A 55,095-nucleotide genomic window follows, 5' to 3' on the forward strand; every position below is an offset into this window, starting at 1 on the left:
GGCGGTGGGCGGGTGGTGGGGTGCCGGCCATGGTGCTGGCGCTCGCCGTGCAGACCGGCTGCCTGCTCGTCATCGGCGGCGTCGCTCACCCGGCGGCGACGGCGGTGGCGCTGGCGGTCTTCGGGGTCGCGGGCATGGTGGTCAACGTGCACTTCGTGTCGCTGACGCAGCAGCGGACGCCCGATGAGCTGCTCGGCCGGGTCAGCTCCGCCGGGCGCACTCTGGGCATCGTCGGGGCGCCGGCCGGTGCGTTGCTGTTCGGCGCGCTGGCCGAGGCAACCGAGGTCAACGTGCCGGCGCTGGTCGGCGCGGCGATCATGGCGGCGGCGGCACTGGTCGTCCTCCGCGCCGCCCGCGCGGACCGGACCGCGGCCCCGTCGGCTGACGGCGAGATGGCCGGGCGGTGAACGCCGGGGTGTGAGCCCGACGGATCGTATGTGAGTATGCGCACGTCGGCTGGATTCCCGATCGGCGGTCCCGGTAGGCTGCTCGCAGCGAAGGGGAGTAGCCCCCAATGTCGCGGTCGACACACTGACGCTCCGGCGTCCGGCCGCGCGGCCTCGTTCTCGAGGCGGGCGAGACCTTCGACCACTGGCAGCATTGCCGGGGTCGGAGTCTCGCGTCTTCCGGTCCTGGCGTGACCGGAAGGGATCCGATGGCCGAGATTTGGGCCGCGTTCCTCGTGAGCTTCGGCGTCATCTTCGTCGCCGAGCTCGGTGACAAGTCCCAGCTGATGGCGTTGACGTTCGCCACCCGCTTCAAGGCGTGGCACGTCATCCTCGGCATCACCATCGCGACCACGGTCGTCCACCTGGCGTCGGTCGCGATCGGCTTCGGCCTGGGCGAGGCGCTCCCGACCGGCTGGATCAATGTCATCGCGGCGGTCGCGTTCTTCGGCTTCGCGGCGTGGACGTGGCGCGGCGACACCCTGACCGACGAGGAGAAGAGCAGGGCCGAGCGGGCCACCCGGACCGCCGTCATCGCCGTCGGCACCGCGTTCTTCCTGGCCGAGCTGGGCGACAAGACCATGCTCGCCACCATCACGCTGGCCGCCGACCACGACTGGGCCGGCGTCTGGATCGGGTCGACCGTCGGCATGGTGGCCGCCGACGCGCTGGCCATCGCCGTCGGGCGGTACCTCGGTCAGCGGCTCCCGGAGCGGCTGATCCAGATCGGCGCCGCCGCGCTGTTCGTCCTGTTCGGCCTCTGGCTGCTGGTCGAGGGGATCGCAGAGCTCACCTGACGCAGCGGCCCAGGAGGGCCGGGCAGACCGGCGATGAGAGGGGGCCGGAGGCCTCCTCGATATCGTCGGTGCGAGGCACGAGCCAGGGCGACCTTCGCTGGGGCTATGCCTGGCCCGACGATATCTGAGGGTCAGATCCAGCTGCTGAACCACATACGGGAGCGCCATTCGTCGTATGAGATCAGCTGGTCGACGTGGATCGGGTAGAACCACGCCGCCACCGCGACCACGATCAGCACGTAGCCGCCGGCGATGGCCACCCCGACGGCGCGCCGGCGCGGTGAGGCGTCCGGTGGCCCGATGATCAGCCCCAGCGCGAACGTCACGGCCAGCACCAGGAACGGCACGATTGCGACCGCGTAGAAGTAGAAGATCGTGCGGTCGGTGAACAACAGCCACGGCACCCAGGTCGCGATGACGCCGGCCAGGATCGCCCCGGCCCGCCAGTCGCGGCGGAAGAACCACCACCACAGGCACACCAGCAGCGCGGCGCAGGCGCCCCACCACAGCGGCGGCGTGCCGAGCGCGAGCACCGCCTGGCTGCAGCGTTCGGCCTGGCAGCCGGCCTGGCCGAGGTCGTAGCCCTCGTAGTCGAACGACACCGGCCGGCCGAGGTAGAGCCACTCCCACGGCTTGGACTGGTAGTCGTGCGGGGTGTTGAGATCGCGATGGAACCGCCACATCTCACCGTGGTAATGCCACAGGCTGCGTGCCCAGTTCGGGAACAGCGTGCCCAGCGCGGACGGCGCGTTCTCCGTCGCCCACTGCCGGCTCCACCCGTTCGACGAGAAGATCCAGCCCCACCACGACACCACGTACACCACGAACGCTGTGACGACCATCGACAGGAACGCCACCGGCCCGTCGCGCAGCATCGAGTTGAGGACGGGGCTGCGCAGGCCGGCAGCGCGCCGGGCGCCGATCTCCCACAACACCGTCATCAGGCCGAACACCGCGACGGCGTACAGCCCGCTCCACTTCGTCCCGCAGGCCAGGCCGAGCATGATGCCGGCCGCCAGCCGCCACGGACGCCACCAGAACAGCGGGCCGTCACCCGGCTCCGTCAGGCCGCGGGCCAGCCGCGCTTCGGCCCAGTCGGCGTACTTCGCCCGCATCTGGTCGCGATCGATCAGCAGACAGCCGAACGCCGCGACGACGAACATCGCCAGGATGCCGTCGAGCACCGCCGTCCGGCTCATCACGATGGACAGGCCGTCGACGGCGAGCATCAGGCCCGCCACGCACCCGAGCAGCGTCGACCGGAACAGCCGCCGCCCGATGCGGGCGATCATGATCACCGTCGCCACGCCGCACAGCGCGACGGCGATGCGCCAACCGAACGGGTCCATGCCGAAGACCCGGATGCCCTGGCCGATGAGGAACTTGCCGACCGGCGGGTGCACGACGAACGATGGCTCGTTCAGGAAGACGTCGAGGTCGCCGTTCAGGATCCGCTCGTTGGCGTCCTCGGTGAACTTGCGCGAGTAGCCGAACAACAGCTGCGAGTAGGCGTCCTTGGCGTAGTACGTCTCGTCAAAGATGATCTTGTTCGGCCGGCCGAGGTCGACCAGACGCAGCACCGCCGCGACCACGCCGACCAGCAGCGGGCCGATCCAGCCCCAGATACGGTCGGCCGGCATCGGCCGGACGAGGCGGGCCCGGATCGCGGCCGCGGACCGCGCCGTGTCGGAAGCCTCGGGGGCGTCAACCGTCTGGGTCACCGGGTCATCCTACGAGTGCTCGCTGTGAAGCACGGCCCACAGTTGCGCGAGGATGGGCGGGTGGCGAACTCGACGGCGGACGGCGTCCTGGTGCTGGCCGGCACCCCGATCGGTGATGTCGGCGACGCTCCGCCGCGGCTGGCGGCGGAACTGGCGGCGGCCGACGTGGTGGCCGCGGAGGACACCCGGCGGCTGCTCCGGCTGGCGTCGTCGCTGGGTGTGACCATCGCCGGGCGGCTGGTGTCGTACTTCGAGGGCAACGAGTCCGCGCGGACGCCGGAGCTGCTGACAGCGCTGACGGACGGCGCGCGCGTGGTGCTGGTGACCGACGCCGGCATGCCGTCGGTGTCCGACCCCGGGTACCGGCTGGTGGCGGCGGCCGTCGAGGCTGGCGTGCGGGTGACCTCGGTGCCGGGACCGTCGGCGGTGCTGACGGCGCTGGCGGTCAGCGGGCTACCCGTGGACCGGTTCTGCTTCGAGGGCTTCCCGCCGCGGCGGCCGGGGGAGCGGTCGCGGGCGTTCGCGGCGCTCGCGGACGAACCGCGCACGCTGGTCTTCTTCGAGTCGCGGCACCGGCTGGCCGACACGCTGACGGCGATGGCGGCGGCATTCGGCGCGGACCGGGCGGCGGCCGTGTGCCGCGAGCTGACCAAGACCCACGAGGAGGTCAAGCGCGGGCCGCTGAGCTCGCTCGCGGAGTGGGCGGCCGAGGACGGCCCGCTGGGAGAGATCACGTTAGTCGTCGAGGGCGCGCCGCCCCGCTCGGCGACCGCGACGGCCGCCGACGCGGTGGAGCTGGTGGTCGAGCGCGAGGCGGCCGGCGTGCGCCGCAAGGAGGCGATCGCCGACGTCGCCCGCGAGCTGGGGCTGCCCAAGCGGGAGGTGTACGCCGCGGTCGTGGCGGCCAAGGCGGCCGACGACGTCGCCGACTGAAATGCCGGCGGGTCTCGTCATGTTGATGCACCGGTCGACGACGGGGAAGTGCGGGCACCGCCCGCCCCGTGGAACGTGTGTCGGTGTCCACGTGGTGAGATTTGGCCGTGTTTCGCGGGCCGCCCACCACGATTACCTGAGCCTCAACACGCCTACAACCGTGTTGCGGCTCAGGTAATCGTGGTGGCGTGCGCGAACGCCGATGACGCCACACCCGAAACCGCGCCAAGGAACGTCGAGGTGTGTCCAGACTCGCCCCGTCCCCTGGTAGCTGCCGGTTCTTTGCCGCGGAGCCGCGGGTCAAGCGGTCGTCGTCGGCGCGAAGCGCCCCACAGTCCGCTTGAGGCGCGGTTGCGCGGCCAAGAGAATGGGCAGCAGGGGGACGGCGAACGCGGCAGGCCCCCGGCGAAGGACACACCGGCCAACGAGTCGTCCGGGCCGACGCCGCCACGGATCCGGTCGGGCGTCAGGGGCCGAGAGCGCGGGACAGCGCCGTCAGCCACGGCACCGCGACCGCGACCGTCGGCACCGCGACGAGCGCGACGGCGACCGCGTAGGCCAGCGCCGCGACCAGCCACGCGGGCACGCCGTGCGAACCCCGCGCAGACGGCGACGCGGCCAGCCGCCGGATCCGCATCGCCGGGGTCACCGCCGCCGACCCCAGCGCGCCGGCCGGGACCGGGGCGTGGGCCATGCGGACCAGCGCCCGGGCCAGCGGCACCGCGCCACTGCGCCGGCGGGCGGCGTCGTCGGCCAGCATCTCGACCAGGCCGGCCGCCGACTCCAACGCCACCGAGCTGCGCACCAGCCGCGGGAACGCGTCGTGCAGGACGCCGAAGCCCTCGAGCACGAGGTCGTGCCGGGCCCGGACGTGCGCCCGCTCGTGCGCCAGTACGGCTGCCGTCTCGTCGGCCTCCAGCGCGTCCAGAGCCGGCGCGGACACCACCACCCGCGACCGGACGCCGGGAATGCAGTACGCCAGCGGCCGCGCGACGTCGACCACCAGCGCGCCCGGCGCTCGTCCGTCGACGCGCCCGACGAGGTCGACGACGTGGCGCTGCCGGCGTCGCCGGGCCCGCAGCGCCGTGCCGAGCATGTGCGCCGACCACAGCAGCCGTGCCGTCACCACCAGCGTCAGCAGGAACGCCACCCCGTGCAGCACCACCAGCCACGAGGACGGCGACGGATGCGTCATGACCAGCGTCCCCGCCGAGGCGCCCGCGCCCAGTGCCGACAGCACGGCCGCCAGCGCGACCGCCTGCCACAGCACCAGTGCCGCCCGCGGCGCCAGTGCCGGCCACGACGCCCGGGCCAGCAGCGCCGGCACCGGCCCGGTCAGCAGCAACGCGAGGGCCAGCAGGACGACAGGGGTCGTCTCGGTCACGACGACGACCTCTCGACCGCCTCCAGCGCCTCGCGCAGCGCCCGCGCGTCGTCCTCGGACACGGAGCCGACGAACCGCAGCAGCGCTGCCGTCCGGTCCGAGCCGTCGACGGTGTCGAGCGCCTCGTGCATGAGCTCGGCGGTGAGCTCCTCACGACTCATCGCCGGCCGGTAGCGAAAGGCGCGGCCGTCGCGCAGTTGCTCGACCGACCCCTTACGGGCCAGCCGGTCGAGCACCGTCATGACCGTCGTGTACGCGATGTCGCGCGAGGCGGCCAGCGCCTCGTGCACCTGTCGCACGGTGGCCGGCGACCCGAACGCCCACAACTGCTCCATGACAGCGCGTTCGAGGTCGCCCAGCTTCGCTCGTCCCGGCATATCTCACAGTCTACCGACTGCTCGTAGTACTACGGTGTGTCGTAGTATCTACGACGGAACGTAGTACACACCGAAGGGCGCTCGACGATGGACGTGCTGGACCTCGCCCGCTGGCAGTTCGGCATCACGACGGTGGTGCACTTCTTCTTCGTCCCGTTCACCATCTCGATGGCGTTCCTCGTCGCGATCATGCAGTCGGTCTGGATGCGCACGAAGAGCGAGCGCTGGCTGCGGCTGACGAAGTTCTTCGGGAAGCTGCTGCTGATCAACCTGGCCGTCGGCGTGGTCACCGGCCTGGTACAGGAGTTCCAGTTCGGCATGAACTGGAGCGACTTCAGCCGGTTCGTCGGCGACGTGTTCGGCGCGCCGCTGGCGATGGAGGCGCTGCTCGCGTTCTACCTGGAGTCGGTCTTCGTCGGCGTATGGATCTTCGGCTGGGGCCGCATCCCGCCGAAGATCCACCTGGCGACGATCTGGATCACCGCCTGCGGGACGCTGCTCTCGGCGTACTTCATCCTGGCCGCGAACTCGTTCATGCAGAACCCCGTCGGCTACGAGATCGACGAGGCGGCCGGGCGGGCCGAACTCACCGACATCTGGGCGGTGCTGACGAACAAGGTGCTGCTCATCACGTTCCCGCACACGATCTTCGCGGCGTTCATGGTGGGCGGCGGCGTGGTCGCGGCGGTCGCGATGTGGCACCTGGTCCGCGGCGCTCGCAGCCCGGACGACGCCGCGCCCGGCAAGCCCAGCGACCAGGGCGCCTTCCGGACCGCGCTGCGGATCGGCGCCGTCACCGTCCTCGTCGGCGGCATCGGCGTCGCGATCACCGGCGACACCCAGGGCAAGATCATGACCGAGGTGCAGCCGATGAAGATGGCCGCCGCCGAGGCGCTGTACGAGACGCAACAGCCGGCGCCGTTCTCGCTGTTCACCGTCGGCACGCTCGACGGCAGCGAGGCGCTGTACTCGATCGAGATCCCGCAGCTGCTGTCGTTCCTGGGCACGGGGTCGTTCGACGGCGAGGTGCGAGGCATCAACGACCTGCAGGCGGAGTACGAGGAGCTCTACGGCCCCGGCGACTACAGCCCGAACATCCCGGTCACGTACTGGACGTTCCGGATGATGATCACGATGGGCGGGCTGGCCGGGCTGATCGCACTGTGGCAGCTGTGGGCCACCAGACGCGGACGCGTCCCGACGTCGCCCTGGGCGCTGCGCATCACGACGGTGCTACCAATTCTTCCATTGGCCGGAAACGCGTTCGGCTGGATCTTCACCGAGATGGGCCGGCAGCCGTGGCTGGTGTTCGGCCTGATGCCGACGGCGTCCGGGATCAGCCCCAGCTCCACCACCACATCGGTGTTCGTCTCGCTCGCTGCGTTCACCGTGCTCTACGCCGGCCTGACCTGGCTCTGGGTGCACCTGCTGCTCAAGCACGCGCGGCCTGGCCTGCCCGACGTCACTCCCCGCCCGGTCCGCGAGGAGGACGAGGACGCCGACGCCGACAAGCCGCTGAGCTTCGCGTACTGAGGGGAGTGGCGATCATGGAGTTGAGCACCTTCTGGTTCCTGCTCATCGCGGTCCTGTGGACCGGCTACCTCACGCTCGAGGGCTTCGACTTCGGCGTCGGCATGTTGACCCGCCGGTTCGCCCGCGACGACACCGAGCGCCGCGTCCTCATCAACACGATCGGACCGGTCTGGGACGGCAACGAGGTCTGGGTCATCACCGCGGTCGGCGCGACGTTCGCCGCGTTCCCCGAGTGGTACGCGACGGCGTGGTCGGCGTACTACCTGCCGCTGGTGCTGATCCTGCTGACGTTGATCGGCCGCGGGCTGGCGTTCGAGTACCGCGCCAAGGGCGACACCGAGACCTGGCGCCGCCGCTGGGACCTGGTGATCTTCGTCGGCTCGGCGGTCCCGGCGTTCGTGTGGGGCGTCCTGCTGGCGGCGTTCGTGCAGGGCCTGCCGCTGGACGCCGGGCACGACTTCGTCGGGAACCTCGGCGACGTCGTGACGCCGTACACGCTGCTCGGCGGTGTCGTCACGCTCACGCTGGCGCTACTGCACGGTGCTCACTACCTCGGGCTGAAGACCGTCGGCGACATCCGCGAGCGGGCGCGGCGGCTGGCCGGCCGGCTCGCGGTGCCGGTCGCCGTCGTGCTGGCCGGGTTCCTCGGGTGGACGCTGTTGCGCGACGACACTCCGTCGCGGCTGGCGGCGGCCACGGCGCTGATCGCGGTGGCGGCGATCGCGGCCGGGGCGACGGCGAACGCGCGCGGCCGCGAGGGCTGGGCGTTCACCGCGACGTTCGCCACGGTGGCCGCCACCGCAGCGACGCTGTTCGCCGCGCTCTATCCCGACGTGCTGCCGTCGACGCTGGACGCCGCCAACGGCCTGACCACCGCCAACGCGTCGTCGTCGGACTACACGCTCACCGTGATGACCTGGGTGGCGGTGCCGTTCGTGCCGGCGGTCCTCGCCTACCAGAGCTGGGTCTACTGGATGTTCCGCCAGCGGATCGGGGTCCAGCACATCCCCTAGCCCGCCCCCCAGCACCGCGTTGATCTTGGAGAAAGTGGGGTATTCATCGGACATTTCCCCCCCGCAATTGCCCCGTTACTCCAAGATCAACTTCGGGAGGGAGGCCGCGGCCGCGGCGGACCGACCTCGTCGTCGGCCGGTCACAGGTAGAACGGGTACGGCGGGTAGGCGTAGCCGGCCGCCCAGAACGGCGGGTAGCCGTAGTAGCCGTACAGCTCCTCGTAGTACTCGCGGGCCGGTACCAGGTCCGGGTCGTAGGCCGGCGCGCCGGCCACGTGGCCGCGGTCCTGGGCGATGTGCACCTTCTCATCGATCTTCACGATGGCGTCGACGGGGATCAGCTGCTTCTTCTCGCCGAGGCCGAGGAAGCCGCCGGAGCCGACCTGCAGGAAGCGCACCTTCTTCTCGTCCGGGTCGATGACGAGGTCGTCGACGGTGCCGACCTCGTCGCCGTTGCGGTCCACGACCTCGCGGCCGCGGACGTCGTCGTCGGCCGGCACGGCCAGACCGGAGTCGGAGATATGAACCAGCGTGTGCGGAGTGTCGGTGGTCATCGGGAGAACTCCCTTCGATCCCATGGACCTCCCTTGGTCCGTACCCCGTCGGGGCCGGGCCGCACGCTGTTTACGGCGTCCGCGGCTGGGTAGCCGCCACGTGAGGGACCAGAGACTGGAGGTTCTCGTGACGAACTACACGCCCGTGGAGGTCGAAGAGATCTGGGATCGTTTCCACCAGGTGGTCAACATGACCTCGCGCGAGCTCACCGATTGGGTCGGTGTGCAGCCGGAGCTGGACGGGCCGCTGCCGGGCGACGAGCCGGCGGCGCCGCTGGGCACGGCCGTGATCGAGATCCTGGGCAAGCGGCGGGTCGACCTCACCGACGAGGATCTCGACGCGATGGCGCGGGTCATCGAGGTCGTCGAGAGCGAGACCGACGGTCTGACGCAGGACGAGATCCTCGCCGACGAGCGGCGCCGGCACCGCCTGATGACGGTGGGCCACGATCCCTACCGGACCGGCTGACGATGGCCCGCCACGACGCCACGCTGCGCAGCGAGCCCCGCCAGCCGGACGAGGACTATGACCTGGTCGGCCAGTACCTGAAGCAGATCAGCGCGACGCCGCTGCTGTCGGCGGCCGAGGAGGTCGAGCTGGCGCGGCGGATCGAAGCCGGTGTCTACGCCGCGGAGCTGCTGGAGTCCGGCGGCGGCTCGGCGTCGCGGGCGGAGCTGGAGGCGCTGGTGCGCGACGGTGAGCGGGCGAAGGATCACATGATCCGGGCGAACCTGCGGCTGGTCGTGTCGGCGGCGCGCAGGTACTACCGCAATACCGGCCTGTCCTTCTTGGACGTCGTGCAGGAGGGCAATCTCGGTCTCATCCGTGCGGTCGAGAAGTTCGACTACACGAGGGGGTTCAAGTTCTCCACGTATGCGATGTGGTGGATCCGGCAGGCCATCGAGCGCGGCAAGGCCGAGCGGGCCCGCACGATCCGGCTGCCGGTGCACGTCCTGGAGACCATCACGAAGCTCGGCCGGGTGGAACGGAAGCTGCAGGTGGCGCTGGGTCGCACACCGACCGCCGCCGAGGTCGCGGCCGAGTCGGACCTGACGGAGGAGCGGGTGATCGAGCTGCGCCGCATCGCGCGCGACACCGTCAGCCTGGACACGCCGGTCGGCGACGAGGGCAGCGCGAGCATCGGCGACCTCATCGAGGACACCGAGGTCCTGCAGGCCTCCGACGTCGTCGAATATCACGCGCTGGCGCAGGAGATCCGGGCGCTGGTCGACACACTGCCGCCGCGCGAGGCACTGATCATCACGCTGCGGTACGGCCTGAACGACGGGCGTGAGCACACGTTGCAGGAGGTCGCCGAGCGGGTGGGCCTGACGAAGGAGCGGGTGCGGCAGCTGGAGAAGCAGTCGCTCGCCGAACTGCGCGATCCGCAGCGGCGTGAGCCGCTGCTGGAATGGGCCAGCTGAGACGTCAGCCGAACCGCTCGACGGTGCTCACCGCCCGCTCCACCGCGAGCGGCACCGGGCGGCGCCGACGCAGCCCGGCCCACGCCCGCGGCACCGCCGCCGCCAGCCCACGCCGCCCGTCCGCCGTGCGCAAGGCCGTCCCCATCCGCCCCAACGCCACCGGCCACGGCCGCCGCATGACCGCCGTCAGGATGCCGTTGCGGACCAGTAACCGGGACCGCTGACGGCGATCGCGGGCCTGCTGCGGATCGTGGTGCGCCACGACATCGGGCGCGTGCACCAGACGCCAGCCGTCCGCCATGAGGTCGAGCGCCAGCCGCTCCTCCTCGCCGGCGAAGAAGACCACGTCGTCGAACCCGCCGGCGCGCAGGAACGCGTCGCGCCGGACCACCGCGGCGCACGCCACGAACCCGACGATCTGCCGGCCCGCCGCGCGCCCGTCCCCGTCGTGCCAGGAGGGCAGCGGCGAGTCGAGCATCCGGTCGCACAGCGGGTCCGGCCGCTCGCCGGGACCGACCAGGATCCGCGCCGCCACCAGCGCGACGTCCGGATGAGCGTCGAGCAGCGCCGCCGCCCGGGCGGTCGCGCCGGGTGCCCACCACGAGTCGTCGTCGGCGAACGCGACATACGGCGTCCGGGCCAGCGCGACGCCGAGGTTGCGCGCCGTCGCGCCGAGGTTGCCGGGCAGCCGGACCACCCGCACGCCGTCGCGGCCACGCACCGCCGCGCCGACGCTGCCGTCCGTGGACCCGTTGTCGACGACGATCACCGGCCCGCGGTGCCGCGGCATCGTCCGCACGAGTGTGTCGCCGCCGTCGCGCGTGATCACTACCGTGGTGACCAGGTCGTCCAGTGGGCTGCTCATCCCGGCCCCGTACCCGGACGGAGCCGGCGTGCGCACTCCGGCCGCGGGATGGACGAGGGGACGGAGGACCCATGAAGGGCGACAGGGTCGAGATCGTCATCGACGCCGGCGACACCACGCGCACCTACGAGGTGGTGGCCACGAAGGCCGGCCGCCGGGTCGACGTCACCATCGGGCGCGGCGTGGTCGTGGTCGCGGAGGTCACGCGGTCCGGCACGCCGGTACGCACCGCCCGCTTCATGTCCACCCGCGTGCTGGCCCTGGTGGAGCACCCGGTCGCTGAGGCGGTGCTGGCTCAGGAGGCCGCGCAGCCGCAGCCGGCGCCGTCGTCGTGACCGCCCACGACGCCGGGAGCCTGTCACCCGGTCCCTCTATGGTGGTCTCCTGTGGAGGGTCGTGCATACCGGCGTCGAATGGGGGCCGGAGGCTCCCATGAGTCGTCGGTCGGGAACGTGAGACGACCGGAGCGAGGGAGTTCGGCATGCACGACCCGAGACGTAGGGAGTGTTGAATGCCGTCCTCGCACGTGCTCGAGGTCGCCGGGCGTGAGGTGACGATCACCCATCCTGACAAGGTGGTCTTCCCCGACGGCGGCCACACCAAGCTGGACATCGTCACGTACTACCTGGCCGTGGCCGAGGGCGCGCTGCGCGGCGTCGAAGGCCGGCCGATGATCCTCAAGCGGTTCGTCAAGGGCATCGACCAGGAGGCGTTCTTCCAGAAGCGGGCTCCTGAGAAACGGCCCGACTGGATCGAGGTCGCCACGCTGCGCTACCGGTCCGGCACGTCCGCCGACGAAGTCGTCGTGCGCGACGCCGCGGCGCTGGCGTGGGTGGTCAACCTCGGCTGCATCGACCTCAACCCGCACCCCGTCCGCGCCGAGGACCTCGACCGTCCCGACGAGCTGCGCATCGACCTCGACCCCAACCCGGGCATCGAGTGGCCGCAGATCATTGATGTTGCTGCCGTCGCTCGTGACGTGCTGCAGGACCACGGGCTCACCGCCTGGCCGAAGACGTCGGGCTCCCGCGGCTTCCACATCTACACCCGCATCGACCCGCACTGGTCGTACCGCCAGGTGCGGCTGGCCGCCGAGTCCGTCGCCCGCGAGGTCGAGAACCGCGCGCCGGACATCGCGACCAGCAAGTGGTGGAAGGAGGAGCGCGAGGGCGTCTTCGTCGACTTCAACCAGAACGCCAAGGACCGCACCGTCGCCTCCGCCTACTCCGTGCGCGCCAAGGCCGACGCCCGCGTGTCCATGCCGCTGACCTGGGACGAGGTCCCGCATTGCCGGCCCGAGGACTTCACGCTGGCCACCGCGCCGCGGCGGTTCGCCGAGATCGGCGACCCGTGGGCCGGCATCGAGACGTCGGCCGGCTCGCTGGAGCCGCTGCTCGAGCTGGCCGAACGGCTCGGCCCGGCCGAGAAGCCGCCGAAGGGCACCGGCCGGCGCACCCAGACGATGCCGCTGATCGAGGTCGCCCGGGCCAAGACCAAGGACGAGGCCATGGCCGGGCTGGAGCGCTGGAAGCAGAAGCACGCCGACGTCGTGCCCCACCTGGAGCCGGCCGACATCCTCGTCGACGGCATGCGCGGCCGCAGCTCGCTCTGGTACCGCATCCGCATCAACCTGCAGCACGTGCCCGAGGACCGCCGGCCCGAGCAAGAGCCGCTCGAGGTCGACTACGACCCCTGGGCCGGGACGCCCTGGGCCAACGCCGGCGCGGCCGTGCGGGAGGCCCGTGAGGCATCGCGCGAGGCCGCCCGCGACACCGCGCCCGACTGACCCACCGTTCAGCCGGCGGGGTCGGCGGTCAGGTAGGTGTGCAGCCGGCCGGCGCCGTCCAGCATGGCCAGCGCCCGCGCCGTCAGCTGCTCGCCCCGCTGGGCGAGGACGGCGCGCAATGCCGCGGTGCTGCCGGTGCGGCGCAGTTCGCCGAGCACCAGGCGGACCTGCGGCAGCCCGTACCTGCTCTGCCGCAGCAGGTTGACCAGCTGTGCGTCGCGGACGTCGTCGGCGGTGTAGGTGCGATAGGACGTGCCCGGCTCGCGCGCGGGTGTGAGCAGGCCGGCCGCCTCCCACGTCCGCAGCGCCGAGGGGCGCACGCCGAGCCGCCGGGCCACCTCGCCGACCCGCAGGCCCGGCCCGCCCCGCGGCTCCGGCCCGCCGGCCGAGCCGCGTCCGGCCGAGCCCGCCGCGAGCGCCTCGACGGCGCCGGCGGTCTCGTGCAGCTGCCGCCGGTGGTCGTGCAGCTCGGCGTGGACGGCGTCGACCAGCGCGAGCGCTCCGGCGACGTCGCCGTCGTGCACCGTCCGCATGATCGAGCGCGCCGCCACGACGCCGTAGCCCGGCACCAGCGCCCGGTACGTGTGCAGCGCCTGCAGGTGCCGCTCGGAGAACTGCCGGTAGCCCGAGTCCGACCGCGGCACGGCCGGCAGCACGCCGGCGTCCTCGTAGTTGCGGATCTGCTGGGCCGAGACGCCGACCGTGCGGGCCAGGTCCACCGGCCGCAACGCCGCCATCGTCGTCAGAACCTCCTTCTACGGGGGAGTTGAAGCTTATCGCGGCAGCGTCCTCGGTAAGCCGAGATCAACCCTCAATATGGACTTGAATGAGAGAATTGAAGGTATGGATTTCGGCGAGATCAGGGTCACGAACGCCCGCCTGCACAACCTGAAGAACCTCACCGTCGGCATCCCGCGCAACCGGCTGGTCGTGCTGACCGGCCGGTCCGGCTCCGGGAAGTCCACCCTGGCCTTCGACCTGCTGCACCGCGAGGGGCAGCGTCAGTACATGGAGTCGCTCGGGCTGGTCACCGCCTGGGTGAGCAAGGCGCCGGTCGACTCCATCACCGGCCTGTCGCCCTCCATCAGCATCGACCAGTACCTGACCAACCGCAGCCCGCGGTCCACCGTCGGCACCGCCACTGAGGTGTTCACCTACCTGCGACTGCTGTGGGCCCGCATCGGCCACCGTCCGTGCCCGGCCTGCGGCGCCCCGCTGCCGCCCAGCTATCAAGCCGGCGACGACGACTCGTGGGACGACGAGCCCGGCGAGCCGCGCGACGCCGAGACCGTGGGCTGCCCGCACTGCGGCACCGAGGTCCCCGACCTCGTCATGGGCGACTTCTCCTTCAACAAGCCGTCCGGCGCCTGCCCGGCCTGCACCGGCCTCGGCGTCGTCCTGCGGCCCGACGTGTCCCAGCTGATCGACGACGGCGTCAGCGTCGCCGAGGGCGCGGTGCTGGGCTGGCACCCGGTGACGACCGACCGCAACATCGCGATCCTGCGAGCCGCCGGGAAGCACTACGGGTTCGAGTTCGACGCGTACGCGCCGGTCCGCGAGTTCGGCGCCGTCCAGCGCGACCTGCTGCTGTACGGCGTCGAGAGCCCAGAGTTCCGCCGCCACCTCGTCGCGGACGAGGCGCCGCCGCGCACCGTCGCCGCCGGCCGGTTCGAGGGTGTCGCGACCGCCGTGCTGCGGCGGTACGCCGAGCGCATCGAGGACGCCGGCTACCGCGAGAAGACCGAGCGGCTGCTGCGCCAGGAGACCTGCCCCGACTGCGACGGCACCCGGCTGCGGCCGGAGAGCCGGCGCGTCACCGTCGCCGGGCTGACCGTCGTCGACGCCGCCCGGCTGCCGCTCGACGAGTTGGCGGCGTGGATCGACGCGCTGCACGGGCGGGTCGCCGCCGACGAGTGGCGGTTCGCCGAGCCGGTCGTCGCCGACCTGCACGAACGGGTGCACCGGCTGGTCGACGTCGGCGTCGAGTACCTGACGCTGGAACGGTCGACGCCTAGCCTCTCCGCCGGCGAGGCGCAGCGGCTGCGGCTGGCGGCGCTGCTCGGATCCGGGCTCACCGGCGTGCTGTACGTGCTGGACGAGCCGACCATCGGCCTGCACCCCGCCGACGTCGCCCGGCTGGTCGGCGTCCTGCGCCGGCTGCGCGACCTCGGCAACACCGTGCTGGTGATCGAGCACGACCTCGAGGTGCTCCGGGCCGCCGACCACGTCATCGACATCGGTCCCGGCGCGGGTCGCGACGGCGGCCGGGTGGTCGCGGCGGGTACGCCGGACGAGGTGGCGGAGACGGACGGGTCGGTCACGGGCGCATACCTGTCCGGGCGGTTACGCGTGCCCGTGCCTTCGCCGAGTGCCGACGGTGCGGGTTCGGCGCTGGTGGTGCGCGGCGCCCGCGCGCACAACCTGAAGGACGTCACCGTCGAGCTGCCGCTGGGCCGGCTGGTCGCCGTCACCGGGCCGTCCGGGTCGGGGAAGTCGTCACTGGTGCTGGACATCGTCGACAAGTCCGGCCGGCAGCGGCTCCACGGCGCCGGCGACCCGCCCGGCGACCACGACGGCATCGACGGCTGGGAGCACCTGGACAAGGTCGTGACGATCGACCAGCAGGCGGCCGGGCGGATGCCGCGGTCCAACGCCGCCACCTACTCCGACGCGTTCACCCCGATCCGCGAGGCGTTCGCCGCCACCGACGGAGCCCGCGAGCGCGGCCTCACCGCCGGGCACTTCTCCTTCAACGTCCCCGGCGGACGGTGCGAGCGGTGCACCGGCGCCGGGGTGCTGAACGTGTCGATGCACTTCCTGCCCGACGTTCAGGTGCGCTGCCCGGTCTGCCGCGGCCGCCGGTTCACCCGCGAGGTCCTGCGGGCGAAATACCGCGGCCACGACGTCGCCGAGGCGCTGTCCATGACGGTCGCCGAGGCGGTCGAGCTGTTCGCCGACGTGCCCGCGGCGGTGAGCCGGCTGCGGCTGCTGGGCGACGTCGGCCTCGGCTACCTGCAGCTCGGCCAGCCGACGACGACGCTGTCGGGCGGCGAGGCGCAGCGGATCAAGCTGGCGAAGGAGCTGGCCCGCCGGTCCACCGGCCGCACGCTCTACCTTCTCGACGAGCCCACCACCGGCCTGCACGTCGACGACGTCGCGCGGCTGCTCGGCGTGCTGCGGCGGCTGGTCGACGCCGGGAACACCGTCGTCGCGATCGAGCACGATCTCGACGTCATCCGGACCGCGGACTGGGTGATCGACCTCGGCCCCGGCGGCGGAGTGGCGGGCGGCCGCGTCGTCGTCACCGGCACGCCGTCGGACATCGCGTCGGCGCCGGACTCCCGTACCGGCGCCTTCCTCCGATCCCGCCTCGCCCCGACCTCGAGTTGATCTTGGAGTAATCGGGGAGTTCCGGGGTGAAATGTCCGATTGATTCCACGATTTGTCCAAGATCAACGCGGTGGGGGGTTGACCTCAACGGAGGTTGAGGTTGTGGAGTGGGGGCATGACGACAGCACCGATCACGTACGGCGCGGCGCTTCCGGCGTCGGCACGCCGGCTCCCGGAACTGCTCGAGGCGACCACCATCGCCGAGGAGCTCGGCGCGGACCTCGTCACGGTGGCCGACCACCCGTACCTGCCGTCCGAACAGGACGCGTGGACGTTGATCCCGTTGCTCCTCGCCCGGACGTCGCGCGTGCGCGTCGCGACGAACGTGACGGCGCTGCCGTTCCGGTCTCCGACGGTGATCGCGAAGGGCGCGGCCACGTTGCAGCACACCAGCGGCGGCCGGTTCGTGCTCGGCCTCGGCGCCGGCGGCCCGTACGACGGGCTGCCGGGCTGGGGCGCGCAGTGGTCCACGCTCGGCCAGGCGATCGGCGCGCTGGACGAGGCGATCCCGCTGCTGCGCCGGCTGTGGTCCGGCCGGCCGGTGACCCACGACGGCGACCACTACCGGCTGCGCGACGCCGTCGCCGTCGCCGGGGCGCCGCCGGATCCCGTCCCGCCGATCTGGGTCGGCGCGTTCAAGCCGCGGATGCTCGCCGTCACCGGCCGGCACGCCGACGGCTGGCTGCCCACCAACGCGTACCTGTCGCTGGACGAGGTCCCTGCGATGCAACGGGCCGTCGACGAGGCCGCCGTCGCCGCCGGGCGCGACCCGTCCGCCGTCCGCCGGATCTTCAACGTCATGGGCGTCATCGACGAGGGCCGGCCGCCGCGCAACGACCAGCTCCTGGTCGGCTCGGCCGGGCACTGGGCCGAGGCGCTGACGGACTACCGCGAGCGGCTGGGCTTCGAGACGTTCGTGTTCTGGCCGGTGCACGGCGACACCCGGCGGCAGGTCGAGCTGTTCTTCGAGTCCGTCGTCCCTAAGCTCTGAGGTCCTGCAGCCCCACCACCTTCAGCAGCTGCAGCGCCTGGTGTGAGGGCGTGCCGGGCGCCGCGGTCGACGACGAGTTCGGCCGGCTCGACGTGCTGGTCAACAACGCCGGTATCGCGCTGGGCTGGGCGCCGCCGAGCGAGACCTCCGTCGACGACGTGCGCGGCACCTACGCGGTGAACGTCGTCGGCCTCGTCGCGGTGACGAACGCGATGTTGCCGTTGCTGCGCCGGCCCGCCGCCGGTCGCATCGTCAACGTCTCCAGCGAACTCGGGTCGCTGACCCGCCAGCAGGATCCGTCGTCGCCGTTCGCAGGCCAGCTGCCTCTGGTCGCGTACTCGTCGTCGAAGACCGCGGTCAACGGCGTCACCGTCGCGTACGCCCAGGAGCTGGCCGCCGCCGGGATCAAGGTCAACGCCGTCAACCCCGGCTACTGCGCCACCGACCTCAACGGGCATTCCGGGTATCTGCCCGCCGCCGAGGGCGCCCGCGTCGTCGTCCGCGCGGCGCTGCTCCCTCCGGACGGCCCGACCGGCGCCTTCTTCACCGACGGCGGCACGCTTCCGTGGTGACGCGGGGACTACCATCGGGCGCATGCCCCAGGCGTTCTACGTCACCACGCCGATCTACTACGTCAACGACGCACCGCACATCGGCCACGCGTACACCACGGTCGCCACCGACTTCATCGCCCGCTGGCACCGTCAGCGCCAGGAGGACGTCTGGTTCCTCACCGGCACCGACGAGCACGGCGAGAAGGTGCTGCGGACGGCGCAGGCGAACGGCGTCACTCCGCAGGAGTGGGCCGACCGGCTGGTCGAGACCGCCTGGAAGCCGGTGCTGCAGACCATCGACGCGTCGAACGACGACTTCATCCGGACCACCGAGGACCGCCACGTCGAGCGGGTGAAGGAGTTCATCCAGCACCTGTACGACAAGGGCGAGATCTTCGAAGGCACCTACGAGGGCTATTACTGCGTCGCCTGCGAGGAGTACAAGCAGCCGGGCGACCTCGTCGAAGGGACCGGCGAGTACGCCGGGCAGCTGGTCTGCTCGATCCACGGCCGGCCGGTCGAGAAGCTGTCGGAGACGAACTACTTCTTCCGCATGTCGGCCTACACCGAGCGGCTGCTGGATTTCTACGAGCAGAACCCCGGCTTCGTGCAGCCCGAGAGCGCCCGCAACGAGGTGCTGGCGTTCGTCAGGCAGGGCCTGCAGGACCTCTCGATCTCGCGGTCGACGTTCGACTGGGGCATCACGGTGCCGTGGGACGAGTCGCACATCATCTACGTGTGGGTCGACGCGCTGCTCAACTACGCGACGGCGGCCGGGTACGGCGCCGACGAGGAGAAGTTCGCGCGCACCTGGCCGGCCGACATCCACTTCGTCGGCAAGGACATCCTGCGCTTCCACGCTGTCATCTGGCCGGCCATGCTGATGGCGGCGGACGTGCCGCTGCCGCAGAAGGTGTTCGCGCACGGCTGGCTGCTGGTCGGCGGCGAGAAGATGAGCAAGTCCAAGCTCACCGGCATCGCCCCGGCGCAGATCACCGACACGTTCGGCTCCGACGCGTTCCGCTACTACTTCCTGCGCGCCATCGCCTTCGGCAACGACGGCTCGTTCTCGTGGGAGGACATCGCCGCGCGCTACCAGGCGGAGCTGGCCAACGGGCTGGGCAACCTCGCCTCGCGCGTGGCGGCGATGATCGGCCGCTACTTCGACGGCGCGCTGCCCGCTCCCGGCCCGCAGACCGACGCCGAGACCGCGCTGGCCGCCGTCGCAGCGAAGGCCGTCCAGGACGCCGACGCCGCCGTCGACCGCGTGGCGCCGCACGAGGCGCTGGCCGCCGTATGGACGCTGGTCGACGCCGCCAATGGGTACATCACCGAGCAGCAGCCGTGGGCGGTCGCGAAGGACGAGGCGCAGCACGAGCGGCTGGCCACCATCCTGTACTCCTCCGCCGAGGCGCTGCGGGTGCTGGCCGTGCTGCTGAACCCGGTCATGCCCAAGGCGACGGCGAAGCTGTGGGAGTCGCTGGGTGCCGAGAAGGCGCTCGGCACGCTGTCCGCTCAGCCGGTCGCCGACGCCGGCCGCTGGGGGCAACTGGTCGCGGGCGCGGAGGTCACCAAGGGCGACGCGCTGTTCCCGCGGCTCGAACTGAACGGTGACTAGTCCGCGCGAGCGGCGGTCGGCCACGGACGAGTCCGGCCGCAAGCGGGACCGGTCGCGGCCGCCGCTGCCCGAGCCGCTCCCGCTGCCGGTCACCGACACGCACTGCCACATGGACATCGCCGACGGCGAGGACGGCGACGCCTTCGGGGCGCCGGAGGCGCTGGACGCCGCCGCGAAGGCGAACGTGACCCGCGTCGTGCAGGTCGGCTGCGACCTGCCTGGTGCGGCCTGGGCCGTCGACGTCGCCGAGCGGTACCCGTCGGTCGTCGCGACCGTCGCGCTGCACCCGAACGAGGCGCCGAAGCTGGCCGCGGCCGGCGAACTCGACGACGCGCTGGCCGAGATCGACCGGCTGGCCGGGTCCAGCCCGCGGGTGCGCGGCATCGGCGAGACCGGTCTGGACCATTTCCGGACCGGGCCTGAGGGGCGGGCTGCGCAGGAGTACTCGCTACGGGCACACATCGAGATCGCCCGGCGGCGCGAGCTGGCGCTGACCATCCACGACCGCGACGCCCACGACGACGTGCTGCGGGTCCTCGACGACGCCGAAACGCCCGACTGTGTCATATTTCACTGTTTCTCTGGGAACGAGACCTTCGCGCGCGACGTCGCAGAGCGAGGCTGGTACCTGTCCTTCGCCGGTCCGGTCACGTTCAAGAACGCGGCCGATCTGCGCGCCGCCCTCGCCGTCACGCCGCTGGAGCAGCTACTCGTCGAGACCGACGCGCCGTTCCTGACGCCGCACCCGTATCGTGGCCGCCCGAATGCGTCGTACCTGGTCCCGGTGACTGTCCGGGGCATCGCCGAGACGCTGGGGCAGGACCTCGAGACGGTGTGTCACACGCTCCAGGCGAACACAGACCGTGCTTTCGGGACATGGTGACACGAAGTCGTTTCGGCTGGTCAAGAAGCTGCCGGACGGCTCGCGCGCCGGGGTCCGCCCACGCGGCCCGTGGGGGAGCGTCACAGTGTCACAACCCGCCGTCGCGCGCCCGATTTGTCGGGTTCAAGGGTTTCTACGTGTTGTCCGGCGCCCCGCGATACGTTAGCGTCCCGAGATTGTTAGCCGGGGTCGGGGAAGCTTCGGGTGGCACACGAGCGGCCAGTCATGCCGTCTGGTGAGCGGTGCGCGGATCACGCGCACGCCAGCTCGGCGGATCGGATGACCGGCCGAGCCGCCCGGTCCCGTGCCCGGAGGGTACGACCAAGGAGCACAGTGCGCCTGTCCGCGAAGACGTTGGCGATCAACGCCACCGTCGTCACTGCTCTGGTAGGCGGCGGTGTCGCCTACATCACGCTTGACAACGCCGTCGCCCTCACCGTCGACGGCCAGACCGAGACCGTGCACACGTTCGGCGGCAGCGTCGAGGACGTCCTCGACGAGCGGAACATCGAAGTGAGCGACCGGGACGAGGTCATCCCCTCGCTGGACAGCGACATCGAGGACGGCACCGAGATCACCGTCCGGTACGCCCGGCAGGTCACCGTGACCATCGACGGCGAGGAACAGCAGATCTGGACCACCGCGCTGTCCGTCGACGAGGCACTCCGCGACCTCAACATCCGCGCCGAGGGTGCCGACCTCTCCGTCGACCGGTCGCAGCCCATCGGGCGCGGCGGCATCGACTTCGAGGTCCGCACCCCGAAGGAGATCACCGTCACCGCCGACGGCGCGACGAACCCGGTCACGACGACCGCGCTGACGGTCAGCGAGGCCCTGACCGACGCCGGCATCACGCTCGGCGAGCTCGATCTCGTGGAGCCCGCGCCCGACACCGCGCTGGCCGACGCCCTCGCTGTCACCGTCCGGCGGGTCACCGTCGAGACCGCGACGGTCACCGAGGCGGTGCCGTTCGAGGTGACCGAGCAGGAGGACGACTCCCTCGAGAAGGGCACCGAGTCGGTCGAGACCGAGGGCAAGGAGGGCACGGTCGAGCGGGTTGTGCAGAACACCTACATCGACGGCGAGCTGTCCTCGCAGGACGTCCTGTCGGAGACGGTCGTCGCGGCCCCCGTCGACCAGGTCGTGCTGATCGGCACGAAGGAGCCCCCGCCGCCGCCCGCGGAGGACGAGTCCAGTGGCGGCAGCGACGGCGGTGACAACGTCGACGGCGGCGTGTGGGACCGGCTGGCGGAATGCGAGTCCGGCGGCAACTGGTCCATCAACACCGGCAACGGCTACTACGGCGGCCTGCAGTTCTCGCTGGGCACCTGGCGGGCGTTCGGCGGCTCCGGCTACCCGCACGAGAACAGCAAGGCCGAGCAGATCCGCATCGCCGAGAAGGTCCGCGACAACCGCGGCGGCTACGGCGACTGGCCGGCCTGCGCCCGCAGCCTGGGCCTGCCGCTCGGCTGACGCCGCTTCGGCCGTCAGCCGCTGATGGGCCGATAGGCTCGGGCGGTGCAGAACGACGAGACGTCCGCCGGTCCCAGACTCCTGGGGCCGGCGGACGTTCGCCGTCTGGCCGCCGAGCTCGACCTGCGGCCGACCAAGACGCTGGGGCAGAACTTCGTCATCGACCCCAACACGGTGCGTCGCATCGTCCGGGTGGCCGGCGTCGGCGCCGACGACGTCGTGGTCGAGGTCGGCCCCGGGCTGGGCTCACTGACGCTGGCGCTGCTGCCCGTCGTCGCCCGCGTGGTGGCGGTCGAGGTCGACCCGGTCCTGGCGGCGCGGCTGCCTTCGACGGTGTCCGAGTACGCGCCGTCCGTGGCGGACCGGCTGGAGGTCGTGCCGGCCGACGCGCTGCGCATCGACGCGCTGCCCGGTCCGGCCCCGACGGCGCTGGTCGCCAACCTTCCGTACAACGTGTCCGTGCCGGTGCTGCTGCACCTGCTCGAGACGTTCCCGAGCCTGTCGCGGGTCCTGGTGATGGTGCAGAAGGAGGTCGCCGACCGCCTGGCCGCTCCGCCCGGCTCGCGTACGTACGGCGTTCCCTCGGTCAAGGCGGCCTGGTACGCGACGGTGTCGCCGGCCGGCGCGGTGGGCCGCAACGTGTTCTGGCCGGCTCCGAACGTCGACTCCGGGCTGGTGCTGCTGGAGCGGCGTCCGTCCGCCGGCGACCACGACCCGGCCGAACGGGCCGCCGTCTTCGCAGTCGTCGACGCCGCGTTCGCCCAGCGGCGCAAGACGCTGCGGGCGGCGCTGCGCGGCTGGGCCGGGTCCGCCGCGGCCGCCGAAACGGTGCTCACCGCGGCCGGCGTGGACCCCAGGGCGCGCGGCGAGCAGCTCACCGTCGACGACTTCGCCCGGATCGCCGCGGCACGCACCAAAATCACCTCTTGAGCTGGTATCTCCGGTAAGGTCTCGCTGGTGCTGCAGGTGATCGCCCGCGTACCGGCGAAGATCAATCTGATGCTGTCCGTCGGCCCGGTCCGCTCCGACGGTTTCCACGAGCTCGCGACCGTCTTCCACGCCGTCTCGCTCTACGACGAGGTCTCGGCCGTGCACGCCGACGCCGTCACCGTCCACGTCACCGGGCCGTACGCGGACCACACGCCCGCCGACGAGTCCAACCTCGCCGTCCGCGCCGCTCGGGCGCTGGCCCGCCGGGCGCGGCTGCGCAGCGGTGCGCTGCTGCGCGTGCACAAGGAGATCCCGGTCGCCGCGGGCCTGGCCGGCGGCAGCGCCGACGCCGCGGGCGCGCTACTGGCCTGCGACCGCCTCTGGGGGCTGCGGATGCCCGAGTCGCGGCTGAGTGCCGTCGCCGCCGGTCTCGGCAGCGACGTGCCGTTCGCGCTGACCGGCGGGACGGCCGTCGGGACGGGGCGCGGCGAGCGGTTGCGCTCGGTGCCGGTCGGCGCCGAGCTGCACTGGGTGCTGGCCACCGCCGACGGCGGCCTGTCGACGCCCGAGGTCTACCGCCGGCTCGACGACCTGCGCTCGGACCGCAAGGTGCCGGCGCCCTCGGTGCCCGGCGAGCTGCTGGCGGCGCTGGCCTCCGCGGACGTCGACGCGCTGGCCGGGCTGCTGCACAACGACCTGCACGAGGCCGCGCTCTCGCTGCGGCCGGCGCTGGGCGACACGCTGCGGGCCGGGCAGGAGCTCGGCGCGCTGGCCGGCATCGTGTCCGGCTCCGGGCCGACGTGCGTCTTCCTGGCCCGCGACGGGGTTGCGGCGGGCGCCCTGGCCGTCGGCCTCGCCGCGTCGGGCACCTGCGCCAGCGCCGTCGCCGTCACCGGCCACGCCGCGGTCGGCGCCTAGGGCCCGTCCCGGCCGCCCTGCTGTTGATCTTGGAGTAGGCGGGCTATTGCGGCCCGAAATGCCCGATTGATACCGCACTTTCTCCAAGATCAACTTCGTGGCGGTCAGGGGCGGCGGGCGAGCGTGACGGTGCGGGCGCCGCGGACCCGCAGGTCGTCGCGGCGGTGCAGCGAGCCGGGGCCGTCGCCGTCAAGCAGGTCGGCCAGGGCGGCCGCGTCGGCGGGGTCGAGGTCGTCCAGGCGGTGCCGCATCCGGCCGAACCACAGCGCCGCGTAGTCGGCGGCGGCAGGTGGGGCGGGCGCGAGGTCGATGTCGAACGTCCGCTCCTCGAACAGCGCGAACCCGGCCGCCGTCAGCCGGGCCGCCCAGTCCGAGCCGAGCTCCGGCAGCCGCTCCGCCTGGTACTTGCCGAGCCGCTCGAGTAGCCGCGACTCCAACTCGGCGCCGGTGCCGTCCGGCAGGAAGCGCAGCTGGATGGGGAACTCGGCGACGGCGATCAGCCCGCCCGCGCGGGTCGCGGCGTGGACGTCGCGCAGCACACGGTCGGGGTCGGTCAGGTGGTGCAGCGACAGCGACGCCCAGGTGACGTCCACCGGGCCGGGGATCGGCCATGCTTCGTCGAGGTCCGCATGGACCGTCGTGACCCGGTCGGCCAGCCCCTGGTCCAGCGCCTTCTCACGGATACGGTGCAGCATCTCGGCGGACGCGTCGACGGCGATCACCTCGGCGTCGGCGAACCGGTGCGCCAGGTGCAGCGTGCCGGTTCCGGTTCCGGCGCCGAGGTCGACGATGCGCTGCCGCCGCTCGCTGCCGGCCTCGCGGCGCACCCAGCTCAGCGCGTCGGCCCAGTAGTCGTGCAGCACGTCGCCGTCGAGGTCGAGCAGGTCGCCGAGCGAGGTGTCGTCGTGGTGGTGGTCGTGGCTCATATGGGCGACGGTAGGCGACCGCTGCGCTGATCGCATAGAGTCTTGCCGATGACGCAAGACGAGGTGGAGCTCGACGCCGTGATCCGGGCTCGGATCCGCGGGCTGCGACAGGCCAAGGGCTGGTCGCTGGACGCGCTGGCCGCCCGCTGCCACCTGAGCCCGTCGACGCTGAGCCGCATCGAGACCGGGGCCCGGCGCATCTCGATCGACCAGCTGGTGCCGATCGCCCGCGCGCTCGACACCACCCTCGACCAGCTGGTCGAGCCGGTCGAGGACGCCGACGTCGTCATCCGGCCGCGGCACGACCGCCTGCACGGCGCGACGATCTGGCAGCTCTCGCGCGACGATGGGCCGCACGGGCTGACGGTCGCCAAGATGCGGATCACCCGGCTGACGCGGCCGGCGCGGCTGCGCGTGCACCCGGGCCACGACTGGTTCACCGTGCTGCACGGGACGATCCGGCTGTACCTCGGCGAGCGGGTGATCCTGGTGGCGGCCGGTCAGGCGGCGCAGTTCTCCACCATGGCGCCGCACGCCATCGTCGCGCACGAGCAGCCGGCGGAGGTTCTCACCATCCTCGACCGCGAGGGGCAGCGGGCGCACCTGGACGCCGTCGACCTCACCCCGGAGACGTCGCCGCGGTGATCAGCCGGGTGAGCGAGGCGTGCAGGTCCTCCAGCTCGGAGACCGGCATGCCCAACCGCTCGACGATGGCGTAGGGGATCTTCTCGGCCATGGCGCCCAGCGCCCGGCTTGAGCAGGTGGGCGGGCAGGACAGGCACTACTGCCCGGCATGAGAAACTGGGGGCGACATGGCGCCCCGTAACCTCATCAACCTCGAGTCCGCCTCGCTGGCCTACGGCACCCGATTCATCCTCGACGGGGTCGCGCTCGGTGTCGCCGATGGCGATCGCATCGGCATCGTGGGGCGCAACGGCAGCGGCAAGTCGACGCTGCTGCGGGTGCTCGCAGGGCTCGAGCAGGTCGACGCGGGCCGGGTCAGCCGGACCGGCGGGCTGCGCATCGGGCGGCTCGGCCAGGGCGACGAGCTGGACCCCGCCGCCACTGTCGGCGAGGCGGTCATCGGCGACCGGCCGACGCACGAGTGGGCCGGCGACGCGCGCATCCGCGACGTGCTGGCGCACCTGCTGCCGGGGTTGTCGATGGACGCGCAGATCGGCCCGCTGTCCGGTGGCGAGCGCCGCCGGGTCGCGCTGGCCCGGCTGCTCATCGGTGACGACGACCTCGTGCTGCTGGACGAGCCGACCAACCATCTGGACGTCGAGGCGATCGACTGGCTGTCTCGGCACCTCGCCGCGGGAAACCGGTCTCTCATCATGGTGACCCACGACCGCTGGCTGCTCGACACCGTCGCGACCACCACGTGGGAGGTCGCCGACGGCGCCGTCCACTCCTACGAGGGCGGTTACGCCGAGTACGTCCTGGCCCGGGCCGAACGGGTCCGGCTGGCCGCCGCCGACGAAGCGCGCCGGCAGAACCTGCTGCGCAAGGAGCTGGCCTGGCTGCGCCGCGGGCCGCCCGCACGGACGTCGAAGCCGCGCTTCCGCATCGCGGCCGCCAACGCCCTGATCGAGAACGAACCCCCAGCTCGCGACCGGTACGAGCTGGCCAAGATGGCGACGACGCGGCTGGGCAAGAGCGTGTTCGACGCCGAGGACGTCACGGTGTCGCTCGGCGACCGGACGCTGCTCGACCACGTCACGTGGCGGCTCGGCCCCGGCGACCGCGCCGGCATCGTCGGCATCAACGGCGCCGGCAAGACGACGCTGCTGCGGCTGCTCGACGGCTCGCTCGCCCCCGACTCCGGACGGGTGAAGATCGGCCGCACGGTCGCCGTCGCCCACCTCTCTCAGGAGGTCGTCGACCTCGATCCGGGAAAGCGGGTTCTCGAGACCGTCGAGGAGGTCCGCCGCGAAATCCAGCTGGGCGCTGGTGACACCGTCACGGCCGGACAGCTGCTGGAGCGCTTCGGCTTCGCCGGGCAGCGCCAGTGGACGCTCGTCGGCGATCTGTCCGGCGGCGAGCGGCGCCGGCTGCAGTTGCTGCGGCTGCTGATGGGTGAGCCGAACGTGCTGCTGCTCGACGAGCCGACCAACGATCTCGACGTCGAGACCCTGAACGTCCTCGAAGACGTCCTGGACGGCTGGCCGGGGTCTCTCGTCGTCGTCAGCCACGACCGCTGGTTCCTCGAGCGCGTCACGGACGCCGTCTGGGCGTTGATGGGTGACGGGCACGTCGTGCAGCTACCGCGCGGGGTGGAGCAGTACCTGGAGTTGCGGCGGGAGCAGGTGTCGGCGGCTGCATCGGCGGTCGCGGCCGGTGCTGCGCGGGCGCGGACGGGGGACACACGGGCGACGCGCAAGGAGATCGCCCGGATCGAGCGTGAGCTGGAGAAGCTGGAGCGGCGCGAGAAGACCCTGCACGAGCAGATCGCCGACAACGCCACCGACCACGAGAAGGTGCTGGCCCTCGACACCGAGCTGCGGTCGGTGCATGGGGAGCGGGAGGCGCTGGAGGGGCGCTGGCTGGAGTTGGCCGACGAGCTCGGCTAGTGCGCCCGTGGGTGTGACCGTGGCCGTCCCCTGCTGCCCAAGAACGGGCAGCTATCAGGGGACGGGGGACGTGCGGGCACGGGCCCGCTGTGCGCCGTTCGCCGGATGGGCGGATCGTTGGCTGGATGGCTGGATGGCTGGTTGGCGGGTGGCCTGGTGGTGTCCTGGCCCCACTGATCCGCCCGCCGTCGTTGGGCGGGGCCATCACGAGGATTTCTCGAGCGTCGACACGATTGCAGGCCTGGTGAAGCACGAGATTTCGTGCTGAACGTGATCATTTCCAGCCGGGACGGCAAGAGGATGGGGCAGCAGGGGGACGGCGAACTGTCACCATCCCGGCACACGCATGCGAACGCCCCGACGGGGCACTACAGAGAGAGCGTCAGACGCTGACGCCCTGCTCCTCGAGCCAGGAGCGCGGGTTGACCGGGTCGCCGCCGTCGGGGTGGACCTCGAGGTGGAGGTGCGGGCCGGTGGAGTTGCCAGTGGAGCCGACCCGGCCGATGACCTCGCCGGGGGCGACCTCGCCAGAACGGAGGACGAAGCGGGAGAGGTGGCAGTACCAGGTCTCGGTGCCGTCCCAATGGCGGATGACGATCTTGTTGCCGTACGGGCCGTCGTAGCCGGCGAAGATGATCTCGCCGGACGAGATCGACCGTACTTCAGCGCCGGTCGGTGCGGCGAAGTCGAGGCCGGTGTGGCGGTTGGACCACATGGAGCCGCCGGCGCCGAAGCCGGCGGTGATGCGGTAGCCGTCGAGTGGGAGGAGCCAGCGCTTGGCCTCGCGCTCGGCGCGGGCCGCCGCTTCGGCGGCCTCGACGCGCTGCTGCTCGACGATGCGGGTGTGCGCCTCTTGCGCGACCTCGCCGGTCTCGGCCGCGAGCGACTGCTCAGCGGCGACCAGGCTGTCGAGCGCGCCGGCCTCGGTGGGCTCACCAGAGTCCTGGGGGCGCTGCGCGATGGCGTTGAGTCCGTCCGAGCTGTCGGTGGAACCGACCGCGTGAGGCATGGCCAAAGCCCCGGAGGCCGCTGCTGCTACCGCTACGGAACCGACCACCGACGGGACACTGACGTGCCTGCGGCGGCTACGGTGACGCCCGCTGCCGGAGCGTTGCGACACGCCAGAACCTTTCGCCGGGGACAAGGACTCGGAGGACACTAACCGCCCCCTAGGCGTCCTGCCAAACGCCTCCTCCCCAGCGTTTCGCCACGTGATCACGGACTGTGACACTCGAAGCAACGCTGAGTAGCCCGTAATCGGGTCGTGACCTCGCTCGACGGGAGAACCTTGATCGACCTTGCGCATGCAAGGTTCGTGACGCTCTGTGACATGTGATCTGCGTCACACTGGCAACCCAACGCGCGCGCCGTGCGTCCGTGCGCGAGGCAGGGTTGAGTGTGCCCGCGTCGTCTGCAGGTACTGTCGTCAACATCCGTCGGATCAGCGTTGTTCCTGGAGGTAGTCATGGCGGAGGCACGTCCCCTGCGCGTGGTGGTCGCGAAGCCCGGTCTCGACGGGCACGACCGGGGCGCCAAGGTGGTGGCGCGTGCGCTGCGTGACGCCGGCGTCGAGGTGGTCTACACCGGGCTGCACCAGACGCCGGAGCAGATCGTCGAGGCCGCCATCCAGGAGGATGTCGACGCGATCGGGCTGTCCATTCTCTCCGGTGCGCACATGACGCTGTTCAAGCGCGTGCTCGAGCTGCTGGCCGAGCGCGACGCCGCTGACATCGTGGTGTTCGGCGGCGGCATCATCCCTGACGCGGACATCCCGCTGTTGAAGGAGCTGGGCGTCGCCCGGGTGTTCACCCCCGGTGCGTCGACTCAGGAGATCGTCGCGTGGGTCGACACCCTGCGCGACCGCGCCCAGGCGTCCTGAGCGACAAGATCCGCTGAAAATCGTTTCCGCCGATAGCACAGGTATGCCCTGACTCGGTAAGGTTTGCCGGAAATTCACCGAGTTGCGGCCCGGGGATCGATGACGGGTCGTCCGGCATCGATGGGGTGAACTCCGTGCTGAATCGACGTGATCGCGCGCGCTCCGCCGCAGTCCCCCTGTTCCCTCGTGCAACTCACCCCCGCCGGGGACCTCGCGGTCGGCGTCTGGTCGCCCCCGCCCTGCTGACCAGCGGCCTGCTCGTCGTCCCGGCGGCTGCCGCCGTCGAACCGGACGACCTCACCCGTCCCGGCGAGTCGGTCCTGGTCGACACCGACCGGCAGACCATCGCTCCTGGGATGGAGCTGACGACGTTCTCCCGGCTCGAGGACGGCGGCTGGAACGCCGGCAGCATCCTCGAGGTCGACCTCGACTCCGGCGTCACGCTGGACTACCAGTACTCCGGCGAGGTGACGAAGACCGCCACCGTTCGGTCCCTGGCCGAGGCGAGCGGTGCGACGGCCGCGATCAACGGCGACTTCTACGACATCAACAACTCCAACGCGCCGCTCGGCATCGGCGTGAGCCGCGACGAGGGCATGGTCACCGCGCCGACCGCCGGCCACGAGAACGCGCTCGCGGTGTCCAGCAGCGGCGCCGCCGCGCTCGCGAAGGTCTTCCTGGAGGGCACCGCGGTCACCGGCGGCGGGGTCAGTCTGCGGCTCGCGGGCGTGAACACGTTCAGCCTGCCGGCGAACGGCATCGGCGTCTTCACGTCGCAGTGGGGCAGCTACACCCGCGCGAACACTGTCTCCCCGACCAGCGCCAAGGCCGAGGTCACCGTCGTCGACGGCATCGTCACCGCCGTGGCCACGACGCTCGGGTCCGGCCCGATCGCGCCTGACACCGTCGTGCTGGTCGGGCGGGACGCCGGCGCCGCCTCGCTGCTCGAGCTGCAGCCGGGCGACACCGTCGACGTGTCGTACGCGCCGCGCTCGGATCTCGAGGACGTCGTCGTCGCGGTGGGCGGCAACCACCTGCTGGTCGACGACGGCGTGCAGCGGACGTTCACCGACACCGAGCCGGCCGCGCGCACGTCCCTCGGGCTGTCCGAGGACGGCCGCACCATGTATCTGGTGTCGGTCGACGGCAAGCAGGCGCACTCGCGCGGCATGACGCTCACCGAGTTCGCCGAGCTGATGGACGACCTCGGCGCCTACGACGCACTGAACATCGACGGCGGCGGCTCGTCCACGCTGGTGGTCCGCGACCCCGGCACCGACGACCGCACCGTCGTCAACAGCCCGTCCGACGGCACCGAGCGGTCGGTCGCCAACGGCCTGGCGCTGTTCGCCGCCGAGGGCTCCGGCGAACTGGACGGCTTCCGCGTCCTGGCCGGCGACGGCGACGACGGCACCGACCGCGTCTTCCCCGGGCTCACCCGCACCGTCGAGGCGCGCGGCCACGACGAGACGTTCGCCCGGGTCGAGGCCCGGCCGCGTTGGACGACGTCGGACCGCCGGGTCGCCTCGGTGCTGCGCGGCGCCACCCCGGACACCGCCGTCGTCACCGGCATCGCGCCGGGCGACGCCGACATCCAGGCCACGCTGCTGGGCGCCGAGGGCGAGCTGGGCATCACCGTGCTCGGCGAGCTGCGGCGGCTGGAGCCGACCGCCACGCTGATCCCGCTCGGCGGCGCCGACGACACCGGCAGCCTGGCGGTCACCGGCTACGACATCGACGGCTACCGCGCGCCGATCGAGCCTGCCGACGTCACCGTCACCGGCGGCGACGGCGTGGTCGAGCTGGTTCCCGACGGCGACGGGTTCACCGTCCGCCCGCTGGTCGGCACCGGCTCCGCGCTGCTGACGCTGACCGCCGCCGGTGTCAGCACCAACGTCGCCGTCACCGTCGGCCTGACCGAGGTCCCGGTGGCGACGTTCGACGACGCCGCGCGCTGGACCATCAGCTTCGCCCGGGCCACCGGCGCCATCGCGCCGACGGAGGGCCCGGACGGGCGGGACGGCGTCCGCCTGACCTACGACTTCACCGGGCCGAACACCCGGGCCGCGTACGCCGCGCCGCCGGCGCAGTTCACCATGCCGGGGCAGCCGCAGAACATCAAGGCGTGGGTGAAGGGCGACGGCCAGGGCACCTGGATCCGGATGCGCGTCTACGACCCCAACGGCACGCTGCTCACGCTGAACGGCGGCTACACCACGTTCACCGGCTGGCAGCAGCTGACCTTCCCCGTCCCGGCCGGCACCGAGTACCCGCTGCGGTTCCGCGACATCTACGCCGTCGAGGCCTCCGGCGCCCGCAGCTACCGCGGCGAGACGTCGTTCAGCGACATCACCGTCGAGATCGCGCCCGAGGTCGAGCTGCCGGTCGCCGAGCGGTTCGCCGACCCGATCGTCGTCACCGACGGCACCGCCGACGACGCCGGCCAGCGCATAGCCGTCATGAGCGACTCGCAGTTCGTCGGCCGCAACCCGGACAGCGACATCGTGGCCGCCGCCCGCCGGACGCTCCGTGAGATCGTCGCCGAGGACCCGGACGTACTCGTCATCAACGGCGACCTGGTCGACGAGGCCGCGCCGATCGACTTCGACCTCGCTCGCCGGGTGCTGGACGAGGAGCTGACCGGCGTCGACTTCCCCTGGTACTACGTGCCTGGCAACCACGAGGTGCAGGGCGGCCCGATCGGCAACTTCATCGAGGAGTTCGGCGCCACCCAGCACACCGTCGACCTGCCCACGGACGACGGCACCACCCGGATCATCACGCTGAACTCCGCGTTCGGCACGCTGCGCGGCGGCGGCTTCGCCCAGATCGCCGAGCTGCGCCGGGCTTTGGATGAGGCTGCCGAAACGGACGATGTGACCGGGGTGCTGGTCTTCGCCCACCACCCGCCGAACGACCCGCTGCCGACGGCGAACAGCCAGCTCGCCGACCGGCGCGAGGCCGCGATGCTGGAGACCTGGCTGGCCGACTTCGAGGCGGGGAGCGGCAAGTCCGCGGCGTTCGTCGGCGCCCACGCGGGCGTCTTCGACGCCGGCTCGGTCGACGGCGTGCCGTTCCTCGTCAATGGCAACTCCGGCAAGGGCCCGGCCTCGACCCCGGACAACGGCGGCTTCACCGGCTGGACGCTGCTCGGCCTGGAGCCGTCGCACGGCGATCGCGGCGACGACGACCAGTGGTTGCGGGCCGAGGTGCGGGCCCGGGTCGACGCGATCGCGCTGCAGGCGCCGGCGACGCTGGCGACCGGCGCGGTCGGCGAGGTCTCGGCCACCGTCGCGCAGGACGGCGTGCGGACCGTCCCGGTGCAGTGGCCGGTGTCAGCGCAGTGGGGTGGTACCGGCGTCCACGTCGGCCGGGCCGCCGAGGCGCCGCGCTGGGCCGTCGTCGCCGTCGACCCCGCGGCCGGCACGATCCAGGGGCTGCGGCCCGGCGCCGCCATCGTCACCGTGACGGTGAACGGCCAGACCGCCGCCCAGCCGGTCACCGTAGGCTGATCAGCGCAGAGTGCGGCGCCCGGTGGTGCGGCGGTCATCGATCTGTCGCCACCGGTCGCCGTACACGATCTCGCGGATGCCGGGGGAGTCGAGGAAGTCGTGCGGGAACCCGCGCGGCACCCGGCTGAGCTCGTCCAGCCGGGCCAGCGCCTCCTCCGGCAGCCGGACGCCCGGCGCGCCCAGGCTGTCGGCCTTCGTCGCGAGCACGAACTCGTCGCGCCGCCCGGCCAGCAGCTCGCCGAGGATCGACTCGGACGAGCCGTCGGTGTAGTTGTTCGCGGTGTCGAGAACGTTCCCGCCGGCCGCCGCGTACGTGTCGAGGATCTTCCGGCAGGTCTCCGCCGGGGCGCCCCAGCCCCAGTCGGTGCCGAACGTCATGGTGCCGAGGGCGAGTTCACTGACCCGCAGACCGGTCGGGCCGAGCAGTCGATAACGCATCACCCGGACGCTAGGAGTTCGAGTGCGCTGCAGGTCAAGCCGCGGCGTCGACCCTCTTGGCGTGGCGGCGGGTGAGCGCGGATAGGCTGCCTTCGAATCGCGGCCGACACAAGGGATGGATTCGCGTGGACCTGATGGAGTACCAGGCGAAGGAGCTCTTCGCCAAGCACGAGGTCCCGGTGCTGCCGGGGTCCGTGGTCGAGACGGCCGACGCCGCACGTGCCGCGGCGGCGGAGATCGGCGGCCAGGTGGTCGTCAAGGCGCAGGTGAAGACGGGTGGCCGCGGTAAGGCCGGTGGCGTCAAGCTGGCCGAGAACCCCGACGAGGCCGCCGAGAAGGCCGGGGCGATCCTCGGCATGGACATCAAGGGCCACACGGTCCACCGGGTGCTGGTCACCCAGGCCAGCGACATCGACCAGGAGTACTACGTCTCCTACCTGCTCGACCGCGCCAACCGCACCTACCTGGCCATGGCCAGCGTCGAGGGCGGCGTGGAGATCGAGCAGCTGGCGGTCGAGCGGCCCGAGGCGCTGGCCCGCATCCCGGTCGACGCCATCGCCGGCGTCGACGCCGCCAAGGCGGCCGAGATCGCCGACGCCGCCCGGTTCCCCGCCGACGTCCGCGACCAGGTCGTCGACCTCCTGCAGAAGCTGTGGACGGTGTTCACCAGCGAGGACGCCACGCTGGTCGAGGTCAACCCGCTGGTGAAGACGCCCGACGGCAAGGTGGTCGCGCTCGACGGCAAGGTCAGCCTCGACGACAACGCCGAGTTCCGGCACGAGGAGCACGCGCAGTTCGAGGACAAGGCCGCCGCCGACCCGCTGGAGGCGCGCGCCAAGGAGAAGGACCTCAACTACGTCAAGCTGTCCGGCGAGGTCGGCATCATCGGAAACGGCGCCGGCCTGGTCATGTCGACGCTCGACGTCGTCGCGTACGCGGGCGAGGAGTTCACCGTCGATGGGCACAGTGTCAAGCCGGCCAACTTCCTGGACATCGGCGGTGGCGCGTCGGCTGAGGTGATGGCGAACGGTCTCGAGATCATCCTGTCCGACGCCGAGGTCAAGAGTGTCTTCGTCAACGTGTTCGGCGGCATCACCGCCTGCGACGCCGTCGCCAACGGCATCGTGCACGCGTTCGAGCTGCTCGAGAGCCGCGGCGACGAGGTCACCAAGCCGCTGGTCGTCCGCCTCGACGGCAACAACGCCGAGGAGGGCCGGCGCATCCTGTCGGAGTTCGCTGCGAAGGCGCCCGAGGGCCTCATCGAGCAGGTCGACACCATGGACGGCGCCGCGCGACGCGCGGCCGAGCTCGCGGCAGCGAAGTAGGGGCGACGAGAGTCATGGCAATCTTCCTCGACGAGAACAGCAGGATCATCGTCCAGGGCATCACCGGCGCCGAGGGCACCAAGCACACGCAGCGGATGCTCAGGGCCGGCGCCAAGATCGTCGGCGGCGTCAACGCTCGCAAGGCCGGCCAGGAGCTCGACTTCACCGAGTTCAGTCCCGAGGCCGTCCTCACGGTGTACGGCACGGTCGCCGAGGCGATGGACAAGACCGGCGCCAACGTGTCGGTCGCGTTCGTGCCGCCGAAGTTCACCAAGGACGCCGTCGTCGAAGCCGTCGACGCCGGCATCGAGCTGCTGGTCGTCATCACCGAGGGCATCCCGGTGCACGACACCGCATATTTTTGGGAGTACGCGCAGACTGCGGCTGTTCAACGGGGCAACAAGACCCGCATCGTCGGCCCGAACTGCCCCGGCGTCATCAGCCCGGGCAAGTCCAACGCCGGCATCATCCCGGCCGATATCACCGGCCCGGGCCCGATCGGCCTGGTCAGCAAGTCCGGCACGCTGACCTACCAGATGATGTACGAGCTGCGCGACATCGGCTTCTCCACCGCCGTCGGCATCGGCGGCGACCCGGTCATCGGCACCACGCACATCGACGCGCTCGAGGCGTTCGAGGCCGACCCGGACACCAGAGCGATCGTCATGATCGGCGAGATCGGTGGCGACGCCGAGGAACGGGCCGCGGCCTACATCAAGGAGCATGTCACCAAGCCGGTCGTCGGCTACGTCGCCGGCTTCACCGCGCCCGAGGGCAAGACCATGGGCCACGCCGGCGCCATCGTGTCCGGCTCGTCCGGCACGGCGCAGGCCAAGAAGGAGGCGCTCGAGGCCGCCGGTGTCGCCGTCGGCAAGACCCCGAGCGAGACCGCGCGGCTCATGCGCGAGATCTACCAGAAGCTCTGACCACCAGAGGATCGGGAGAGACTCGGCCGGGCTGCCCACGGGCGGCCCGGCCGATTTCTGTCCTGACCCGATGATCAAGAAATCGACGGGGCGCGGTAGGCGGCGAGGAAGACCCGAACTCCCTCGTCGGCGTAGCGCCGCAGCTCCGCGGCCGACGGTGGAGTGTCGTCGCCGGTGAGCATGGCCCGGTTCAGAGGGACCGACATCACCAGCCAGTTGAAGTGCGCGGCCGCGAGCTCGGCGTCGTCGGCGGCGAGCAGGCCGCGCTCCGTGAGCGCGCGGAACGCCGCCGCGAGGTCCGCCATGGTCCGCGCCGGGCCGCGCTCGGCGAACAACCGGCCCAGCTCGGGGAAGCGGCCGGCCTCGCCGATGACCAGCCGCCGCAGCTGAAGCAGCCGCGGCCGCATCACCATCGACAGCTGCCGGCGGGCGAGGTCGCGCAGGTCGGCCGCGACGTCGCCGGTATCGCGCAGGTTCGCGACCTCGGCGTGCACCGGCTCGGCCGCCTCGTCGACGGTGCGCGTCACGATCTCGGTGAACAGCGCCTGCTTGTCGGAGAAGTGCTTGTAGACGGTCGGCTTGGACACGGCGGCCTCGGCCGCGATCTGGTCGATGGTGGTGCCGGCGTAGCCGTGCGCCAGGAACACCCGGGTGGCGGCCTCGAGGATCGCCCTGCGCTTGCGGGCCGACCGACCCTCGGTCTTGTCCTCGAGTGCGCTCATGTGCCTAGACTTTACTACACCGTTTAGTTTAGATCTGGCTGGAGGATCTCATGGGCAGGATCGTCGTCATCGAGAACGTGACTCTCGACGGTGTCATGCAGGCGCCGGCCGCGCCCGAGGAGGACACCCGCGGCGGCTTCCGGCACGGCCGGTGGGCCGCGCCGTACAGCGACGAGGTCGCCATGCGCGAGATGGGTGAGGGCATGGCGAAGGGCGGGCCGCTGCTGTTCGGCCGGCACACCTACCAGCAGTTCGAGGGGTTCTGGCCGAAGCAGACCGACGACAACCCGTTCACTCCCGTGCTCAACGCCGCGACCAAGTACGTCGTGTCGACCACTCTGACCGAGCCGCTGACGTGGGAGAACTCGGTCCTCATCGCGGGCGGCGAGATCGCCGCCGTCAAGGAGCGCGAGCCCGGTGACATCGGCGTGCTGGGCAGCGGCGAGCTGGTGCAGACGCTGCTCCGGCACGACCTCGTCGACCAGTTCGTGCTGTCGATCCACCCGCTGGTGCTCGGCGAGGGCGCCCGGCTGTTCCGCGACGGCGCCCAGCTGGCGGCGTACCGGCTGGTGAAGTCGGTGCCGACGACGACCGGCGTGATCATCGCGACCTACGACCGCGTCAGGTGACGGCGGCGCGGGTGACGTTCTCGGGGCGGCGGTGCTCGTCGGCGGCGAGGACGGCGGCCATGTGCTCGACCGCGTCGTACACGTCGACGAACCGGATGTAGAGCGGAGCGACGCCGAACCGGGCGAGGTCGGGCTCGCGGAAGTCGCCGACGACGCGGCGGGCGATCAGCGCCTGCACGAACCCATACGCCTCGGGCAGCCGCAGGCACAGCTGCGAGCCGCGGGCGGCGTGGTCGCGCGGCACCTCGGGCTCGACGCCGTACGCGCCCAGCCGGTCGGACGCCAGCGTCAGGAACAGTTCCGTGAGCGCCAGCGACTTCCGGCGCACCGCCGCGATGTCGACGCCGTCGAACGCGTCCAGCGCGGCGTCCAGGACTGCGGTCCCGATGACCGGCGTGGTGCCGCTGAGCAGCCGCCGCACGCCGTCGGCCGGCCGGTAGTCGCGCTCCAGCGCGAACGGCTTCGCGTGCCCGAACCAGCCGGTGATCGGCTGGTCGACGACGTCCAGCCAGCGCGGCGCGACGTAGCCGAACGCCGGCGCGCCGGGGCCGCCGTTGAGGTACTTGTAGCCGCAGCCGACCGCGAGGTCGGCGCCCCAGCCTGCGAGGTCGACGGCGACGGCGCCGGCCGAGTGGCACAGGTCCCAGAGCACGACGGCGCCGGTCTCGTGCACCGCGCGGGTGACGGCGGCGCCGTCGTGCATGCGCCCGAGCCGGTAGTCGACGTGGCACAGCGACGCCACGGCGACGTCGTCGTCCAGCACGGCGGCCGGCGGCTCGGCGTCCGACGACCACCACCGCACCGTCAGCCCGAGCAGCCGCGCGACGCCGTCGATCACGTAGGAGTCGGTGGGAAAGTTGCCCGGCTCGGTGACGACGACCCGCCGGTCCGGGCGCAGCCGGGCGCCGGCCACCAGCAGCTTGAACAGCTGCACGCTGGTGGAGTCGCCGACGGTGACGGTGCCCGGCTCGGCACCCAGCAGCGGCTCCAGCTTCGCGCCGACCGTCGCCGGCAGGTCGTACCAGCCGTGCGTGTTCCACGACGTGATGAGGTCGTCGCGCCACTCGGTGCCGACCAGCCGGCCCACCCGCTCCGCGACACCGCGCGGCAGCGGGCCGAGCGAGTTGCCGTCCAGGTAGATCAGCCCGTCCGGCAGGTCGAACCGGTCGCGCAGGTGCGCCAGCGGGTCGGTGCGGTCCAGGGCCTCGGCGTCGGTGCGCTCCATCCCCGCAGCGTACGACGGCGTCAGGCGACCGCCCGCTCGAGCGCCGTCGCCAGCAGCCCGGTCGCGACGCCCGGCCAGTCGCCGCCGGACGGGTCGCCCATCGCGCTGAACCCGACCACGACGACGATGTTGCCGACGCGGGCGACCCCGATACCGGCGAAGGAGCTCTCCGAGCCCGGATTGTCAGGGGTCGGGGTGTCCTCGACGGTCCAGGCGACGGCGTCGTCGGCGCCGTCCACCTCGACGGCGACCGGCTCGCCCACCGTCTGCTCGCGGAACTCGCCCACCTCGCCGCACACGTCCGGCAGCGAGGTGTGCGCGCCGACGAAGCGGAACACCGAGTCGCCGTCCGGCATCACCGCTACCCACTCGACGATGCTCGCGTCGAGCTCGTGGTTGTAGCCGAGCCCGCGGACGTCGGTGGCGCCGGAGCCCGCCGGGTCCTGGAGGCACGGCGTCCAGACCCCGCTCGGGTCCATGTCCGGCCGGCGGACGAAGCCGGTGGCGGTCCCGACCTGCGCGACGTCCTCCTCGGTGAGGAACGGGTCGTCGGCGAGCTGGAGCAGCTCCTCGGGCGGCGTCGTCGGATCGTCGGCCGGCTCGGTCGGGTCGTCGGCGGGGGCGCCGGTCGGGTCGACGGTCGGGCCGTCCGTGGGACCGCCCGCCGGCTCCTCCGTCGGGTCCGCTCCGGTGAGGTCCTCGGTGCCCGGTTCGGTCACGCAGGAGTCGCCGTACAGCACGTCGCACATCCGCCGCGCCGCCGCGACCGGCACCGCGAGGTCCAGCTCGACCTCGCCGGCCGTGTCAGCGGTGCTCTCCGTCTGGACGGTGACGCTGACGACGTCGCGGCTGCGCACGACGGCGACCACAGCGGCCGTGGCCTCCTGGTCGTTCGGGTCCATGTAGTAGCGGGTCATCCAGCCCTCGTCGCCCACGCCGGTGAGCCGCACGGTGTCGACGACCGCGGGCAACCCGTCGGCGCCCTCCTCGTCGAGGCACCCGGCCAACGCGTCGGCCAGCCCGGCGGCGCTGCCGCCGTCGCCGAACCGGACGAGGTCCTGCCGGACGCCGCCCGAGGCGGAGGCGAAGCCGGCTCGCGCGTGGTCCAGGACCGAGCTCATCGCCTCGACGGTGCGGGCGGGGTCGCAGGCGACCTCGGGGCCGGGCTCGTCGGCCGCGGCCCATGCGACCCCGGTGTCCCCGGCGATGTCCTCGGGTGTGAGCAGCGCGGCGCTCAGGTCGGACGCCGTCGCCGTGGGGTCGGGTGTCAGGGTGGACAGGGTGGCCGGCGGCGCCGGCTCGGGCGTCGTCGAGAGGTCCGACGGGCTGAGCACGAGCACGCCGGCCGCGACCGCCGCCACCCCGGCCAGCACCCCGCCGGTCACCTGGTGCCGGGTCCGGCGCGCCGCGCGCTTGCGAGCCGCCGAAGGGCCCGGCAGCGAGACGCCGTCGAGGTCGGCCGACAGTCCGGTGAGCCGGCGGCGCAGGTCGTCGTCGAAGCCGTCCGTCACGACGCCTCACCTCCCGCCTGGAGTCCCGCGGTGTCGCCGGTGTCGGTGAGCAGCTGCGCCAGTGCCGCCCGCCCCCGCGAGAGGCGCGCCTTGATGGTGCCGCTCGGCGTGCCGGTCTCCTTCGCGATGTCCTCGACGCTCATGCCGACCAGGTGGTGCAGGACGATCGCCTGCCGCTGGCTCTCCGGGATCTGCTTGAGCGCGGCGACCAGCGCGACGTGGTCCGGGTCGGGCGACGGCGTGTGGTCGGGCGCGCCGTGTTTGACCAGGGCCGTCACGCCGTTCTTGGCCTTGCGCCAGCGGCTGGCGGCGATGCGCCAGGCGACGGTGCGGATCCAGGCCTCGGGGCTGCTGGCCTGGCTGACCGTCTTCCACCGCTGCCAGGCGCGGGCGTACGCCTCCTGCGTGCACTCCTGCGCGTCGGCGAGGTTGCCGGTCATGGCGTACATCTGGTGCAGCACGCGGCGGTGGGTGGCGTTGTAGAACTCGTCGAAGTCGGCGGTGTTCGCGGCCATCGTCGTCACCCCCCGATCCGCTGCGCGGCCCGCTCGAGCAGCCGCTGCATCTGGTCGGGTGGGACGTCCACCCGGTCGACGCCGTAGTAGACGACGGTGACGACGTTCCCGCTGACCGCGGCGCCGTAGACGAACACCGTCCCGAACTCGGCGTTCTCCGCGCGCCAGGTGGCGGCCTCGTACCCGGCGGCGGAGATCGTTCCGGTGTTCTCGACCACGTCGCCGGGCTGGGTGAACTGGTCGGCCGCGGCCATCAGCTCCGCGTAGTGAGCACGTGCGCCCTCTGCGTCGGGGAACGTGGCGCGTTCCTGGGTGAGGTTCGGTCCGCCCAGTTCCAGCGGGTCGTTGTAGTGGCGCTGCGCCAGGCTCTCGGCGCCGTCGGCGAACGGGTCGCGGGTGAAGGCGACGTACCCGTAGTTGACGGGTCCGCCGTCGTCGCCGTTGCCGAGGACCTGGCTGCCGTCGCTGAGGGCCCCGAGCCCAGCCTCGGCGAGGTCGTCGATCGTGAGCCAGCCGTCGACGTCACCGGCCGGCTCCGGGTAGAGGCGCTCGACCTGGGGGTCGTCGGTGCACGACTCGCCGAACATGACGGTGCAGATGCGACCGATGGCGCCGACGGCCGACTCCCAGTCGCCGATGCCGTAGAACTCGGTGGTCACCTGTGCCTCGGCCACCATGGACACGACGTCATCCTGGCGCGAGAGACCGACGATGACGTTCAGGACGGACTCTTCCTGGAGCGTGGTCGGCGTGATGTAGCTCATCACCCAGGTCTCGTCGCCGGCCCCGCCGACGCTCCAGACGTAGACGAGCCGGGTGTCGGCGTCCGAGGCCGCCTCCACACACGCCTGCGCCTGGCTGCGCAGCTGATGGAGGCGGTCCGTGCCCGTGCCGGCCGGCGCCACCTCGATGAACTGTGTCGCGGTGTCGAACTCGCGGCCGGTGAAGTCGGCGCGGGCGGAGGCACGGGCATCCGGTGCGGGTGACTCCGGCACACAGAGGATCGGCTCGTTCGGCTCGCTGACGGCCGTCCATGCGTCGCTGTTGCGGAAGTCCTCCGGGAGCATCAGCGCCTCGGGCGGGATCACCACGTCGCCCGTCCGGTCGCCGTCGTCACCGTTCTGGCCAGCACCGGCGTCGGGGCTCTCCTCGCTGGTGGGGTCCGGGCTGGGGTCGACCGGCGGCGTCGACGGCGACTCCGTCGGCGTCGTGGGAACGGTGGTCGGGGTGGAGGTGTCGGTGCCCGTCTCGGCCGGCTCCGGCGATGCGACGAACTCCGGCGGGCTGACGGCGACCACGCCCAGCGCGACCGCCGCGACGCCCGCCAGCACCCCGCCGGTGACCTGGTGCCGGGTCCGCTGTGCGGCACGGCGCCGGGCGGCGGCCGGACCGGGCAGAGAGATGCCCACAAGGTCCGATTCGAGCGACGACAAGTGCCGGGAAAGGCTGTCGTCGGGGCTGTCAGACACAGTGGCCTCCGGTGAGAACGGCGAAGTCGCCGGGGAGAATACGAACCAGGGTGGCATGCGCCTTCGCGAGGCGGTTCTCGACGGTCGCGATTGACGTTCCGGTCTCGGCCGCGATCTCTCTGACCGCCGCACCGGCGAGATGCCGGACGACGATCGCGTAGCGCTGTTTCTCCGGCAGTCGCCGCAGCGCCGCGACGAGGTCCGCGGACCCGGTGCCGGGCGACGCGGGCGGTTTGGGGCCGCCGCGCGACCGGCCGCGCCACCGGCCGGACGCCAGCCGCCAGGCGGTGCCGCGGACCCAGGTTTCCGGGCTGGTGGCGGCGCTGACGGTCGACCAGTGGCGCCAGGCTCGCGCGTACGCCTCCTGGGTGCAGTCGCCGGCGCGCTCGAGGTCTCCGGTCAGCGCATAGAGCTGGTGCAGCACTCGGCGGCTCGTGGCGTCGTAGAACGCGTCGAAGTCCGCGGTATCGCGCATGCCGAAAACCTCCCCTGTGCCCGTCGCTCTCCGTTTACACCCAGGAGGACCCGTGAGCGCGCTCCACGGTTGCACGACGTATTCAGTGAACGGGCGCGTTTCCTCGTATTCCGCTCGTGGAAATGGCAGCTGATCAGGGCATGCCCGGCGTGGTGTCGCCGATTCGCGTGCCTTTTCCGGTGACGATGGAGACGTGGCCGACCTGCTGACCCGACCGCTGCTCCGGCGCGACGAGCCGGCGTGGGGGTCGCGGGTCCCGTGGCTGGCGGCCATAGTGGCGACGGCCTGGGCGCTGCTGGCCGGGTTCGCGCTGTGCGTGCTGCCGGGGGTGGCGGTCTGGATCGCCGAGGGCGCGGTCGGCCCGCTGGGCGGCCCGCTGCGGTTCGCCTCCCGGGTCTGGCTGACCGCGCACCGGGCCGGTCTCGAGGTCGGCGAGGGATCGTTCACGCTCGCTCCGCTCGGCCTCACATTGCTGTTCGTGCTGCTGCTGCACCGGTCGGCCCGGTGGGCGGCCCACTCGGCCGGGGTGGCGACGACGCGCGGCGCGGTCGCCGTCGTCGTGCCGGCCGTGATCACGTACGTCGTGGGCGCCGGGATCGTCGCGGCGCTCTCGGCCACCTCCGGCGTCGCGGGCGAGCCGCTCGAAGCGGTGCTGTGGGCGGCGCTGTGGTCCGGCGCCGCGGTGACGACCGGGGTGGCGCAGGAGTCCGGACTGCTGGCCGACTGGTGGTGGCGGGTGCCACCTCTCATGCGCGCGGCACTGGCCGGCGCGGCCGCGGCGGTGGCGGGGCTGGTCGGAGTGGGCGCGACGCTGCTGGGGGTCAGCCTCATCGCGCACACCGGCCGCATCGGGGACCTCGCCACCGCCCTGGACGCCGGTCCGCTCGGCGCGACGCTGCTCATCGTGGGCAGCGCGCTGCTGGTGCCGAACCTGGTGGTGTGGTCTGCGGCCTTCGCGCTCGGACCCGGCTTCGCGGTGGGGACGGCGACCTCGGTGGCGCCCGACGGGGTCACGCTCGGCCTGGTGCCGGCGGTCCCGGTGCTCGGCGCGCTGCCGGAGCGGCTACCCGGCTCGGTCACCTGGCTGGTGGTCGCCGGGCCGGTGCTGGCCGGCGTGCTGGCCGGGTTGATGGTGCACCGGCGGCTCGGCCCGGTCCCCACGCGCGGGGACGACGAAGGGGTCGGCGAAGAGGACGGCGATGGTGTGCCGCTGGGGCCGGCGCTCGGCGTGGCGGCCGGTACCGGCGCGATCGCGGCGGTCGCGATGGCCGTGCTGGCGCTGCTGTCCGGCGGGTCGGCCGGCGCGGAGCGGCTGACCGCACTCGGCCCGGTGCCGTGGGAGGTCGCGGCGGCGACGTTCGGGCTGGTCACGGTGCCCGCCGCGGTGGTCGTCCTGATCCTGCACTTCCGCCGGGCCGCCGGCGACCCGGAGCCGGCCGGCGGCACGGACGACGACGCGGCTGACGACGACCCGGCCGGCCCCGCCGCCACCACGGCGGAGAGCGAGCCGGACGCCGTGGACTCCGGCGGATCCGAGGCCGACCCGCCGCCCCCACCCCCGTCTGCCTCCGGCTGATGCCGGGTATTGTCGCCGGGTGACCTGCCGGATCGTGGTGCTGGTCTCGGGCGCCGGCAGCAACCTCGCCGCCCTGCTCGACGCCTGCGCCGACCCTTCTTACGGTGCGACGGTGGTGGCCGTCGGCGCCGACCGCGACGGCATCCGCGCGCTCGAGCTGGCCGCCGAGGCCGGTGTGCCGACGTTCGTCGAGCGAGTGAAGGACCACGCGGAGCGCGCCGACTGGGACCGCGCGCTGGCCGAGCGGACCGCCGAGCACGCGCCCGACCTTGTCGTCTCGGCGGGCTTCCTCAAGCTGGTCGGCCCGGCGTTCCTGCGCCGGTTCGGCGATCGCTACCTCAACACCCACAACGCGCTGCTGCCGTCGTTCCCGGGCATCCACGGCCCCCGCGACGCGCTCGCCTACGGCGTCAAGGTCACCGGCGCCACGCTGTTCTTCGTCGACGAGGGCGTCGACACCGGCCCGATCGTCGCGCAGGTCGCCGTCCCGGTGCTCGACGACGACACCGAGGAGACGCTCACCGAGCGGATCAAGGTCGCCGAGCGCGCCCAGCTGGTCGAGTACGTCGGCCGTCTGGCCCGTGAGGGCTGGACCATCAACGAGAGAAAGGTCACCGTCCCGTGAGCGAGGCCCGTACGCCGATCCGGCGCGCGCTGATCAGCGTCTACGACAAGACGGGGCTGGAGGAGCTGGCCCGCGGCCTGCACGCGGCCGGCGTCGCCATCGTCTCGACGGGGTCGACGGCGTCCCGCATCGCCGACGCCGGGGTGCCGGTGACGGCGGTCGAGGAGCTCACCGGGTTCCCGGAGTGCCTCGACGGGCGGGTCAAGACGCTGCACCCGAACGTGCACGCCGGCCTGCTCGCCGACGTCCGCCACGAGAGCCACCGCGCGCAGCTCGAGGAGCTCGGCATCGAGCCGTTCCAGCTGCTGGTCAGCAACCTTTACCCGTTCGCGCAGACGGTCGCGTCCGGCGCCGGGCCGGACGAGGTGATCGAGCAGATCGACATCGGCGGGCCGTCGATGGTCCGCGGCGCGGCGAAGAACCACGCCAACGTCGCCGTCGTCGTCGACCCCACCCGCTACGGCGAGGTTCTTGCCGCCGTCGACGCCGGCGGGTTCACGCTGGGCGAGCGGCAGCGGCTGGCGCTGCAGGCATTCACCCACACCGCCACCTACGACGTGCACGTCGCCTCGTGGCTGGGCAGCGTCGTCGCGCCGCCGGCCGACGGCACCGTCTTCCCGGAGTGGGTCGGCGGCACCTGGGAGCGCGGCGCCGTCCTGCGGTACGGCGAGAACCCGCACCAGGCCGCGGCGCTCTACCGCAGCGGCTTCGGCGCGCCCGGGCTGGCCGGCGCGGAGCAACTGCACGGCAAGGAGATGTCGTACAACAACTACGTCGACGCCGACGCCGCCTGGCGCTCGGCCCACGACTTCGCCGAGCCGGCCGTGGCGATCATCAAGCACGCGAACCCGTGCGGCATCGCCGTCGGCACCGACATCGCCGACGCGCACCGCAAGGCCAACGCGACCGACCCGGTGTCGGCGTACGGCGGTGTCATCGCGGCGAACCGGCCAGTGACGGCCGAGGCGGCGGAGCTGATCGCGACCATCTTCACCGAGGTCGTCGTCGCGCCCGACTTCGAGCCCGGCGCGTTGGACCTGCTGACGCGGAAGAAGAACGTGCGGCTGCTCCGGGTCGCCGGCACCGACATCCGGCCGGTCGAGACGCGGGCGATCTCCGGTGGCCTGCTCATGCAGCAGGTCGACCGCGTCGACGCACCCGGCGACGACCCCGCCACATGGACGCTGGCCGCCGGCGACCCCGTCGACGACACGGTGTTGGCGGATCTCGCGTTCGCCTGGCGGGCCGTGCGGTCGGTGAAGAGCAACGCGATCCTGCTGGCCAGCGGCGGTGCCGCGGTCGGCGTCGGCATGGGCCAGGTGAACCGGGTCGACTCCGCGCGCCTGGCGGTGACCCGCGCCGGCGACCGCGCGGCCGGCTCCGTCGGCGCCTCCGACGCGTTCTTCCCGTTCCCCGACGGCCTGCAGGTGCTGGCCGAGGTCGGCGTCCGCGCCGTCGTCCAGCCCGGTGGCTCGGTGCGCGACGAGGAGGTCGTGGCGGCCGCTCGCGAGGCCGGCATGACCATGTACTTCACCGGCACGCGGCACTTCTTCCACTGATGACCGCTGGCCGGGTCCTCGGCCGCCGGCCGGGTGCGTTGATCATGGAGAGACCCCCCTTTCGAGTGCTTCGAGAGGGGCGCTTTTCCATGATCAACAAGGATCGATGGTGCAATAGCGCGGGCGGGAAACGGTGATGGTCAGGTGGGCCGGCGGGGTAGGGTGACGACCATGGCAGCCAAGAAGTCCGGCGGCAACGACGATCTCAAGGCCAAGTTCCGCGAGGCCCTGGAGCGGAAGAAGTCCGCCGACCACGAACACCCGCACGAGGAAGCCTCCGGCACCGGCCCCTCGCACGAGGACGCCGCGAAGACCCAGCGGATGTTCCGCCGCAAGAGCGGCTGAGCACCGGTCGGCCGCCGGTCGGGCCATGCGAGAATCAGGTACGTGAGCGCGAAGATTCTCGACGGCAAGAACACCGCGGCCACCATCCGTTCCGAGCTCACCGCCCGGGTGAAGGCCCTGGGCGAGCGGGGGGTGGTGCCGGGGCTGGGCACGGTGCTGGTCGGCGACGATCCCGGCAGCCACGCCTACGTCGCCGGGAAGCATCGCGACTGCGCCGAGGTCGGCATCGAGTCGATCCAGGTCGAGCTGCCCGCCACGGCCACGCAGGCCGAGGTCGAGGCCGCCGTCGCCCAGCTCAACAAGGACCCCGCCTGCCACGGCTTCATCGTCCAGCTGCCGCTGCCGAAGGGATTGGACGAGGAGCGGGTGCTGTCGGCCGTCGACCCATCCAAGGACGCCGATGGCCTGCATCCGCAGAATCTCGGCAAGCTGGTGCTCATGCAGCCGGCACCGCTGCCATGCACGCCGCGCGGCTGCCTCGAGCTGCTGCGCCGCTACGACGTCGCCACTGACGGCGCCGAGCTGGTGGTCGTCGGGCGTGGTGTCACCGCGGGCCGTCCGATGGGCCTGCTGTTCTCGCGTCGCAGTGAGAACGCCACCGTCACGATCTGCCACACCGGCACGCGCGACCTCGTCGGCACGGTACGGCGCGCCGATATCGTCATCGCCGCGGCCGGTGTGCCGGGGGTCGTCACCGCCGACATGATCAAGCCGGGAGCGGCCGTCCTCGACGTCGGCATCACCCGGGTCGTGGGGCCCGACGGCAAGGGCCGCTACACCGGCGACGTCGCGCCCGAGGTGCGCGAGGTCGCGGGCTATCTCGCGCCGATGCCCGGCGGCATCGGCCCCATGACTCGTGCAATGCTGTTGGCCAACGTCGTGGAGGCGGCCGAGGCGGCCGTCACCGCGTAGGCCGGACCCACGCCTGGCGAGCGGATCGGCGGCCTCACGCCGGTTCGTTCTTCCCCTTGAGGAGGACTCATTTCATGGCCGAGAAGTCTCCGCGCGGCCTCGCCGACGTCGTGGCCGCGTCCACGTCGATCTCCGACATCGACGGGCGAGCGGGTCGGCTCTCCTACCGCGGCTACGACATCCACGACATCGCCGGGCGCATCTCCTTCGAGGAGTGCGTCCATCTGCTACAGCGAGGCACGCTGCCCACCCAGGCCGAGCTCGACGGCCTGATGGCCGAACTGGCCGACGGCCGCCGCTACGGCTCGGTGGCCACCACCCTGCTCCCGTACGTCGTGCAGAGCGGCACCCCGATGGAGGCCCTGCGCACGCTGGTGTCGTCGCTGGCCATCGACGACCCCGACGCCACCGACGCGTCCATCGAGGCCGACCGCCGCAAGGCCACCCGGCTCGTCGCGCAGATGCCGGTACTGGTGGCCTCGTACGAGGCGCAGCGGTCCCGCCGCGAGGTCCCCGACGCCGATCCCGAGCTGGGCATCGCCGGCAACTTCCTGCTGCAGATCACCGGCGAGCGGCCGGCGCCGCGGGCCGCGGAGATCTTCGACGAGTGCCTGGTGCTGCACGCCGACCACACGATGAACGCGTCGACGTTCACCGCCCGAGTCATCGCCGCCACGCTCTCCGACATGCACTCGGCCATCACCGGAGCCATGGGCGCGCTGCGCGGCCCGCTGCACGGCGGCGCCAACGAGGCGGTCATGAAGACCCTCACGTCCATTGGAGGAGAGGTTGGCGACGTCGATGCGTTCGTCCGTGACGAGCTGGCCGGCGGCCGCAAGATCATGGGATTCGGCCATCGCGTCTACAAGACCGAGGATCCGCGGGCCACGCACCTGCGCAAGATGAGCGAGGAGTTGGCCGACCTCACCGGCAACCGCCGCTACTACGAGTTCTCCCGCCGCATGGAGCAGGTGGTGCTCGACGAGAAGGGCCTGTACCCGAACGTCGACTTCTTCGCCGCCAGCGTCTACCACGCGCTGGGCATCCCGACCGGCCTGTTCACACCGGTGTTCGCCATATCGCGAATGAGCGGCTGGACGGCACACGTCATCGAGCAACACGAGGACAATCGACTCATCAGGCCCGACAGCGACTACACCGGGCCGCACGACCAGCAGTGGGTGGAGATCTCGAAGCGGTGAGCACACGCGCCGGTACCCATCGCGCGGCGGCCAGCAGCCGCTGGGCCCAGGCCGCCGAGCGGCGGCTCATGCCCGCGAGCTGGCTGCGCGCGGTGTTCCGGCAGTGGCCGCTGCTGCTGGTGCTCGCCGTCGTCGCCGTCGGCACGTTCATCGTCGCGGACAACCACTTCCGCCGTGGCACGTTCATCATCGCCGGCGGCGTGTGCCTGGCGGCGGTCCTGCGCGCGGTGCTGCCCAGCGGCGTCGCCGGCCTGCTCAAGGTGCGTTCGCGCGCACTCGACCTGTTGACGCTGGGGTTCCTCGGGGCGGGGACCCTGATCGCGTCGCTCATCGTCCCGCCCCCGTCCTGACACCGCGATTCCGTCGCAGCTCATCGAGGAGAGATTCACCATGGCCCAGGCGCCCGTCAACGTCACCGTCACCGGCGCGGCCGGTCAGATCGGCTACGCCCTGCTGTTCCGGGTGGCGTCCGGCCAGCTGCTGGGCGCCGACACCCCGGTGCGGCTCAAGCTGCTGGAGATCCCGCAGGCGGTCAAGGCGGCCGAGGGCACCGCCATGGAGCTGGACGACTGCGCGTTCCCGCTGCTCAGCGGCATCGACATCTACGACGACCCGCGTCCGGCGTTCGACGGCGTCAACGTCGCCCTGCTGGTCGGGGCGCGGCCGCGGACGAAGGGCATGGAGCGCGGCGACCTGCTCGAGGCCAACGGCGGCATCTTCAAGCCGCAGGGCGAGGCGATCAACGCCGGCGCCGCCGACGACGTGCGCGTGCTGGTGGTCGGCAACCCGGCCAACACCAACGCGCTGATCGCCCAGTCGCACGCGCCGGACGTCCCCGCCGACCGGTTCACCGCGATGACGCGCCTCGACCACAACCGCGCGCTGTCGCAGCTGTCGGCGAAGCTGGGCGTCGGCGTCTCGGACATCAGCAAGCTGACCATTTGGGGCAACCACTCCGCCACCCAGTACCCGGACATCTTCCACGCCGAGGTCGCCGGGAAGCCGGCGTCTGAGCTGATCGACGAGGCGTGGCTGACCGACGACTTCATCCCGACGGTGGCCAAGCGCGGCGCCGCGATCATCGAGGCGCGCGGCGCGTCGTCCGCGGCGTCGGCGGCCAACGCGGCCATCGACCACGTCTACGACTGGGTCAACGGCACCCCGGAGGGCGACTGGACGTCGGCCGCCATCGTGTCCGACGGCTCGTACGGGGTACCGGAGGGGCTGATCTCGTCGTTCCCGGTGGTCTCGCGCGGCGGCGCCTGGGAGATCGTCCAGGGCCTCGAGGTCAGCGACTTCTCCCGGCAGCGCATCGACGCGTCGGTGCAGGAACTGACCGAGGAGCGCGACGCGGTGGGGGCGCTGGGGCTCATCTGAGCGTCTGTTATCTTGACGTCGAGACAAACATTCTCATCCGGGAGTTGCTGACATCATGGCGAAGATCAAGGTAGCCGGGCCCGTCGTCGAGCTCGACGGCGACGAGATGACGCGGATCATCTGGGCGTTCATCAAGGACCGCCTGATCCACCCGTACCTCGACATCGACCTGCGCTACTACGACCTGTCGATCCAGAACCGCGACGCCACCGACGACCAGGTGACCGTCGACGCCGCACACGCCATCAAGGAGCACGGCGTCGGTGTCAAGTGCGCCACCATCACGCCCGACGAGGCGCGGGTCGAGGAGTTCGGCCTGAAGAAGATGTGGCGCTCGCCCAACGGCACCATCCGCAACATCCTCGGCGGCGTGATCTTCCGCGAGCCCATCGTCATCAGCAACATCCCGCGGCTGGTGCCGGGCTGGACCAAGCCGATCATCGTCGGCCGTCACGCGCACGGCGACCAGTACAAGGCGACGGACTTCAAGGTGGCGGGCGCGGGCACCGTCACCATCACCTACACCCCGGCCGACGGCTCCGAGCCGATCCAGCACGAGGTCGCCCAGCTGCCCGAGGACGGTGGCGTCGTCATGGGCATGTACAACTTCAACAGGTCCATCGAGGACTTCGCCCGGGCGTCGATGTCGTACGGCCTGCAGCGCGGCTACCCGGTGTACCTGTCGACGAAGAACACCATCCTCAAGGCGTACGACGGCGCCTTCAAGGACATCTTCGCCGACGTCTACGAGCGCGAGTTCAAGGCCGACTTCGAGGAGGCCGGGCTCACCTACGAGCACCGCCTCATCGACGACATGGTCGCCGCGTCGCTCAAGTGGGAGGGCGGCTACGTCTGGGCCTGCAAGAACTACGACGGCGACGTCCAGTCCGACACCGTCGCGCAGGGCTTCGGCTCGCTCGGCCTCATGACGTCGGTGCTCATGACGCCCGACGGCAAGACGATCGAGGCCGAGGCCGCGCACGGCACCGTCACCCGGCACTACCGCCAGCACCAGGCCGGCAAGCCGACCTCCACCAACCCGATCGCCTCGATCTTCGCGTGGACCGGCGGCCTCAAGCACCGCGGCAAGCTCGACAACACGCCTGACGTCACCCAGTTCGCCGAGACGCTCGAGGACGTCATCGTCAAGACCGTCGAATCCGGCGTCATGACGAAGGACCTCGCGCTGCTCGTCGGCCCGGACCAGGAGTGGAAGACCACCGAGGAGTTCCTCGGCGCGCTCGACGAGAACCTCGCCAAGCGGCTGGTCTGAGCCCGGCCCTGACGTTCGCCGTGCGGCCGAGCCCGTAGGCTCGGTCGCATGGTGGACGAGGAGACGTTCCGGGCGCTGGCGCGCTCGTCGCCCTGGCGGTGGCGGTCGGTGGAACTGACCCGCACGCTGGTGGGCGACGCGATCACGGCCGACCACGCCGTGCGGGCGTGGATCGACCGGCCCGGCCGCATGCGTGTCGTCGAGCCCGACGGCACCGAACACCTCGTCGACGAGACCCCCGCCGAGCGCGGGCTCGTGCTCGTCGCGACCTCCGACGGGTCGCCGGTGGAGCCGCCGGCCATCACCGTCCCGCTCGACCCCGACGCCCCGCGGCCGGTGCTGCGGCCCGACGGGCTGGTCGCCCAGCGGCCGTCCGACGTCACCGTCGCCTACGACGACCCGATGTACGAGAACTACCTCTGGGTCGCCATGCTCGACCCGGTCGAGCTCGCCGACGGCATCGACGTGCTGTCGGTGCGCGAGCAGGTCCGCGAAGGACGTGACACCCTCGAGGCGTCCGTCCGGCCCACCGGCGCCTACGACCCGCGCTGCACCTGCTGCGCGCTGCTGTTCGGCGAGGTCGCGGCCGACCTGCTGCACGCCGAGGGCGGACCGCAGCCCGAGAACCGCGCGTTCGCCGACGAGTTCGCCGTCGCCCTCGACGTCGAGACCGGCATCTGCGTGCGGCTGCGCGAGGTGGGCGGCGACGACGACGGTGCCGGCTTCGACGTCAGGATCGCCGCCGTCACTCCCGCGTGAGCGTCGAGCGCATCAGCGTCACGTTGTACGGACCCCACTGGGTCAGCGCGAAGTAGAGGTCCGGGCCGCTGGACCACGGGTGCAGGAAGCCGCCGTACAGCGCCGGGTACTCCGCGCCGTCGACGATGACCTGCTCCTCGCCCCACGGACCGGTCGGGCCGGGCGCGTCGCGCAGCACGATCTGCGCCCGCGACTCGTCCAGGTAGGTCATCAGCCAGCGGCCGGTGTACTCGTTGTACTGCACGGACAGCTCGCCGATCGGGCCGCCGGCGATGGGCGCGGCGGTGGCCTCCGACGGCGACCAGTCCGAGCCGTCCCAGTACCGGTAGGCGTCCTTGTCCAGCACATTGCCGGCCGGGACCCGAGCCACGTGCGCGTCGCCCCAGCGGCCGTTGGGTGTGCCGAACAGGTAGACGTGGCCGCGATGCCGGGCGAACGCCGTCATCTGGAAATGGCTGTCCCACTCCGGCGTGTTCGGCCAGACGGCGTCCGGGTCCTTCGTCCACGTCTCGCCGTTGTCGTCGGACCACGCGATGCCCGAATGGTTCGTGAACCAGGTGCCGGCCGGGCCCCAGTGGTTCACCGACATGTAGTGGATGTAGCTGCGGCCGCCGACCGCGATGCCGGCGGTCGGGATCACCGTCTCCTCGACGCCGTTCTGCTTCAGGCAGTCCAGCAGCTGGCCGGCGTGGCCGGGACGGTCCTGCACCATCGTGTCGAACGTCATGCCGTCGGCGAGGTCGCGATCGGACGACTTAGCCAGCACGTTGCAGCGCCAATCGGCCTCGCGCGGCCCGGCGCCGTTGCCGCCCCAGTCCTCGCCGTACGTATCGCCGAAGGCCATCAGCACCTCGCCGGCGCCGTTGTCCCACATGATGCCGAGATCGGTGCCGTACACCTGGTAGTTCGCCGCGGTCTCGTTGATCGATCCGGCGCCCGTGAGTCGCGCCACCGGCACGCCGCGGGTGACGGTCACGCCGTCCGCCGCGGTGGTCGACGGCGCCGGCTCGCTCTCCGCGGCGGGTGCGGCGAGGGCGGTGGCGAGCACGAGGCCCGCGCCGGTCAGGATCGGCAGTAGCGGTCGCACGAGATCTCCTTCGACGTCGGCGGCGGAGCGGAGAAATCGATTTCCAGCCTAAGAAGCCCCGACCGGGTGGGTCAAGGGGTCGAGAGCGTCTAAAGAGCCTCTCCTGCTGCTTCCCTGGGCCGGTCTCGCCGTGCGGCAATACCGATGGTGACGGCCCACGGTGTGCCGGGCACGACCGTGATCACGAGGGAGTTCTCCCTGCTCTGGCGGGGTGAACTTCAGGCGGGTGAGGTTGCCCGCGCGGCAGGTGACGACACCGGCTGGTGCCCGGCAAACCGGCGAATGCCCGCCCCGCCGGCGGATGCCAGGCCGATCCCGGCTGTCTCCGGCGGTTTCGCGGGCATCCGCCGGTTTCGCGAGTACCAGCGACGGCACCGTTCCACGATCGGACCTGAGGCGCTCACCCACCCACGGAAACAGCAGGAGAGCGTCGAAGATCAGGACAGCCGGAGCGAGCTGGCGCGCACCTGCAGCTGCGTGGGCAGGACGATGCGCGTGACGTCGGCATCGGGCTTGGCGAGGCGCCGGGTCAGCAGCTGGCCCGCCTGCCGGCCGACCTCGTAGGCCGGCTGCGCCACCGTCGTGAGCGTGGGCCGGATGAGGTCGGCCCATGGGATGGAGTCGAAGCCCACCACGGCGATGTCGGCCGGGACCGCGCGGTCGCGCTGGACCAGGCACTCCATGGCGCCGACCGTCATGAGGTTGTTCGCCGCGAACAGCGCGTCGGGCTCGGCGCCGTCGTCGAGCAACGACGCCATGGCCTCGTAGCCGCCGCGCTCGCGGAAGTCGGCGAACCGCAGCAGCGCGGGGTCCAGGGGCAGGCCGGCGGCCGTGAGTGCGCGCCGGTAGCCCTCGTAGCGCGAGGTGGCGGTGCTGAGCCAGCGCGGCCCGCCGATGCAGGCGATGCGGCGGTAGCCCTGCTCGACGAGGTGCGTGGTGGCCAGTTCGGCGCCGTGCTCGTTGTCGACCAGCACGGTGTCGGTGGGCGATCCCTGCAGCTCGCGGTCAATGACGACGACCGGGCAGCCGGCGTCCTGCAGCAGCTTGACGTCGTCTACGCGGTTGGACGACGGCGAGATGATGACCCCGGCCATCTGCTCGGTGAGCGCCGCGGCGATGTAGTTGGACTCCTTCTCGGGGTTCTCGTCGCTGTTGCAGAGCACGACGGAGTAACCGGCGGTCAGCGCGATGTCCTCGACACCGCGGACCATCGCGGTGAAGAACGGGTTCTCGACGTCGGAGATGATGACCGCCCACAGCGTGGTGCGGCTGCGGCGCAGGTTGCGGGCCACGGCGTTGCGGCGGTAGCCCAGCTCGGCGACGGACGACGTGACCCGCTCCGCGAGTGTGGGGTCGACCTGCGTGTGCCCGTTGAGCACCCGCGAGACCGTCGCCGCCGAGACGCCGGCATGGCGTGCGACATCGTAGATCGTGACCACCCCGTGCCCTCCCTCGCCGACAACCAGCGTCGTTAGATCCTAGTCCAGGGTGGAATCGATTTCCGAGCCGGTTTCCGTCGGACGCCTCCCGCGTGTCAGTCCACCTCCATGGCGATGAGGTCCGGTGTGGGCGGCCGCTGCGCGAGCGCCGGAGCGTCGAGGTAGAACAGCGCGGTGGAGGCGATGTCGTCGCTGGTGGGCCGGTACCGGTGCGGCAGCCCGTTGTGGTGTCCCGGGCCGATGCCGAGGCTCTGGACGGTCACGCGCAGGTCGGTGCCGAACCGGACGGGGTCGGCGACGTGCCAGCGGTACATGCCGAACCGCTGCTGGCTGACGTAGAGCCCGTCGGGACGCAGGACCTGGTGCAGGCCGAGGTACGGCGTGCTGAACGTGGTGTAGCCCTGGCCGGGCACGTCGAAGTTCCAGGCGCCGCCGAAGTAGTCCTCGGTGCCGGTGCCGCAGATGGTGGGGAACTCGTCGTCGCCGTCGAGGTAGAACTTCACCTCACCCTCGCCCCACCAGCCCGGGTCGTTGACACCCCAGGCCAGGTAGGTGCCGACGTAGTGACCGGCGCCCTCGACGCCGTCGAGCACCGTGTGCACCTCGCCGCGCGGCACCGGGTGGCTGCGCCGCCAGTGGGCGTGCAGGTAGGCCGAGTCGTCGGCGACGTCGCCGAGCTCGTAGTCGATCTGGTAGTAGAGGATGACCTCCTCGGCCGACAGGTTCTCGAGCGTGACGCGCGCGGCGGTGCGGAACGGCATCGGCCAGTAGGCGTTGAAGCCGCCGTTCGGGTTGACCGCCACGGTCTGCGACGACACCTGGCTGAACGTGTTCCAGCCCTGGCAGAAGAAGTCGCCCAGCGGCACCTCGACGGCGGGATCCTGTGCGCCGTCCCAGTACATCCGCAGCACCGTGCCCCGCCAGGCGCGGTGTGGCGCGGTGGTGCACCAGACGTGGGTGACGACGCCGGGCCCGTCGATCTCGCCCAGCACGGCCGTCTCGCCGGGCGCGATGCGGATGCTGGGCGAGATCTTCCAGCCCCGGCCGAGGTCGCCGGCGGCCTGCGCCCCGGTGCCCTCGGTGGCCATGCCACCGCGGCCCTTCTCGCCGGTGGGGTTCTCGGCACTGATCGAGCGGCTGACGCGGGACGATCGGCGGGCCAGCGACTGCAGGCCGGTCGGGTCGTCGAGCACGGTGGCGTCTCCTTCGTCGGGCGGGTGGGACG

50 protein-coding genes and 2 pseudogenes are annotated in these 55,095 nt (G+C 71.9%); 34 read left to right on the forward strand and 18 right to left on the reverse strand.

Going from position 1 to position 55,095, the window contains the following annotated elements:
• Nucleotides 1-407: pseudogene (locus E1262_RS22775) on the forward strand (MFS transporter); the annotation flags it as partial.
• A 248-nt stretch (nucleotides 408-655) separates the two neighbouring features.
• Entirely contained in the window at nucleotides 656-1,243 is a 588-nt protein-coding gene (locus E1262_RS22780) for a TMEM165/GDT1 family protein (RefSeq protein ID WP_132105925.1), read from the forward strand.
• 131 nt (nucleotides 1,244-1,374) lie between these two features.
• Here the strand turns inward: E1262_RS22780 and E1262_RS22785 are convergent, their stop codons facing one another.
• A complete protein-coding gene (locus E1262_RS22785; RefSeq protein WP_132105927.1) occupies nucleotides 1,375-2,964 on the reverse strand; it encodes a dolichyl-phosphate-mannose--protein mannosyltransferase in 1,590 nt (529 codons plus the stop codon).
• Nucleotides 2,965-3,024: 60 nt separating this feature from the next.
• Between E1262_RS22785 and rsmI the strand changes: the two genes are divergently transcribed.
• Entirely contained in the window at nucleotides 3,025-3,897 is an 873-nt protein-coding gene (gene rsmI / locus E1262_RS22790) for a 16S rRNA (cytidine(1402)-2'-O)-methyltransferase (RefSeq protein WP_203454228.1), read from the forward strand.
• 466 nt (nucleotides 3,898-4,363) lie between these two features.
• On the opposite strand, the gene E1262_RS22795 is transcribed toward rsmI, so the two are convergent.
• Together E1262_RS22795 and E1262_RS22800 are read right to left on the reverse strand one after the other, a co-directional pair.
• The gene (locus E1262_RS22795) at nucleotides 4,364-5,281 is read right to left on the reverse strand and encodes a M56 family metallopeptidase (RefSeq protein ID WP_238993019.1); all 918 of its coding nucleotides are present in this window, start codon (nucleotides 5,279-5,281) and stop codon (nucleotides 4,364-4,366) included.
• A complete protein-coding gene (locus E1262_RS22800; protein ID WP_132105931.1) occupies nucleotides 5,278-5,658 on the reverse strand; it encodes a BlaI/MecI/CopY family transcriptional regulator in 381 nt (126 codons plus the stop codon). Before E1262_RS22800 ends, E1262_RS22795 begins: the two co-directional genes overlap by 4 nt.
• Nucleotides 5,659-5,745: 87 nt before the next feature.
• Between E1262_RS22800 and E1262_RS22805 the strand changes: the two genes are divergently transcribed.
• Nucleotides 5,746-7,191: a cytochrome ubiquinol oxidase subunit I gene (locus E1262_RS22805; protein WP_132105933.1), complete on the forward strand. Its 1,446-nt coding sequence runs from the start codon at nucleotides 5,746-5,748 to the stop codon at nucleotides 7,189-7,191.
• A 14-nt stretch (nucleotides 7,192-7,205) separates the two neighbouring features.
• A complete protein-coding gene (gene cydB, locus E1262_RS22810; RefSeq protein WP_132105935.1) occupies nucleotides 7,206-8,204 on the forward strand; it encodes a cytochrome d ubiquinol oxidase subunit II in 999 nt (332 codons plus the stop codon).
• A 140-nt stretch (nucleotides 8,205-8,344) separates the two neighbouring features.
• On the opposite strand, the gene E1262_RS22815 is transcribed toward cydB, so the two are convergent.
• A complete protein-coding gene (locus E1262_RS22815) occupies nucleotides 8,345-8,758 on the reverse strand; it encodes a PRC-barrel domain-containing protein (protein ID WP_132105937.1) in 414 nt (137 codons plus the stop codon).
• Between the two features lie 127 nt (nucleotides 8,759-8,885).
• On the opposite strand from E1262_RS22815, the gene E1262_RS22820 reads away from it, so the two are divergent.
• Together E1262_RS22820 and E1262_RS22825 are read left to right on the forward strand one after the other, a co-directional pair.
• Nucleotides 8,886-9,227, forward strand: coding sequence for a DUF3140 domain-containing protein (locus E1262_RS22820; RefSeq protein ID WP_203454230.1), 342 nt, complete (start codon nucleotides 8,886-8,888; stop codon nucleotides 9,225-9,227).
• A 2-nt stretch (nucleotides 9,228-9,229) separates the two neighbouring features.
• Nucleotides 9,230-10,183 (forward strand): sigma-70 family RNA polymerase sigma factor, encoded by a 954-nt coding sequence (locus E1262_RS22825; protein ID WP_132105939.1) that lies wholly within the window; start codon nucleotides 9,230-9,232, stop codon nucleotides 10,181-10,183.
• Between the two features lie 4 nt (nucleotides 10,184-10,187).
• Here E1262_RS22825 and E1262_RS22830 read toward each other — a convergent pair whose 3' ends face one another.
• On the reverse strand, nucleotides 10,188-11,048 hold the full coding sequence (locus E1262_RS22830) for a glycosyltransferase family 2 protein (protein WP_132105941.1): 861 nt from the start codon (nucleotides 11,046-11,048) through the stop codon (nucleotides 10,188-10,190).
• 71 nt (nucleotides 11,049-11,119) lie between these two features.
• Here E1262_RS22830 and E1262_RS22835 point away from each other — a divergent pair, with 71 nt between their 5' ends.
• Both E1262_RS22835 and ligD read left to right on the forward strand, forming a co-directional pair.
• Nucleotides 11,120-11,383 (forward strand): hypothetical protein, encoded by a 264-nt coding sequence (locus E1262_RS22835; RefSeq protein ID WP_132105943.1) that lies wholly within the window; start codon nucleotides 11,120-11,122, stop codon nucleotides 11,381-11,383.
• Nucleotides 11,384-11,559: 176 nt separating this feature from the next.
• Nucleotides 11,560-12,834 (forward strand): non-homologous end-joining DNA ligase, encoded by a 1,275-nt coding sequence (ligD, locus tag E1262_RS22840; RefSeq protein ID WP_132105945.1) that lies wholly within the window; start codon nucleotides 11,560-11,562, stop codon nucleotides 12,832-12,834.
• A gap of 8 nt (nucleotides 12,835-12,842) precedes the next feature.
• Here ligD and E1262_RS22845 read toward each other — a convergent pair whose 3' ends face one another.
• On the reverse strand, nucleotides 12,843-13,571 hold the full coding sequence (locus tag E1262_RS22845; RefSeq protein WP_132105947.1) for a MerR family transcriptional regulator: 729 nt from the start codon (nucleotides 13,569-13,571) through the stop codon (nucleotides 12,843-12,845).
• A gap of 106 nt (nucleotides 13,572-13,677) precedes the next feature.
• Here E1262_RS22845 and uvrA point away from each other — a divergent pair, with 106 nt between their 5' ends.
• From uvrA to E1262_RS22885, 8 genes are all read left to right on the forward strand, one after another.
• Complete coding sequence (uvrA, locus tag E1262_RS22850; protein ID WP_132105949.1) at nucleotides 13,678-16,224, forward strand: excinuclease ABC subunit UvrA; 2,547 nt, start codon at nucleotides 13,678-13,680, stop codon at nucleotides 16,222-16,224.
• Nucleotides 16,225-16,339: 115 nt separating this feature from the next.
• Entirely contained in the window at nucleotides 16,340-17,215 is an 876-nt protein-coding gene (locus E1262_RS22855) for an LLM class flavin-dependent oxidoreductase (RefSeq protein ID WP_132105951.1), read from the forward strand.
• A gap of 50 nt (nucleotides 17,216-17,265) precedes the next feature.
• Nucleotides 17,266-17,787 (forward strand): SDR family NAD(P)-dependent oxidoreductase, encoded by a 522-nt coding sequence (locus E1262_RS22860; RefSeq protein WP_203454232.1) that lies wholly within the window; start codon nucleotides 17,266-17,268, stop codon nucleotides 17,785-17,787.
• Nucleotides 17,788-17,809: 22 nt separating this feature from the next.
• Entirely contained in the window at nucleotides 17,810-19,387 is a 1,578-nt protein-coding gene (metG, locus tag E1262_RS22865) for a methionine--tRNA ligase (RefSeq protein ID WP_132105955.1), read from the forward strand.
• Nucleotides 19,380-20,270, forward strand: a complete 891-nt coding sequence (locus E1262_RS22870) for a TatD family hydrolase (RefSeq protein WP_132105957.1) — start codon at nucleotides 19,380-19,382, stop codon at nucleotides 20,268-20,270. The genes metG and E1262_RS22870 overlap by 8 nt, the downstream gene beginning before the upstream one ends.
• A gap of 333 nt (nucleotides 20,271-20,603) precedes the next feature.
• The gene (locus tag E1262_RS22875) at nucleotides 20,604-21,743 is read left to right on the forward strand and encodes a resuscitation-promoting factor (protein ID WP_203454242.1); all 1,140 of its coding nucleotides are present in this window, start codon (nucleotides 20,604-20,606) and stop codon (nucleotides 21,741-21,743) included.
• A 45-nt stretch (nucleotides 21,744-21,788) separates the two neighbouring features.
• A complete protein-coding gene (rsmA, locus tag E1262_RS22880) occupies nucleotides 21,789-22,673 on the forward strand; it encodes a 16S rRNA (adenine(1518)-N(6)/adenine(1519)-N(6))-dimethyltransferase RsmA (protein WP_132105961.1) in 885 nt (294 codons plus the stop codon).
• Between the two features lie 27 nt (nucleotides 22,674-22,700).
• Nucleotides 22,701-23,591 (forward strand): 4-(cytidine 5'-diphospho)-2-C-methyl-D-erythritol kinase, encoded by an 891-nt coding sequence (locus E1262_RS22885; protein ID WP_238993020.1) that lies wholly within the window; start codon nucleotides 22,701-22,703, stop codon nucleotides 23,589-23,591.
• A gap of 104 nt (nucleotides 23,592-23,695) precedes the next feature.
• Here E1262_RS22885 and E1262_RS22890 read toward each other — a convergent pair whose 3' ends face one another.
• On the reverse strand, nucleotides 23,696-24,517 hold the full coding sequence (locus tag E1262_RS22890) for a class I SAM-dependent methyltransferase (RefSeq protein ID WP_162606037.1): 822 nt from the start codon (nucleotides 24,515-24,517) through the stop codon (nucleotides 23,696-23,698).
• Between the two features lie 48 nt (nucleotides 24,518-24,565).
• Here E1262_RS22890 and E1262_RS22895 point away from each other — a divergent pair, with 48 nt between their 5' ends.
• Nucleotides 24,566-25,162, forward strand: a complete 597-nt coding sequence (locus E1262_RS22895) for a helix-turn-helix domain-containing protein (protein WP_132105965.1) — start codon at nucleotides 24,566-24,568, stop codon at nucleotides 25,160-25,162.
• Nucleotides 25,163-25,329: 167 nt separating this feature from the next.
• A complete protein-coding gene (locus tag E1262_RS22900) occupies nucleotides 25,330-27,090 on the forward strand; it encodes an ABC-F family ATP-binding cassette domain-containing protein (protein WP_132105967.1) in 1,761 nt (586 codons plus the stop codon).
• Between the two features lie 382 nt (nucleotides 27,091-27,472).
• Here the strand turns inward: E1262_RS22900 and E1262_RS22905 are convergent, their stop codons facing one another.
• The gene (locus E1262_RS22905) at nucleotides 27,473-28,099 is read right to left on the reverse strand and encodes a M23 family metallopeptidase (RefSeq protein WP_132105969.1); all 627 of its coding nucleotides are present in this window, start codon (nucleotides 28,097-28,099) and stop codon (nucleotides 27,473-27,475) included.
• A 456-nt stretch (nucleotides 28,100-28,555) separates the two neighbouring features.
• Here E1262_RS22905 and E1262_RS22910 point away from each other — a divergent pair, with 456 nt between their 5' ends.
• Entirely contained in the window at nucleotides 28,556-28,969 is a 414-nt protein-coding gene (locus E1262_RS22910) for a coenzyme B12-dependent isobutyryl CoA mutase small subunit (protein WP_132105971.1), read from the forward strand.
• A gap of 134 nt (nucleotides 28,970-29,103) precedes the next feature.
• Nucleotides 29,104-32,481, forward strand: a complete 3,378-nt coding sequence (locus E1262_RS22915) for a phosphodiester glycosidase family protein (protein WP_132105973.1) — start codon at nucleotides 29,104-29,106, stop codon at nucleotides 32,479-32,481.
• A gap of 192 nt (nucleotides 32,482-32,673) precedes the next feature.
• Here the strand turns inward: E1262_RS22915 and E1262_RS32185 are convergent.
• Nucleotides 32,674-32,919, reverse strand: a pseudogene (locus E1262_RS32185) (aldo/keto reductase); the annotation flags it as partial.
• Nucleotides 32,920-33,044: 125 nt separating this feature from the next.
• On the opposite strand from E1262_RS32185, the gene sucC reads away from it, so the two are divergent.
• Complete coding sequence (sucC, locus tag E1262_RS22925; RefSeq protein WP_132105977.1) at nucleotides 33,045-34,244, forward strand: ADP-forming succinate--CoA ligase subunit beta; 1,200 nt, start codon at nucleotides 33,045-33,047, stop codon at nucleotides 34,242-34,244.
• A 14-nt stretch (nucleotides 34,245-34,258) separates the two neighbouring features.
• Nucleotides 34,259-35,170 carry a succinate--CoA ligase subunit alpha gene (gene sucD, locus E1262_RS22930; RefSeq protein ID WP_132105979.1) on the forward strand — a complete coding sequence of 304 codons (912 nt, stop codon included), beginning with the start codon at nucleotides 34,259-34,261 and terminating at the stop codon, nucleotides 35,168-35,170.
• A gap of 74 nt (nucleotides 35,171-35,244) precedes the next feature.
• Here the strand turns inward: sucD and E1262_RS22935 are convergent, their stop codons facing one another.
• The gene (locus E1262_RS22935; RefSeq protein ID WP_132105980.1) at nucleotides 35,245-35,892 is read right to left on the reverse strand and encodes a TetR/AcrR family transcriptional regulator; all 648 of its coding nucleotides are present in this window, start codon (nucleotides 35,890-35,892) and stop codon (nucleotides 35,245-35,247) included.
• A 50-nt stretch (nucleotides 35,893-35,942) separates the two neighbouring features.
• On the opposite strand from E1262_RS22935, the gene E1262_RS22940 reads away from it, so the two are divergent.
• A complete protein-coding gene (locus E1262_RS22940; protein WP_132105982.1) occupies nucleotides 35,943-36,521 on the forward strand; it encodes a dihydrofolate reductase family protein in 579 nt (192 codons plus the stop codon).
• On the opposite strand, the gene kynU is transcribed toward E1262_RS22940, so the two are convergent.
• Genes kynU through E1262_RS22965 form a run of 5 tightly spaced genes read right to left on the reverse strand, consistent with a single transcriptional unit; the run spans nucleotide 36,514 to nucleotide 41,716 of the window.
• Nucleotides 36,514-37,746, reverse strand: coding sequence for a kynureninase (gene kynU, locus E1262_RS22945; protein ID WP_132105984.1), 1,233 nt, complete (start codon nucleotides 37,744-37,746; stop codon nucleotides 36,514-36,516). The two genes, E1262_RS22940 and kynU, sit on opposite strands and share 8 nt — an antisense overlap.
• 20 nt (nucleotides 37,747-37,766) lie before the next feature.
• Nucleotides 37,767-39,257 (reverse strand): hypothetical protein, encoded by a 1,491-nt coding sequence (locus E1262_RS22950; protein ID WP_132105986.1) that lies wholly within the window; start codon nucleotides 39,255-39,257, stop codon nucleotides 37,767-37,769.
• Nucleotides 39,254-39,772, reverse strand: coding sequence for a SigE family RNA polymerase sigma factor (locus E1262_RS22955; protein WP_132105988.1), 519 nt, complete (start codon nucleotides 39,770-39,772; stop codon nucleotides 39,254-39,256). Before E1262_RS22955 ends, E1262_RS22950 begins: the two co-directional genes overlap by 4 nt.
• 5 nt (nucleotides 39,773-39,777) lie before the next feature.
• Entirely contained in the window at nucleotides 39,778-41,181 is a 1,404-nt protein-coding gene (locus E1262_RS22960) for a hypothetical protein (protein WP_132105990.1), read from the reverse strand.
• 52 nt (nucleotides 41,182-41,233) lie between these two features.
• Nucleotides 41,234-41,716 carry an RNA polymerase sigma factor gene (locus E1262_RS22965; RefSeq protein WP_132105992.1) on the reverse strand — a complete coding sequence of 161 codons (483 nt, stop codon included), beginning with the start codon at nucleotides 41,714-41,716 and terminating at the stop codon, nucleotides 41,234-41,236.
• Between the two features lie 193 nt (nucleotides 41,717-41,909).
• On the opposite strand from E1262_RS22965, the gene E1262_RS22970 reads away from it, so the two are divergent.
• The 10 genes from E1262_RS22970 (at nucleotide 41,910) to E1262_RS23010 (ending at nucleotide 51,344) form a co-directional block, all read left to right on the forward strand.
• Nucleotides 41,910-43,292, forward strand: a complete 1,383-nt coding sequence (locus E1262_RS22970; RefSeq protein ID WP_132105994.1) for a cell division protein PerM — start codon at nucleotides 41,910-41,912, stop codon at nucleotides 43,290-43,292.
• 19 nt (nucleotides 43,293-43,311) lie between these two features.
• A complete protein-coding gene (gene purN, locus E1262_RS22975) occupies nucleotides 43,312-43,917 on the forward strand; it encodes a phosphoribosylglycinamide formyltransferase (RefSeq protein ID WP_132105996.1) in 606 nt (201 codons plus the stop codon).
• The gene (purH, locus tag E1262_RS22980) at nucleotides 43,914-45,476 is read left to right on the forward strand and encodes a bifunctional phosphoribosylaminoimidazolecarboxamide formyltransferase/IMP cyclohydrolase (RefSeq protein ID WP_132105998.1); all 1,563 of its coding nucleotides are present in this window, start codon (nucleotides 43,914-43,916) and stop codon (nucleotides 45,474-45,476) included. Before purN ends, purH begins: the two co-directional genes overlap by 4 nt.
• Nucleotides 45,477-45,647: 171 nt before the next feature.
• A complete protein-coding gene (locus tag E1262_RS30490; RefSeq protein ID WP_162606038.1) occupies nucleotides 45,648-45,821 on the forward strand; it encodes a DUF5302 domain-containing protein in 174 nt (57 codons plus the stop codon).
• Between the two features lie 42 nt (nucleotides 45,822-45,863).
• The gene (locus tag E1262_RS22985; RefSeq protein WP_132106000.1) at nucleotides 45,864-46,733 is read left to right on the forward strand and encodes a bifunctional methylenetetrahydrofolate dehydrogenase/methenyltetrahydrofolate cyclohydrolase; all 870 of its coding nucleotides are present in this window, start codon (nucleotides 45,864-45,866) and stop codon (nucleotides 46,731-46,733) included.
• A gap of 74 nt (nucleotides 46,734-46,807) precedes the next feature.
• Nucleotides 46,808-47,935, forward strand: a complete 1,128-nt coding sequence (locus E1262_RS22990; protein WP_132106002.1) for a citrate/2-methylcitrate synthase — start codon at nucleotides 46,808-46,810, stop codon at nucleotides 47,933-47,935.
• Complete coding sequence (locus E1262_RS22995) at nucleotides 47,932-48,285, forward strand: DUF3017 domain-containing protein (RefSeq protein WP_203454245.1); 354 nt, start codon at nucleotides 47,932-47,934, stop codon at nucleotides 48,283-48,285. Before E1262_RS22990 ends, E1262_RS22995 begins: the two co-directional genes overlap by 4 nt.
• Nucleotides 48,286-48,325: 40 nt before the next feature.
• Complete coding sequence (locus E1262_RS23000; protein WP_132106004.1) at nucleotides 48,326-49,312, forward strand: malate dehydrogenase; 987 nt, start codon at nucleotides 48,326-48,328, stop codon at nucleotides 49,310-49,312.
• Nucleotides 49,313-49,367: 55 nt separating this feature from the next.
• Nucleotides 49,368-50,585, forward strand: a complete 1,218-nt coding sequence (locus E1262_RS23005) for an NADP-dependent isocitrate dehydrogenase (RefSeq protein WP_132106006.1) — start codon at nucleotides 49,368-49,370, stop codon at nucleotides 50,583-50,585.
• Nucleotides 50,586-50,633: 48 nt separating this feature from the next.
• On the forward strand, nucleotides 50,634-51,344 hold the full coding sequence (locus E1262_RS23010; RefSeq protein ID WP_132106008.1) for a hypothetical protein: 711 nt from the start codon (nucleotides 50,634-50,636) through the stop codon (nucleotides 51,342-51,344).
• Here the strand turns inward: E1262_RS23010 and E1262_RS23015 are convergent.
• The 3 genes from E1262_RS23015 to E1262_RS23025 all read right to left on the reverse strand — a co-directional run bounded on the left by E1262_RS23015 (nucleotide 51,331) and on the right by E1262_RS23025 (nucleotide 55,063).
• Nucleotides 51,331-52,431: a DUF4185 domain-containing protein gene (locus E1262_RS23015; protein WP_203454247.1), complete on the reverse strand. Its 1,101-nt coding sequence runs from the start codon at nucleotides 52,429-52,431 to the stop codon at nucleotides 51,331-51,333. The two genes, E1262_RS23010 and E1262_RS23015, sit on opposite strands and share 14 nt — an antisense overlap.
• Before the next feature lie 437 nt (nucleotides 52,432-52,868).
• Nucleotides 52,869-53,870 carry a LacI family DNA-binding transcriptional regulator gene (locus E1262_RS23020; RefSeq protein ID WP_132106010.1) on the reverse strand — a complete coding sequence of 334 codons (1,002 nt, stop codon included), beginning with the start codon at nucleotides 53,868-53,870 and terminating at the stop codon, nucleotides 52,869-52,871.
• Nucleotides 53,871-53,965: 95 nt separating this feature from the next.
• The gene (locus E1262_RS23025; RefSeq protein ID WP_420810554.1) at nucleotides 53,966-55,063 is read right to left on the reverse strand and encodes a glycoside hydrolase family 172 protein; all 1,098 of its coding nucleotides are present in this window, start codon (nucleotides 55,061-55,063) and stop codon (nucleotides 53,966-53,968) included.
• Nucleotides 55,064-55,095: the final 32 nt, after the last annotated feature.

Origin of the sequence: Jiangella aurantiaca (assembly GCF_004349105.1) — a bacterium.
Classification (GTDB): Bacteria; Actinomycetota; Actinomycetes; order Jiangellales; family Jiangellaceae; genus Jiangella; species Jiangella aurantiaca.

Excerpts from the sequence above, each read along its gene's own strand:
- E1262_RS22780 (WP_132105925.1), top strand. The coding sequence starts at position 656 with ATGGCCGAGATTTGGGCCGCGTTCCTCGTGAGCTTCGGCGTCATCTTC.
- E1262_RS22800 (WP_132105931.1), bottom strand. The coding sequence starts at position 5,658 with ATGCCGGGACGAGCGAAGCTGGGCGACCTCGAACGCGCTGTCATGGAG.
- E1262_RS22805 (WP_132105933.1), top strand. The coding sequence starts at position 5,746 with ATGGACGTGCTGGACCTCGCCCGCTGGCAGTTCGGCATCACGACGGTG.
- cydB (WP_132105935.1), top strand. The coding sequence starts at position 7,206 with ATGGAGTTGAGCACCTTCTGGTTCCTGCTCATCGCGGTCCTGTGGACC.
- E1262_RS22815 (WP_132105937.1), bottom strand. The coding sequence starts at position 8,758 with ATGACCACCGACACTCCGCACACGCTGGTTCATATCTCCGACTCCGGT.
- E1262_RS22825 (WP_132105939.1), top strand. The coding sequence starts at position 9,230 with ATGGCCCGCCACGACGCCACGCTGCGCAGCGAGCCCCGCCAGCCGGAC.
- E1262_RS22830 (WP_132105941.1), bottom strand. The coding sequence starts at position 11,048 with ATGAGCAGCCCACTGGACGACCTGGTCACCACGGTAGTGATCACGCGC.
- E1262_RS22835 (WP_132105943.1), top strand. The coding sequence starts at position 11,120 with ATGAAGGGCGACAGGGTCGAGATCGTCATCGACGCCGGCGACACCACG.
- ligD (WP_132105945.1), top strand. The coding sequence starts at position 11,560 with ATGCCGTCCTCGCACGTGCTCGAGGTCGCCGGGCGTGAGGTGACGATC.
- E1262_RS22845 (WP_132105947.1), bottom strand. The coding sequence starts at position 13,571 with ATGGCGGCGTTGCGGCCGGTGGACCTGGCCCGCACGGTCGGCGTCTCG.
- uvrA (WP_132105949.1), top strand. The coding sequence starts at position 13,678 with ATGGATTTCGGCGAGATCAGGGTCACGAACGCCCGCCTGCACAACCTG.
- E1262_RS22855 (WP_132105951.1), top strand. The coding sequence starts at position 16,340 with ATGACGACAGCACCGATCACGTACGGCGCGGCGCTTCCGGCGTCGGCA.
- metG (WP_132105955.1), top strand. The coding sequence starts at position 17,810 with ATGCCCCAGGCGTTCTACGTCACCACGCCGATCTACTACGTCAACGAC.
- E1262_RS22890 (WP_162606037.1), bottom strand. The coding sequence starts at position 24,517 with ATGAGCCACGACCACCACCACGACGACACCTCGCTCGGCGACCTGCTC.
- E1262_RS22895 (WP_132105965.1), top strand. The coding sequence starts at position 24,566 with ATGACGCAAGACGAGGTGGAGCTCGACGCCGTGATCCGGGCTCGGATC.
- E1262_RS22900 (WP_132105967.1), top strand. The coding sequence starts at position 25,330 with ATGGCGCCCCGTAACCTCATCAACCTCGAGTCCGCCTCGCTGGCCTAC.
- E1262_RS22905 (WP_132105969.1), bottom strand. The coding sequence starts at position 28,099 with ATGCCTCACGCGGTCGGTTCCACCGACAGCTCGGACGGACTCAACGCC.
- E1262_RS22910 (WP_132105971.1), top strand. The coding sequence starts at position 28,556 with ATGGCGGAGGCACGTCCCCTGCGCGTGGTGGTCGCGAAGCCCGGTCTC.
- sucD (WP_132105979.1), top strand. The coding sequence starts at position 34,259 with ATGGCAATCTTCCTCGACGAGAACAGCAGGATCATCGTCCAGGGCATC.
- E1262_RS22935 (WP_132105980.1), bottom strand. The coding sequence starts at position 35,892 with ATGAGCGCACTCGAGGACAAGACCGAGGGTCGGTCGGCCCGCAAGCGC.
- E1262_RS22940 (WP_132105982.1), top strand. The coding sequence starts at position 35,943 with ATGGGCAGGATCGTCGTCATCGAGAACGTGACTCTCGACGGTGTCATG.
- kynU (WP_132105984.1), bottom strand. The coding sequence starts at position 37,746 with ATGGAGCGCACCGACGCCGAGGCCCTGGACCGCACCGACCCGCTGGCG.
- E1262_RS22955 (WP_132105988.1), bottom strand. The coding sequence starts at position 39,772 with ATGGCCGCGAACACCGCCGACTTCGACGAGTTCTACAACGCCACCCAC.
- E1262_RS22965 (WP_132105992.1), bottom strand. The coding sequence starts at position 41,716 with ATGCGCGATACCGCGGACTTCGACGCGTTCTACGACGCCACGAGCCGC.
- E1262_RS30490 (WP_162606038.1), top strand. The coding sequence starts at position 45,648 with ATGGCAGCCAAGAAGTCCGGCGGCAACGACGATCTCAAGGCCAAGTTC.
- E1262_RS22990 (WP_132106002.1), top strand. The coding sequence starts at position 46,808 with ATGGCCGAGAAGTCTCCGCGCGGCCTCGCCGACGTCGTGGCCGCGTCC.
- E1262_RS23000 (WP_132106004.1), top strand. The coding sequence starts at position 48,326 with ATGGCCCAGGCGCCCGTCAACGTCACCGTCACCGGCGCGGCCGGTCAG.
- E1262_RS23005 (WP_132106006.1), top strand. The coding sequence starts at position 49,368 with ATGGCGAAGATCAAGGTAGCCGGGCCCGTCGTCGAGCTCGACGGCGAC.
- E1262_RS23010 (WP_132106008.1), top strand. The coding sequence starts at position 50,634 with ATGGTGGACGAGGAGACGTTCCGGGCGCTGGCGCGCTCGTCGCCCTGG.